Below are 57,671 nucleotides of genomic sequence, written 5' to 3'. Positions count from 1 at the left end.
AGGCGGCGAGGCGCGAGCTGTGCGAAGAGGTCGGCATCGCTGTGCCGATCGACGCCCTGCGCGAGTCGTTCCAGACGCTGAGCCTGACCGAGTACAAGCGAGACCATATCCGGGTCTTCGATCTGCGCCTGGACAGCCCACCGCCCCTCCGCCTGGACGGACGCGAGGTGATCTGGGCCGGGTTTCGCACCCCCGAGGAGGCCCTCCGGCTACCGCTTCACGCCCCGGTCGCGGCCTATCTGCGGGCAACCCAGAGCCAGGACCGCGAGGACTGAGCCGATGAAGATACTGGTCGTCGACGACGAGGCCTGGATGCGACGCACGCTGAGCGTCATGCTGCAGAAATGGGGACACGAGGTCCTCGAGGCCGCCGACGGAGAGGATGCCTGGACACGGCTCCAGCACGAGCCCATCGGCATGGCGATCTGCGACTGGGTGATGCCGCGTCTGAGCGGGCTGGAGCTCTGTCACCGGCTCAGGGCGGCCGGCTTTTCCCACTATGTCTATCTCATCCTGCTCACGGGCAAGGATCAGACCGAGGACATCTATACCGCCTTCGACGCCGGGGCGGACGACTTCATCAACAAGCCGGTCAATGCCAAGGAGCTGCAGGTCCGCATCAAGGCAGGCGAGCGCGTGCTGCAACTCGAGCAGGCGCTCAAGACCAAGAACACCGAGCTCAGTCGGGTCAACGAGGCGCTGCAGGCCAGCCAGGCCCACGTCCAGCGCGACCTGGATGCCGCGGCCGCCGTACAGCGCAGCCTGCTGCCCGCCTCCAGCGAGACCGGCCTGCCGCTGCGTCTCGCCTGGGCCATGGCGCCGGCCGAGCAACTGGCCGGGGACATCTTCAATTTCTTCAGGCTCGACGAACGCCATCTCGCCCTCTATCTGATCGACGTCTCCGGTCACGGGGTGCCGGCGGCGATGTTCTCGGTCCACCTGACGCAGCTGCTCTCCCCGCACCCGGGCACCAGCGGCAAGGCGCAGCTCCAGCCGCCGACCGATTCTCACCCCGCCGTGACCGTCTCCTCGGGGTTCGCAACGGCCAAGGCCATCGCGCCCCAGGAATCCCTAACCGACCCGGTCGCCGTCGTCACCCGGCTCAACCAGGGTTTCCAGGTCCATGACCGGAATATGATCTACTTCACCATGGTCTATGCCGTCATCGACACCCACACCGGCAAGGGGTCGCTGTGCCAGGCCGGACACCCCTACCCCCTGCTCGACCGGCGCGAAGGCCGCGTCGAGACCCTGGGTAGAGGCGGACTTCCAGTCGGGCTCATTCCCGACGCGGATTACGAGGCCGTCGATTTCCAGCTCCTGCCCGGCGACCGGCTCCTGCTCTACTCCGACGGCGTCACCGAGTGCTTCGCCCCGGACCGCTCGCCATTCGGACTCGAACGGCTGGCAGAGACGCTGCAGCTCGCCCGAGGCGCCAGCCTGGACGACACCATCCTCCAGATCCAGGAGGCACTCGAGCGCTGGAGACGACCGGCGAATGGAGAGAGCCCGACACTCGCCGACGACATCTCCATGCTGGCCGCCGAGCTGGACGCGCCCCAATCATCGAGGTGAACGACGTGAGATATTGGCTCGAGCAAGAAGACGACCGCGGCGACCTGCTCCAGCTTCAGGTCAAGCAACTGACCGCCGCATCGGCACCCCAGGCCTTCGAGGAGATCCGACAGCGCACGCGCGCCGTCCATCCCCTGGTGATGGACATGCGCCAGCTCGACTTCATCGACAGCTCCGCCATCGGCGAGCTCGTCCTGCTCGCGCGCCAGTTCAGGACGCGATCGGCCGCGTTCGTCATCAGTGGACTCAGCCCGCCGCTCATGGGTCTGATCGAGATGATGCGGCTGAATCAAGTCATGGACTTCAGCCCCGACGTGGACAGCGCCTTCGCCAAGATGGCGACAGACACATCCGGAGCGGACTCGCATCATGGCCGATAGCGCAAAGACCCTCCTTGTACAGATCGATAGCCGGCTGGAGATGACCTCTCTCGTCGGCACCTGCATCCGCGCACTCTGTCTGGACGCCGGGCTCGACGAGATGGCCGCCTACCAGGTCCAGACCTGCACTATCGAGGCGGTGAACAACGCCATCATCCATGCCTACGGACGCCAATCGGGCCACAGCGTCGAGATCCGCTGGACGCTCGGTGACGCGGGCCTGAGCATCCAGGTCGGCGACCACGGCAAGGCCATGGCCGAGATGCCCCCGGAGATCGCGCCCGACCCGCTGGCCGAGAGCGGACGCGGTTGGTGGATCATGCGCCAATGGATGGACAGCGTCGACTACGAGACGGATGGCGCCGGCAACAGGGTCATACTGAGAAAGAGCCTCGCCTGAACCCGCCGTCGGCACGACGCCACTGCCGACAACACCAAAGATGCCGCCGATGACGGAGCCCGCCCTGACCGGTCGCACCCCAGGGGTGCGCTGAATGTGCGAACCAGGAGATCACCATGCGATCGATCGGCACCCTCGCCTTACCCTCGCCCGAGCCCTTCGCCGCACATCCACGCGTCGCGGCGCACTGCACCGCCGCGATCGTCTCGGCCCGCGCGGGCACGGACCGGGACGATATCCGCGCCCTCGGCATCGAGTCTCTCGAGGACCTGGCGGGAGACGCACCTTGAGCTTTCGCCTCAAGACCATCCTCGGCATCGCGCTCATCGAGACCATTCTGCTCGGCATCCTCATCGTCAGCGGGCTGGGCTACCTGCGCTCGTCCAACGAGGCCCAGCTCGCCCAACGCGCCTTCACCCTGACGCACTTCTTCGCGGCGACCATCAAGGATGCCGTCATCAGCACCGATCTGGCGACCATCGAGTCCGCACTGAAAGAGATCCTCGACACCCCGGAAGTGGTCTACGTACGGGTATACGGCCAGGGCATGGTGCTTGCCGAAGGCGGGGCGCAGAGCGCATTGGAGCACGCGGCCCCCGACCACCACCAACTGCGGGCCGATGACCCGGTGTTCGATGCCAGCGCGGAGATTCGGGTCGGCACGCAGTCGATCGGACAGGTCGAGATGGGCTTCTCGACCGAACATATCCACGCGGTCCTGGCGAGCGCGCAACGCTGGTCCAGCACCATCGCCGCGATCGAGGTGGCCCTGGTCGCGATCTTCTCCTTCGTCCCGGGGACCATCCTGACGCGTCGACTCCAGCGGCTCCACGACGGCGCTGAGGAGGTGAGGCGCCGCGGACCCGGCGTCCAGATCCCGGTGCACGGGAAGGATGAGATCGCCCGCCTGACCCGATCGTTCAACCGCATGTCCGCACGATTGGCGGAGACCTACGAGCAACTCAGCGCGGCGCTCCAGGACTCGCGCGAACTGGCCCGTGCCACGACACAGGGCGAGGCGAAGAACGCGGCGACGCTGGCGGCCTCGCTCGACGCCATCGTCACCGTCGATGCCGATGGGCGCATCATCGAATTCAACGGCAACGCCGAGCACATCTTCGGCTATGCCGCACGCGAGGCGATCGGCGCCTCGATGTCGGAGCTGCTCATCCCGCCGGCCTACCGCACCGCACATGAACGGGGCATGGAGCGCTATCTCGCCAGCGGCGTCGGCCGGGTGATCAACCGCCGGATCGAACTCAGCGCGCTGCACAAGGACGGCCACACCTTTCCGGTCGAGCTCAACATCGCGCCCATCGAGACCGAGGACGACCTGATCTTCACCTCCTTCATCCGCGACATCACCGATCGACAGCGCGTCGAGCAGGAACTCAAGCTCGCCGCCCAGGCGCTGGAGGCCGACGAGGCGATCTTCATCACCAACCGGGACGGCGAGATCCTGCGCATCAACGAGGCCTTCACCCGCATCACCGGCTACTCGGAAGCCGAGGTCCTGGGGCGCAACCCGCGCATCCTCTCCTCCGGGCGGCATGACCGCGCCTTCTATCAGGCGATGTGGGCAAGCATCGCGCAGCGCGGCGGCTGGCGCGGCGAGCTCTACAACAGGCGCAAGGACGGAAGCATCTACCCGGAGTCGCTCAGCATCACCGCGGTGAAGGACGCCGCAGGCGCGACGACCAACTATGTCGCGCACTTCGTCGACATCACCGAACGCAAGCGCAATGAGGAGTCACTCAAGAGTGCACGGCGGCAGGCCGAGGCTGCCAGCGAGGCGAAGAGCCGCTTTCTGGCCACCATGAGCCATGAGATCCGTACCCCGCTGAATTCCATCATCAACATGAACAACCTGCTGCTGGAGTCCGATCTGGACGCCGAGCAGCGCCAGTTCGCAACGGCTGCGGTCAACGGCGGACAGCTCCTGCTCGCGCTGCTGAACAACGTCCTGGACTTCTCCAAGATCGAGGCGGGCAAGCTGACCCTCGAGCGCCAATGGTTCCGTGCCATCGATATCGTCAATACGGTTGCCTCACTGTTCAGCGCGGAGGCCCAGAGCAAGGGCATCGAGGTCGTCGTGGTTGCCGCGTCGGGGATACCGTCCGAATACCTCGGAGACATCCTGAGAACCAAGCAGGTTCTCACCAACCTGGTCGGCAACGCCATCAAGTTCACGGACTCGGGCGGCATCAGGATCGGGCTGGATTATCGACGCTCGACCGACGACTCTCGGGGGACGCTGCTGCTGGAGGTCGAGGACACCGGCATCGGCATCTCCGAGGCGCAGCAGCGCACCCTGTTCGAAGAGTTCGTGCAGGCCGACAACAGCCCGACCCGACGCTATCAGGGGAGCGGCCTGGGCCTGACGATCAGCCTGCGGCTGGTCGAGCTGATGGGCGGCCACCTCGAGTGCCGGAGCCGCGAGGGCGAGGGCGCGCGCTTCATCGCCGCACTCCCCGTCTCCGGACGCGGTGCCCACGACGCCGATCTCACCGAGATCCTGGGCCATCTGCGTCACCGCAAGGTTTACGTCTTCTCGGCAAATCCCGTGCTGCTCAAGGGGATCGCCGAGCAGCTCGAGCGCTACGGCATCGCCAGCCAACCCGTCGATCGGGCGTCCGAACTCGAGGCAGCGCTACAGCAGCTCGATCCCGAGGCACTGCCCCTGGTGCTCCTGGACACGCCTTCGGGAGCGGCCCAGGCCACCGACGTCGACTACGTGAAGCAGCTCCCGAGCAGATACCCGCGGCTGCGCTTCGTCCGCCTCGCCCCCATGGGCGAGGTCGGGGCCATCGATGTCTCGAAACGTCTGGGCTTCCGCTCCGTCGTCCGCAAGCCCGCCCGCCTCTACAGCCTCCTTGCCTATCTGGCCGAGGCCCTGGGTGTCGTGGCGGCCGCGACCCTTCCCTCCACAGAGGTGGTGCCGCGACCCAGACACCCTGATCCGCAGGGGATGCGACCGGCACGTATCCTTCTGGTCGAAGACAGCCCGAGCAACGTCGCGGTCGCAACAGCGATCCTGCAGAAGTCGAAGCATGAGGTCGTGGTCGCCTGGAGCGGGGAGGAGGCGATCGAGTGTACCGAGGAGTCGAGGTTCGATCTCATCCTCATGGACATCTCGATGCCACTGATGGACGGACTCGAGGCAACGCGCCGGATTCGCGCAGGGGGCTCGCCGAACCGCGAGACCACGATCATCGCCATGACCGCCAACGCCTTCGCCGAGGACAGGGAACGCTGTTTCAGCGCGGGGATGAACGACTTCATCTCCAAGCCGATCGACATCGGCAATCTGCGCCGAATGATCGCCAAATGGTTGTCCCTGCAGCCTGCCAAGAGGCTACCCTCACCGCCCGAGGGTCCCGATGCTTTGCCCGCCGACCAGGGCCCGGAGGCAGCCTTCCCCGATCTCGATCCACGCATCCTCGATCAGCTCGCGGACAATACCGCCCCGGAGCTGGTGCCCGAACTCATCGGCATGTTCCTGGAAGAGAGCACCGAGCGTGTTGCGACCCTGATCGACCAGCAGACCAGCGAGGATAGCGGCCGAATACAAACCGAGGCGCATAGTCTGAAGAGCGGCGCGGGCAGCTTTGGCGCACTGCGACTCCAACGACTGGCGCAGGAAATCGAAAGGGCCGCCAAGGAGAAGGATCGCGAGGCGCTCGCATCCAGCCTGCTCGAGCTGCCGAACGTCGCCGAGACAAGCTTCCAGCTGCTGCGCCAGGCATGCGAGCAATGGCGCACAAAATCCCCCGCTGTTCGGGGCGGGGAGACATAGCGCCGGGATAGACATCACCTTGCAGAGCAGAGCTTCATCGCCTCACCGACAACCACGGTGACAGGTATCTTTCATCGTCGAGACGTAACGGCCGTCTCTTGCGATCGGCGCCTTCCATCGGCATTTCTTACTGATGGAGCGCGGCCCCGGGATGCCAATCCGACGGGATGGCGTCCTGGCCCGAAGACCGCGAAGCGCTGTTCGTCTGGAACGGATCATCGGAACGTGCGGACATCAGGATGAGAGACAGAACCCACCCCACCCCGAAGCGCCTCGCCCGGTCCGCGCGACCCAGCAGCACGAACAGCCGTCGCTATCTCGCCTGGATCGTGCTGCTGGCGGCGCTGCTGCCGGTCCTGCTGGCCTGGCAGGGGCTGATCGAGCAGCGCCAGCTGATCGCCGACCGGCAGTTCGATCTGCTTAGCCAAGAGATCCGCGAGGCGATCGACGAGCGTCTGCACGACCACGAGCAGATCCTGCTCGGCGGCGCCGGACTCTTCGACGCCAGCGAGACGGTCTCTCGCCAGGAATGGCATACCTATGTGGAGCGCCTGCGCCTGACGGAGAACTATCCCGGCATCCTCGGCGTCGGCTACAGCCAGCTCGTCCGACCCGACCAGCTGGCCGCCCATGTCGCCGCCGTGCGCGCCGAGGGCTTCCCGGACTACCGGCTCAAGCCGCCCGGCGAGCGTGCGCTCTATACCGCCATCGTCTATCTGGAGCCGTTCTCCGGGCGCAACCTGGCGGCCTTCGGCTACGACATGTTCTCGCAGGAGATCCGCCGCGCGGCCATGCAGGCGGCCGTCGACACCGACGCCACCACCATCTCGGGCAAGGTCCGGCTGGTGCAGGAGACTCACGGCAAGGAACAGGCCGGATTCCTCATGTACGTCCCCATCTATCGGCCCGGTCTGCCCCTCGACACGGCGGCGGAGCGCTGGGCGGCGCTGCGGGGTTTCGTCTACAGCCCCTATCGGGTCGACGACCTCATGGCCGGGATCCTCGGCAAGCGCAGCCTGGCGATCGACTTCAGGATCTACGATGGCGAGGGCACCGATCCGGACGCCCTCATGTACGACTCCGTCGAGCAGCACGACCCGGAGCCGAACCCGAACCCGAGCCACACCGGCCTGCAGCGGATTCAGGCCTACGGCCGCACCTGGACCCTGAACCTCTACAGCCGGCCGGGCTTTGCCGCCGAGACCGATATGGCGACCATCTGGCTGGTGCTGGGACTGGGTATCGGCATCAGTCTGGCCCTGTTCGCCGTGACCCGGCTGCTGCTGGACCGCCGCGCTCAGGCGCTGGCACTGGCCGAGGAGATGACGGCGCGGCGCCAGGAGTCCGAGGAGCGCTTCCGCTCGGTCTTCCTGCACCTGGGCCAGGGTGTGGTCATCCACGACGCCGAGGGCCGCATCCTGGATGCCAATCCAGCCGCCCAGCGCATCCTCGGCGCCGCCCTGGAGCAGATGCGCGAGCTCACCTCGATCGACTCGCTCTGGCAGGTCGTTCGCGAGGACGGGCGCACCTTTTCCAGCATCGATTACCCGGTCATCCAGGCCTTGCGGCTCGGCGCACCCGTCACCGGCGTGGTGATGGGGATCCGTCACGCCCGCGCCACCCCCTGGCGCTGGGTCCAGGTCGACGCCTACCCCAGGCAGGACGCCTCCGGCGCCGGGGTGTACCAGGTCTACGCGGTCTTCACCGACATCACCGCGCGCAGGCAGGCGGAGTTCGCGCTCAGGGACCAGTCGCAGCACACCCAGGCCATCCTCGACAATGTGATCGACGGCATCGTCACCGCCGGTCCCGACGGCAGGGTGATCTCCTTCAACCCGGCCGCCGAGCACATCTTCGGCTATACCGCCGCCGAGGTGGTGGGCGGCAGCCTCAGCATGCTGATGCCGGAGCCCTATCGCAGCGGCCACGACGGCTACATGAGCCATCACCTGCGCACCGGTGACAAAAGGGTCATCGGCGTCACCCGCGAGCTCAAGGGGCGACGCCAGGACGGCACCGTCTTCCCCATGGAACTGGCGGTCTCGCGCATCGAACGCAGCGGTCGGCCCTTCTTCATCGGCATGATCCGCGACATCACCGAGCGCAAGCAGCTCGAGCGCATGAAGAGCGAGCTGATCTCGACCGTCAGTCACGAGCTGCGCACGCCCGTCACCTCCATCCGCGGCGCGCTCGGGCTGGTGGTCGGTCGCTACGCCGAGACCCTGCCCGAGAAGGTTCGCACCATGCTCGAGATGGCCGAGCGCAACAGCGCGCGCCTGACCCTGCTCATCGACGACATCCTCGATCTCGAGAAGATCGCCTCCGGGCGCATGCACTTCGATCTCCACCCCACCGATCTCGCCGCCCTCGCCCGCCAGGCACTGGAGGCCAACGAGGGCTACGCCCGCCAGCTCCAGGTGAAGCTCACGGGTCGTGTGGAGCTCGAGCGCGCCCCGGTGCTGGCGGACGACAATCGCATGCTGCAGGTCTTCGCCAACCTCATCTCCAATGCGGTCAAATACTCGCCTCAAGGCGGGGAGGTCCAGATCGGGCTGCGGCGTCACGCACAAGGATTCCGCGCCCTGGTCGAGGACCAGGGCCCAGGCATTCCCGAGTCCTTCAAGGATCACATCTTCCAACGCTTCGCCCAGGCCGACAGCTCCGATAGCCGCGAAAAGGGCGGAACCGGCCTGGGGCTCTCGATCACCAAAGCGATCCTGGAGCGACACCATGGATGCATCGGCTATACCTCTCGGGCAGGCGGGGGCACGACCTTCTACTTCGATCTGCCCGAATGGAGCGAAGACCGCGCGGATAGCCCCGCACCGACAAACGAGGACGATCCGAATCCCAGGAGCACGCCATGACACTGCACATCCTGCATATCGAGGACGAGTCCGATATCCGGCAGATCGCCGAGTTCGCGCTGGAGGAGGATTTTCGGCTGACCCAGTGCGCATCCGGGGACGAGGCGCTGAGCCGCGCGCCCGAACTCGCGCCGGACCTCATCCTGCTCGACGTCATGATGCCGGGCATGGACGGTCCGACCACGCTCCAACGGCTGCGCCAGCTGCCCCATCTGGCCCAAACCCCGGTCATCTTCATGACCGCCAAGGTCCAACCGAAAGAGTGCGAGCAGCTCGAAGCGACAGGGGCGCTCGGAGTGATCTCCAAGCCTTTCGACCCCATGCGCCTGAGCGATGAGATTCGCGCCCTCCTGGGGCACTCGGCTGCCTGACCCCATCTCTTAGCCATCATGGAGGCGCTCATGTCGACATCTCAGACGAGCCGTGGCGAGAGACTGCGCCGAATGCGGGAGCGCTTCCTCGCGGAGCTTCCGGAACGAATCGATGAACTGGAGCGCGGCTGGTCGCATGTGCTTGAGACAGCAGGCCGCCCGGCCGCCCTGGAGGCATTTCACCGGCCGGTGCACAGCCTGGCCGGAACCGCGGGGACATTCGGGCAGCCCGGGCTCGGCGACCAGGCCAGGGAGATCGAGGACGTGCTCGAGCGCCTCGACCAGAGCGAAGAAGAATCCGTCCGGTTGGAGCTGTTCGAGCGCATCGGTGCCCGCCTCAAGGCCTTGAGACGGTATGCGTTGCAGATCCCGGAGGCCCTCGAGACCGCCGCAGCGGTCGAGCCGGCACGCCTCGAACCGATCCCGGCGGAGACCAGGGGGGAGGCCCCCTCCTGTCTGCTGCTGATCGAAGAGGATCGGGCGAGTGCCGAAGACCTGGTGGAGCAACTTGGCTACTACGGCTGGGATGTCATCTGGTGCGAGTCATTAGCACGGGCTCGAGCGGTGTTGGAGACGCAGCGGATTCGGGCGATCGTCTCGGATTGCTCGCCCCTTCCCGAAGGGGGGGTATCGGCAACCCCATCCAGCACCTCGCCAAACCGGACCGGCACCGAGCCTCCACTCATCATGGTGTCCAGTCACTGGAACTGGGACAGCCGCCTGGCCGCGGTGCGCAGCGGCGCCGATGCCTGTCTGTCCAAACCGATCGACGTCCATAGTCTGGCCGACCTGCTCGACAAGCTGACCTGCACGCACGCCTCCGACCCCTACCGTGTGCTGATCCTCGACGACTCGGTGCCACTGGGAGACTACTACGTGGCGGTGCTCAGAGACGCGGGCATGCTGGCATACGCGATCAGCGAGCCGAGCGCATTGCTCGACAGCATCGCCACATTCGAGCCCGAGCTGATCCTGCTGGATCTCTACATGCCCGACTGCAATGGCATCGAGGCCGCACGCGTCGTACGGCAGGAGGAGCGCCATGCCGGCATCCCCATCGTCTTTCTGTCCGGCGAATCCGATCGCCAGCAGCAACTGTCCGCGATGGGGACGGGTGCCGACGACTTCCTCACCAAGCCCATCCCGGACGTCGATCTGGTGAGGGCGGTCGAGCTGCGTGTCTCACGCTTCCGCTCGCTCACCGCGCTCATCCGTCAGGACAGTCTGACGGGACTGCTGAACCGCATCGCTTTCGACCTGCATCTCGAGACCGAGGTCGCCCGCTCGAGCAGAAGCGACGCTCCACTTGTGCTCGCCATACTCGACATCGATCATTTCAAACAGGTCAACGACACCTATGGTCATCCCGTTGGCGACCGGGTCATCAGAAGTCTGGCGCAGATGTTGCGCAAACGTCTGCGACGCCACGACGTCATCGGCCGCTATGGCGGCGAGGAATTCTCGGTGCTGATGCCCGACACCACGATCGCCGCGGCCGAGAAGGTCATGAACGCCCTGCGCGAGCAATTCGCCCTGCTGCGTCTGCCCAACGCAAGCGGCCATTTTCAGTGCACCTTCAGTGCCGGACTCGCCGAGCTTGACGACCATTATTCCAGCATCGCATTGACCTCAACCGCCGACGCGGCGCTCTACCAGGCCAAGCGACTCGGGCGCAATCGCGTCGTATGCGCCAACGCAGACAGCGGATCAGCGACACCGCCTTGAATGCACGAGGTCTGGAATCGATTGCCCCGAGTCACCTCAGGGCTCAGCGAGGCGACGCTGTTCATCACAGCGCCCACCGAGCGGCATGCGCCGGTGTCACCGAACATCTATCGCAGACCCTCGCATCCGGTCTTTGACATCGAGACTCCCTGACACGCGCCTGGGATCTGATCGGTCTGCGCAGGACCTCCGCCAACTCACCCATTCTGTTCGCTCAATGGCTGGCAGGGATCAGGATCCGAGGTGTCGGTGCCCCAGTCGGCCACGACCCGAGCGATGCCCTCCCAGTCGATGTCGACAGGCACATCGCCGCACTTCCAGCCGTCACACTGACTAGTTTGATGCTTGGCCCCTGAAGCGAGCGACCACGCAGTAGAGGGGCTCAACGCGATGGAGATCGAGAGCACTGGCCGCTGTCATGATCGGAAAGGAATGACCGCTGAAACACCAGGCAGACTGCAAAAGGGATGGCGCATGAATCCACTCGAATCCGACCAGCTACGGGATGAACTGCGTCAAGACGCAGCATTGCAGCACCTCATGGCACGAATGCCGCCGAAGATACAGACGAGCTTCTCCGAGGAGCAGCTCTCCTATCTCAAGTTGGCGCTTGTCGACCGCAAATGGGGCAATCACTCGGTCGATTGGCGCGGCACCCTGAAGTTCATCCACTATCGCTATTACTTCGTCCTGCTATTGGGCCGCAACCGTCGCGAGCTGTCGCGAGGCGAACATCAGATCGGGCTGTTTTTACAGACGGCTCTTCTCGCCATCTTTCTGATCTTCAGCGTCTTAATGGGACTGCTGGCGCTCTATCTCGCCAAGTCGGCGGCAGGGATCGATCTCATTCCGGGCTTTTCCCTTGGGATTTGGGACTGGTTCAAGTCATAGCTTGACCCGGGATGCCTCCACGGTGAGACACCCGGAGCGACGATCAACGCATGGAGCGCGCGATGCAGAAGAGCCCGCAGCGGACACACAGGCCGCGGCTCAAGGAGCAGGCGGTCAAGCGGGTGCGGTCGGGACGTACAGGAGAGACGCTATCGGGAATGACGCACACGACTCCGCGACCCATGATTGAGGCCAGGATTCACGATTGCTTGGGGAGTAAGAACAGGTGCGCCGCCCCACGGACGGGGGCGGCTCGTTGCACGCTGTACGGAAGATGGTGGCTACGCCCTGACTCGAACAGGGGACCCTCGCATTATGAGTGCGATGCTCTAACCAACTGAGCTACGTAGCCTCAAGAGACCGAGAATTTTACGGACCCCGGCCTCTGCTGTCAACCCCTTTTTCAGACGTTGAAGCGGAAGTGGACGATGTCGCCGTCCTTGACCACGTATTCCTTGCCCTCGGAACGGAGCTTGCCCGCCTCCTTGGCGCCCTGTTCACCCTTGCAGGCGACGAAATCCTCGTAGGCGATCACCTCGGCGCGGATGAAGCCGCGCTCGAAGTCGGTGTGGATCACCCCGGCGGCCTGGGGGGCCTTGGCGCCGGCGGGAATGGTCCAGGCACGTGTCTCCTTCGGGCCGGAGGTGAAATAGGTCTCGAGACCCAGCAGTTGGTAGCCGGCGCGCACCACGCGGTTGAGCCCGGGCTCGTCGAGTCCCAGCTCGGCGAGGAACTCGTCGCGCTCGGCGTCCTCCAGCTCGACCACCTCGGCCTCGATCGCGGCGCACACCGCGACCAGCTCGGCGCCCTCCTCGGCGGCCAGTCCACGCACCGCGTCGAGCAGCGGATTGTCCTCGAAACCGTCCTCGGCGACGTTGGCGATGTACATGGTCGGCTTGGCGGTGAGCAGGAAGAGGTCGCGCAGCTCCAGCTGCTCGTCCTCGTCGAGCCCCATCGCACGCACCGGTGCACCGCCGTCGAGCTGCGCGCGCACGCGCTCGAGCAGCTCCTTGCGCGCGAGCACCTTCTTGTCGCCGGTCTTGGCCATGCGCTGGGCACGATCGAGCCCACGCTCGACCGATTCGAGGTCGGCGAGCGCCAGCTCGGTGTTGATGACCTCGATGTCGCGCAGCGGATCGACGCCGCCGGCGACGTGCACCACATCGTCGTCGACGAAGCAGCGCACCACATGGGCGATGGCGTCGGTCTCGCGGATGTTGGCGAGGAACTTGTTCCCCAGCCCCTCGCCCTTGGAGGCGCCGGCCACCAGACCGGCGATGTCGACGAACTGCATGGTGGTCGGCAGCACCCGCTCGGGCTTGGTGATGCCGGCGATCACGTCGAGCCGGGGGTCGGGCAGTGGCACCACGCCGACATTGGGGTCGATGGTGCAGAAGGGATAGTTCTCGGCCGCGATCGATGCCTTGGTCAGGGCCTTGAAGAGGGTCGACTTACCGACGTTGGGCAGGCCGACGATACCGCATTTGAATCCCATGGCGAGGTCTCGCTGGAAAACCGCTCATTTTACACCACCCATCAAGGGGATTGAACCGCGATCAGCCGCCAGCCGCCAGCCGCCAGCCGCCAGCCGCCAGCCGCCAGCCGCCAGCCGCCAGCCGGGAGGATTGAACCGCGAGGACGCGAAGAGCGCAAAGGCATGGGATATTCAAGACTCCGGCGCCGGCGTTGCGCTCCACTGGAAGCCGACGGCTGGCGACGGCTGGCCGACTCAGCAATCGCTGGCGTCGCGGTTGTAGCGGTCCTCGTAGCGGACGATATCGTCCTCGCCGAGATAGCTGCCGGACTGCACCTCGACCAGCTCCAACGGGATGGTGCCGGGGTTCTCGAGGCGGTGGCGAGTCCCGACGGGGATATAGGTCGACTGATTCTCGGTGAGCAGAAAGGTCTCCTCGCCGCACGTCACCCGCGCGGTGCCGGAGACGACGATCCAGTGCTCGGCGCGGTGGTGGTGCATCTGCAACGAGAGCGACTCGCCCGGCTTCACCGTCAACCGCTTGACCTGGTAGCGCGCGCCCTGGTCGATCGACTCGTAGGCCCCCCAGGGGCGGTGGACACGCTGGTGATGACGGTACTCGTTGCGCTGATCACGGCGCAGCGACTCGGTCACCGCCTTCACATCCTGGGCGTGCGCCTTGTCGGCGACCAGCACCGCGTCCGGGGTCTCGACCACGATCAGGTCGTTCACACCGATGACCGCGAGCATGCGATGCTGGGCGATCAGCAGATTGTCGGCGGCCTCGTGGACGAAGGTGTCGCCGTCGCGCACATTGCCCTCGGCATCGCGCGCGCGCACCTCCCACAACGCCGGCCAGGCACCGACGTCCGACCAACCGACGTCGAGCGGCAGCACCACCGCCGGCACCGACTCACCCTCGGCGGTGAGGCGCTCCATCACCGCATAGTCGATCGAGTCGCTCGGACAGGCGGCGAACAGCGCCGGATCGACGCGCTGGAAATCGCCGTCATCGCTCACCGCCGCGCAAGCGCGAGTCACCGCCTCGGCGATGTCGGGGCGGAAGCGCTCGATCAGCGTCAGCCAACGCGAGGCGCGGAGCACGAAGATGCCGCTGTTCCAGAGATAATCGCCGCTGGCCAGATAGGACTCGGCGGTGGCCGCATCGGGCTTCTCGACGAAGGCATCGAGCCGGTAGGCCGCCCCATCGAGGCCGTCACCGTGATAGGGTTGACCGCGACGGATATAGCCATATCCGGTCTCGGGCTTGCCGGGGACGATGCCGAAGGTGACCACGGCCCCGTCGCTGGCCAGCGCGAAGGCGTCGGAGACCGCAGCGCGGAACCCCGGCTCGTCGGCGATGGTGTGATCGGCCGGCATCACCAGCAGCACCGGATCGGCGCCCTCGACGACGGCGATGCGTGCGGCCAGGGTCAGCGCCGGGGCGGTATTGCGGCCCTCGGGCTCGAGCACGATCGCCGCGGCGCGGCGCCCCACGGCGCGGAACTGCTCGGCGACGAGGAAGCGATGTGCCTCGTTGCAGACGACGATGGGGTCGACCAGGCCCGCCCCCTGACGCGGATGCTCGCGCTCGAGCCCGTCGAGACGGCGCACCGTCTCCTGGAGCATGGTGTGCTCGCCGGTGAGCGGCAGGAACTGCTTGGGGTAGGCCTCGCGCGAGAGCGGCCAGAGCCGTGTCCCCGAGCCTCCAGACAGGATGACGGGTTGCAGAAGCATCAACGGGTACCTGTTGCTGAAGTTGAAGGACTTGGCCCGTAAGATTACACCAATCCGGGCCAGACCGGGCCAAACCGACGGACGGAGAAAGGAGGTCGCATGAGACCCGATCCGATACGACTGGGCGCGCTGCTGCGCGAGGTCGCCGGCACCGAGATCCTGCCCCGCTGGGGACGGATCGAGGCCGACACCAAGGGTGACGGCAGCCTGGTGACCAGCGCCGACCTGGCCGTGCAGCAACGCCTGACCGAAGCGCTGGCGGCGGAGTATCCGGGCATCCCGCTGCTCGGCGAGGAGATGTCGGAGGCGGCGCAGCAAGCGCGCCTGAGCGAGTCGCCCGAGGGCGTCTGGGTGCTCGACCCGATCGACGGCACCGGCAACTACGCCTGCGGCTTCCCCGGTTTCGCCATCTCCCTGGCACTCGTCCGTCACGCCCGGGTGGAACTCGGCGTGGTCCTCGACCCGGTGCGCGACGAGTGCTTCAGCGCGGTGCGCGGCGCCGGGGCCAAGCTCGACGGCACCCCGATCGCGCCCTTCGCCCCCGGCCCGGCACTGGGCGACTGCATCGCCATGGTCGACTTCAAGCGCCTGCCGCCGAAGCGCGTTCCGGCGCTGCTGCGTCCCGGCGGCTTTCGCTCGCAGCGCAACCTCGGCGCGGTGGCGCTGGAGTGGTGCTGGCTCGCCTGCGGGCGCTACCAGCTCTATCTGCACGGCGGGCAGAAGCTGTGGGACTACGCCGCCGGGCGGCTGATCGCACACGAGGCCGGCGTGGCCGCGCGGCTCTACCGCCCCGGCGGCGTCAGTCCGGTCGAGACACTCGATCTCGAGCCGCGCGTCGCCCTCGCCGCCGCCGATCGGCGATTGTTCGAACTCTGGCACGCGTTCGTCGCCCTACCCTTGATCGAGACCTGATCCCCCAACAACCGAGGTGTATCCAGGGCTGGCATCACACCTCGGCTTGCGTCAGCATTGCTGCTCGGGATCGCGTCCACCGAAGACAGGGCGCGACTCGGACCCGAGCGCGGACAGTCACGGAGTCTTTCAGCATGAGCGATCGAGACGACATGCAAGGGCTGGACATGGATCTGGCCAGCGGTATCGCCGCCTTCGAGGCGCGCCAGTTCACCAGCGCCACCAGCCTGCTCGCCCCGCTGGCCGAGGGCGGCAACCCCGAGGCCCAGTACCGGATGGCGATCATGGCGCAGAACGGGCTCGGCATGGCCGCCAACAGCGCGCTCGCCTATCGTTATATGCACGCCGCCGCCGAGGCCGGCCTGGGGCTGGCGCAGCACGGGCTGGGCTTCATGTACATGCAGGGCGAGTGCGCCGAGCAGGATCACGCCGAGGCGGCGCGCTGGTTCCGCAAGGCTGCCGACCAGGGCCTGATCGGCTCGATGACCACCCTGGCGATGCTCCACGAGGAGGGGCTCGGCGTCGACAAGGACCCGGAGGAGGCCAAGCGGCTCTATCGGCTGGCGGGCTTCGAGGAAGGCGGCTAACAGGGACTGGCGCGCACGCGCATTGCGCCTTATAATTGTTCGCTGCGTTGCCGGGGTGGCGAAATTGGTAGACGCATCAGACTCAAAATCTGACGGTGGCAACACCGTGCCGGTTCGAGTCCGGCTCCCGGTACCAGACCGATTCCGAAAAAGGCCAGACGCCCGTCTGGCCTTTTTTGCGTGAGCGCCCGCGTCGGCGCCTCATCCGTGGACAGCGCGCGAGGGACCCCGTGAGCACCACCGCCACCATCGTCACCGTCCTGCTCTATCTCCTCCACCTGTCGCTGCAGATCACGGTGCTGGTCCGGGTGCTGCTGCGCCCACACCGTCAGCCGGCCTCGCGCGTGGCCTGGGTGGTGGTGGTGCTGGTCTTCCCGGTGGTCGGCATGCTCGCCTATCTGTTCTTCGGCGAGGTCGGTATCGGCCGCAGCCGTGTCGCACGGCTGCGCGCGGTGCTCGCGCGCCTGCCCGCCCCGCCCCCCGGACATCCGCCCGACGTACCGGAGCGCTACGCGCACCTCTTCCGACTCGGCGAGTCGATCTGCGACTATCGCGCCGTCGGCGGCAATCGTGGCCAGCTGATGGCCGACTCCGACGCCACCATCGACGCCCTGGTCGCCGACATCGACGCCGCGCGCGATCACGTCCACGTGCTCTTCTATATCTGGCTGGCCGACCGCAACGGCTGCCGGGTCGCCAGCGCGCTCTCGCGCGCCGCCGCGCGCGGCGTCACCTGTCGGGCGATGGCCGATGACCTCGGCGCGCGCGCGCTGATCCGCTCGCCGCACTGGCGCGCGATGCGCGAGGCCGGGGTGCGGCTGGCCACGGCGCTGCCCATCGGCAACCCGCTGATGCGCCCGATCAAGGGCCGCATCGACCTGCGCAACCACCGCAAGATCGTCGTCATCGACGACCGCATCACCTACTGCGGCAGCCAGAACTGCGCCGACCCCGAGTTCCGCGTCAAGCCGCGCTACGCCCCCTGGGTCGATGCGGTGATCCGCTTCGAGGGACCGATCGCGCGCTACAACCAGCACCTCTTCGCCAGCGACTGGATGAGCCATGTCGACGACCCGCTCGACGAGCTGCTCGCCCGACCGCTGCCGCAGGCCCATCCCGACGGCTTCGCCGCGCAGGTGATCGGTACCGGACCGACGGTGCGCTACTCGGCGATGCCCGAGGTGTTCGAGACGCTGATGCACACCGCGCGCCGCGAGCTGGTCATCACCACCCCCTACTATGTCCCCGACGAGTCGATGCAGGATGCGCTCTGCGCCGCCGCCTACCGCGGCGTGGCCACCACCCTGATCCTGCCGGCGCGCAACGACTCGCTGATCGTCGGCGCAGCCAGCCGCAGCTATTACGCCGGACTGCTCGAGGCCGGGGTGCGGATCTTCGAGTTCGAGCCGGGGCTGCTGCACACCAAGTCGCTGACCCTCGACGGCGCGGTGGCGCTGATCGGCTCGGCCAACCTCGACCGCCGCAGCTTCGAGCTCAACTACGAGAACAACATCCTCTTCCACGACCCCACGCTCACCGCCGCGTTGCGCGCGCGCCAGCAGGACTATCTCGCCCAGTCGCGCGAGATCACCCGCGCGGCGGTCGCCGCCTGGTCGCTGCCGCGCCACCTGGTCAACAACGCCGTGGCGATGTTCGGCCCGGTGCTCTGAGGGCCGGCTCAGCGCCCGGTGTCGAGCTCGAACATCGGTCGGCTGGCCGGACCGGGCTCGTGGAGGCGGGGGCTGAGCGAGGGCAGGTCGAGCGTCGGCTTGACCTTGAGCGAGAGCAGCGAGGGGTCGAGATAACGCTTCATCAGCCGTCGCGCGCCCCCGGCGTGACGCATCCCGCGCAGCGCGCGCACCTGACGCAGCGCCGCCTGGGTCGGCGCCCGACCGCCGTTGCGGACGTACTGCAACAACACCGCCTCGGTATAGTTGAGGGTCTCGAGATAGGTCACCCGGCTGTTGGTGCGATCGACCACGCCCTCGCCGGCGTTGTAGGCCATCACCGCGCGCCCGTAATCGTTGTCGTACTTGTTGAGCAGGCGCTTGAGATGGCGGGTGCCGACACGCAGGTTGGTGCGCGCGTCGAACAGCGACTCGACCGAGCCGACGCCGTAGTCGGCGGCGGTCTCCGGCATCAGCTGCATCAACCCGACGGCGCCGGCGTGGGAGACGGCATGGGCGTTGAAGTTCGACTCGGCGGCGATCACCGCCAGCACCAGCGCCTCCTCGACCCCGCGGGCCTTGGCGATCTCGGGGACCATCGCCTCGACCTCGGCGCGGCTCGGACGCGGCACGTCCGGCGCCACCGGCAGCAGACGCTGGCCATCGGAGAGCGAACACCAACCGGCAGACGGCAGGATCAGCAACAGCACCAACAGCAACGGCATGGGTGGAACTCCCCCGAGCGGATGATCTCGGCCAAATGCATGCGGCTAGGTTAACAGAGCCCGGACACGCGGGCAGCGTCACCCATCCGGTTACAATGACCGCCTTTTGCGCCCCGACCCGACACGCCCGATGAAGCTCAGCACCCGTCGCGACCTCTTCGAGCGGCTGCGCGCCGCCAACCCCCACCCCACCACCGAGCTGATCTACGCCAGCCCCTTCGAGCTGCTGATCGCGGTGCTGCTCTCCGCCCAGGCCACCGACAAGAGCGTCAACCGCGCCACCGCCGGGCTCTTCGCCGCGGCCAACACCCCGGCGGCGATGCTCGCCCTCGGCGAACAGGGCGTGCGCGAGCACATCCGCAGCATCGGACTGTTCAACACCAAGGCGCGCAACATCATCGCCACCTGCCAACGGCTGATCGAGCACCACGCCGGCGAGGTGCCGCGCACCCGCGCCGCCCTCGAGGCCCTGCCCGGGGTCGGGCGCAAGACCGCCAACGTCGTCCTCAACACCGCCTTCGGCGAGCCGACCATGGCCGTCGACACCCACATCTTCCGCGTCGCCAACCGCACCGGCCTCGCCCCCGGGCGCACCCCGCTCGCCGTCGAGCGCGGCCTGCTCGAACAGGTGCCAGAGCCCTACCTGCACGACGCCCACCACTGGCTGATCCTCCACGGCCGCTACACCTGCACCGCCCGCGCCCCCCGCTGCCCCACCTGCCCCATCGCCGACCTCTGCGAGTATCCGGAGAAATCGGGAGGGGTGAACCACGAAGGCGCGAAGGACGCGAAGGGGGATTGAGCGGTCAGGCGACAGCGACCAGCCGCCAGCGATCAGCCTCCAGCCACCAGTGGGCGCGATCATCCGACGGCAGCGCGGACCCGCACCGGACCCGCACCGTCCACGACCGCACGCCGTCATCACGCATCAGTCTCTTTGCGCACTTCGCGGCTTTGCGGTTGAAAAGACGTAGGCTGGGCAAAGCGCAGCGTGCCCAGGAGCCGCCAGTCGTCAGCAACCAGCCACCAGTGGGCGCAACCACCCGACGGCGGTGCGGACCCGCGCCGTCCGTGGTCGCACTCCGTCATCGCACCTCATCCCCTTTGCGCACTTCGCGGCTTTGCGGTTGAAAAGACGTAGGCTGGGCAAAGCGCAGCGTGACCAGGAGCCGCCAGCCGTCAGCGACCAGCCACCAGTGGGCGCAACCACCCGACGGCGGTGCGGACCCGCGCCGTCCGTGGTCGCACTCCGTCATCGCACCTCATCCCCTTTGCGCGCTTCGCGGCTTTGCGGTTGAAAAGACGTAGGCTGGGCAAAGCGCAGCGTGACCAGGAGCCGCCAGTCGTCAGCAACCAGCCACCAGTGGGCGCAACCACCCGACGGCGGTGCGGACCCGCGCCGTCCGTGGCCGCACACCGTCATCACACCTCACCCCCTTTGCGCGCTTCGCGCCTTTGCGGTTCAATCCTGGCGGCTGGCGGCTGGCGGCTGGCGGCTGGCGGCTGGCGGCTGGCGGCTGGCGGCTGGTACAGCGCTGGGCACGCTGCGCTTTGCCCAGCCTACAAACGGCGCCTTGCCCGGCCGCGCTTCCCTTGTCCCCCAGTCCTATGTGAAATTATTGGGTTCGACCATAAGAGCCAGGACAGATCCCGCCATGTTCTCCAACGATCGACAGAGCTATCGCAGTGCCTTCGTGACCGCCTGGCGCAAGGCCGCCGAGGAGCAGCCGCTCGACCCCACCGAGGCGCAGATCGTCACCGTCGCGCGCAACCACCCCGAGTACCATGCCCTGCTCGAGGCCGGCGACGACGCGCTCGATCGCGACTTCCTCCCCGAACACGGGGAGACCAACCCCTTCCTCCACATGGGGCTGCACATGGCGGTGCTCGATCAGTTGAGCACCGACCAGCCGCGCGGCATCCGCACGCGCTACCAGACACTGGTCGCCAGGCTCGGCGACACCCACGCCGCCGAGCATCGCATCATGGAGTGTCTGGCGCAGACGATGTGGCGGTTGCAGCGCGAACCCGGCGCCACCTTCGACGAGACGGTCTATCTCGACTGCATCGGCAGGTCGCCCAAGCCCGGCAAGTCGCGGAAATCCCGCAAGTCCCGTAAGTCCCGCTGAGTCTTCGCGCGGAGACGCGCCACCCACCCTCGATTTCCTCGAAATCCATGCGTTGAATTCGCGTTCGACGCAGCCACTCTCTTAATCCCGACCTTGAAGGTCGGATATAACGGTCGTTCCCGACCACCCGCAGACGCGACGCTTCACCCACGATCGAGGATCGAGACCATGTCCGACATCAAGACCAAGACCACCCTGACCACCGCCACCGGCCTGCTCGGCGCCGCCCTGGTCGGCAACCTCGCCGCCATCGCCCCGGCCAGCGCCGAACAGAACCCCTTCGCCGCCACGGTGATGGAGAGCGGCTACATGCAGCTCGCCTCGGCCGACAGCGAGGGCAAGTGCGGTGGCGCCGGTGGCGACAAGGATGGCGAGGGCAAGTGCGGCAGCAGCGACGACGGCAAGGACATGGAGGGCAAGTGCGGTGAGGGCAAGTGCGGCGGCGCGAGCTAGCCGATGATCACCGGACCCGCGAGCCTCCACGGCGCCGGTCTGGGGCTGCGGCGCGCCTTCGTGCGCGCCCTGCTCGACACGTCCCCGGCGGCGGTCGACTTCTACGAGATCGCCCCCGAGAACTGGATCGGCATGGGCGGGGCCAACGCCCGACGGCTGCGCGCCCTGACCGAGCGCCACCCCTTCGTCTGTCACGGGCTGTCGCTCTCGCTCGGCGGCCCGGCGCCGCTCGACCTGGAGCTGGTGCGCGCGATCGGCGACTTCCTCGATGTCCACGACATCGCGGTCTATTCCGAGCACCTGAGCTACTGCAGCGACGACGGTCAGCTCTATGACCTGCTGCCGATCCCCTTCACCGAGGCGGCCATCGATCATGTCGTCGCCCGTATCGGTCAGGTGCAGGATCTCCTCGGGCGGCGCATCGCCGTCGAGAACGTCTCCTACTATGCCGCGCCCGGCCAGGAGATGACCGAGCTCGACTTCATCGACGCGGTGCTCGAACGCGCCGACTGCGAGCTGCTGCTCGACGTCAACAACCTCCACGTCAATGCCGTCAATCACGGCTACGACGCCCTCGACTTCCTCCGCGCCCTGCCCGGCGAGCGCATCCGCTACGGCCACGTCGCCGGACACCGGGTGGTCTCGCCGGAGCTGTGCATCGACACCCACGGCAGCGCGGTGATCGACCCGGTGTGGTCGCTGCTGGCGGCGGCCTATGAGCATTTCGGCGTCTTCCCCACCCTGCTCGAACGCGATTTCGACATCCCGCCGCTGGCACAACTCGTCGAAGAGGTCGAGCAGATCGCCACGATCCAGCGTCGCGCCCAACCGGAGCAACGCGCCCATGGCTGAGTTCGCGGTCCAGCAACAGGCCTTCTGCGCCCATCTGCGCGACCCCGCGCGGGCGGACGCGCCGGCCGACGTCGCCCCCGAGCGGATGCGCGTCTATCGCGAGCTGATCTTCAACAACCTCGACGCACTGCTCGCCGGCAGCTTCCCGGTGCTCCATCGCATCCTCGACCCGGCGCGCTGGCGCGCGCTGGTGCGCGACTTCCTCGTCGGGCATCGTGCGCGCACGCCCCTGTTCCACCGTCTCCCCGGCGAGTTCGTCGACTTCCTCGGCCAGCGCCCGGCCAACGCCGACGACCCGCCCTTCCTGCTCGAACTGGCACACTACGAGTGGATCGAGATCGCGCTGCACAACAGCGAGGCCGAGCCCGACCTCGAGGGCATCGACCCCAACGGCGACCTGCTCGCCGCCACCCCGGTGCGCAGCCCGCTGGCCTGGCCGTTGAGCTACCGCTTTCCCGTCCATCGCATCGCCCCGGATCACCTGCCCGAGACGCCATCCGCCGAACCGGTACAGCTGGTGGTGCTGCGCGACCGCACCCAGCAGGTGCGCTTCATCGAGATCAACGCCGTCACCCAGCGCCTGCTGCAACGTATCGAGACCAGCCCGACGCCCAGCGGGCGCGAGGCGCTGCTGGGCATCGCCGCGGAGCTGCACCACCCCGAGCCCGAGCGGGTGGTCGCATTCGGCGCCGAGACCCTTGCGCGTCTCCGCGCCGAGGGCGTGCTCCTCGGCACCCGCCCCACGCCCGTCGCGCACCCCGCCTGAGCGCCGGTGAGCGGCCCCTTCCCGCCTCGCCGCCCCATCCATGACCAAGCTGTTACACTCAGTCCGGACGGGACGGCGTGTCTGGCAGGCAGCGCCCGGCGCGATTCGGCAGCCAACGCATTCGCGCACGCCCCCGTCATCACCCATGGCCGATGCCGGGCAACAACCTGGAGGAAGGTGACACCATGCCAACTTGGGTTCTGGTCGCTGATACGAGCCGTGCTCGAATCTTCCACGCCGAGAAGGCCGCAAGCCCGATCGAAGAGGTTCAGACCCTGGCCTTTCCCGAGGCCCGATTACGCCAGGGGGATCTGAACACCGACCGCGGCGGTCGCGGACACGACCCCAGCACCGGAGGACATGGCATCAACGGCGAAGGTGGAGTCAAGCAGGAACACGCCGAGCGCTTCGCCAACCTCATCTGCAACGCACTGGAGACGGCGCGACTCGAAGGCGCCTTCAAGAAGCTCTACGTGATCGCCGCACCCAGCTTCCTCGGCGTGCTGCGCAAGCAACTGTCGACATCGCTGCGCCAGTTGGTCGCCGGCGAGGTCGACAAGAACCTCACCACCCAAAGCCCCACCAACATCCGCAAGAACCTGCCCGATTTCCTCTGAACACGGGCTCCCGTCGCTAACCGATAGGGACACTCGAGCAGGGCGCACAGGGAGGTGCGCCGCGCCCTCAGGCGCCCGGCTGTGCTACCCTGTAGCACCCTGCAAGACGACACAGCCGGAGCCTGCATATGACCACGCGCGAGTTCGACACCATCGTCATCGGGGCCGGACCCGGCGGCGAGGGCGCGGCCATGAAGCTGGCCAAGACCGGTCAGCGCATCGCCGTGGTCGAGGCGCACAACCGTGTCGGCGGTGGCTGCACCCACTGGGGCACCATCCCCAGCAAGGCGCTGCGCCACTCCATCCAGATGCTCGCCGACTATCGCCGTAACCCGCTGTTCCAGCACACCCAACACCAGATCGAGGTCGAGTTCCCCGACCTGCTGCGCGCCGCCGACAGCGCCATCGACGACCAGGTGCGCACCCGTTTCCGCTACTATCAGCGCAACCGCGTCGAGGTGGTGTTCGGCCGCGCGGTGTTCCTCGAGCCCGACCTGATCGAGGTCCGCCGCGCCCGTGGACCGAGCGAACGACTGCGCGCCAAGCACTTCGTCATCGCCACCGGCTCGCGCCCCTATCATCCGCCCGACCTCGACTTCTCCCACCCCCGGGTGCTCGACAGCGACTCGGTGCTCGGGCTGCAGCAGACACCGCGCTCGCTGACGATCTACGGGGCCGGTGTCATCGGCTGTGAGTACGCCTCGATCATGGGCGCGCTCGACGTCAAGGTGAACCTGGTCAACACCCGCGACCGTCTGCTCTCCTTCCTCGACGACGAGATCACCGACGCGCTGAGCTATCACCTGCGCCAGCAGGGCGTGGTGATCCGTCACGACGAGGTCTACGAGCGCGTCGAGCCGGAGGCCGACGGTGTGGTGCTGCACTGCCGCTCGGGCAAGAAGTTCAAGACCGACTATCTGCTGTGGGCCAACGGGCGCACCGGCAACACCCAGGACATGGGGCTCGAGGAGATCGGCCTGGCGCCCAACAGCCGCGGCCAGCTCGAGGTCAACGCCAGTTACCAGACCGCGCTGGAGCATATCTATGCCGTCGGCGACGTCGCCGGACCGCCGGCACTGGCCAGCGCCAGCTACGACCAGGGTCGCTTCGTCGGCGCCCACATCGCCGATGGCGAGTGCGGCTGGTCGCTGATCGACGAGTTCCCCACCGGCATCTACACCGTCCCCGAGATCAGCTCGGTGGGTCGCACCGAGCGTGAGCTGACCGCCGCGCAGATCCCCTACGAGGTCGCCCAGGCCGACTTCAAGAGCATCGCCCGCGCCCAGATCACCGGGCACACCGTGGGCATGCTCAAGCTGCTGTTCCATCGCGAGACGCTGGAGATCCTCGGCATCCACTGTTTCGGCGAGCAGGCCGCCGAGATCGTCCATATCGGACAGGCGATCATGTCGCAGCAGGGCTCGGCCAACAACATCCGCTACTTCACCGAGACCACCTTCAACTACCCGACCATGGCCGAGGCCTATCGCGTCGCCGCGCTCAACGGACTCAATCGGCTGTTCTGAGCGCGGGCCGAGGAGGCCGCGACGGGCCGCCACAAGGGGGTGTGTCACGGATGTCGGGGATGCTTGATAGTTTAGCAAACGCTTATATAATCAACACCTGATCCGGAACTCGCCGCCCCGTCCGCCGGGCGCGGTGCGCAGACGGCAAGAGACGACCGAGGGCGCGGATCGCCACGCGCCCCGCGAGCGCAGGCGTCAAGCCGCTGACCCGGATCCGGCGCGACGCACGCACAAGAAGATCGACACGACAGGGATGTCCGAGCCAGTCCCGAGGATGCGCGCCGAGCAGCGTGCCCACGACGATTGCGCTTGCCGAGCCTGTGGTGTCCGGGGGACACCCCGCGCCGGCCACTGGCCGAGGGCACGGCCTCCCCGCGATCGACTCGACTCAATCTTCGCAACCAAAGGTGTGTTCAATGTCCAGACTCGTCACAGCAGCCTCCATCCTCGTCCTCGGGGCCACCGCCACCGCCGCCAACGCCTGGTACGGCGCGCCCTACTACCCGGCGCCCATGACCCCGCAACAGCAGCAGGCGCTGGCCGAGCAGCAGCAGGCCTTCGCCGAGCGCCAGGCCCGGGCGATCGAGCAGGCGATGGAGGCACAGCGCCGCTTCATGGAGCAACAGGCGGGCGCCTTCGCCATGCCGCAGCAGCCCCCGGGCTTCGCTGACATGCCCGAGCCGCCGGCGATGCCCGCCTTCGGCGAATACCCGGAGATGCCCGAAATGCCCGGTATGCCGGAGATGCCGGGCATGCCCGAGATCCCCGGCATGGCCGACCTGCCCGAGCCGCCGGCCTTCGATCAGTACCCGAGCCCGCCGGCCTACGGCCAGCGCCCCGAGATGCCCGCGCGCGACGCCGACATCGAGGCCCGTCGTCAGGCGATCGAGACCTACCGCACCAAGGTGCGCGAGGCGATGGAGGCGCGCCGTGCCGCGATCCAGGCGATGATGCCCGCCTATCCTCAGCGTGCGCCGATGTACCCCGCCGCACCCGCGGCAGGCGCACAGGCGCCGCAGGACGCCCAGCCCGCGGACTGACCGGCACTCCCGCCGTCCCTGGTCGCGTCCCGACGCGGCCGGGGGTCAGCTCGACCTTCCCTCCTCCCGACCCTGGGCGAAATAGCGCGCCAGGAAGTCGTCGAAACTCTCCTCCTCTCCCGCTTCGAGCGCCCGCTGCTGCTGGTGCGAGTCGTGCGCCAAACGCTCGAACAGCGCCTGATGCGCGGCGCTCGGCCGCCGCTGCTGAAAATACGCGCGATGCGCGTTCGACATCCGCTGAGCGAAGGCGAAGAAGCCCTCGCCGTGGGCGCGCATCTCGGCGAGCACCCGCGCCGAGGGCGTGGCATCGGCATCGGCCACCTTGTCGCGCTGCGCGCGCAGGCTCGCCGCGCGCGGTCCGTCCTCGCCGCCGTCGAGCAGGAGCGCGAGCGCGGCGAAGCGATCGAGCAGCTCCTCGGCCCAGTCACGCAGTCGCGTCTCGCGCCCGGCGCGCACCAGGGTCAGTCCCGGCTCGCGTCCGCGGTGCGCGGTGAGCACCAGGTTGGTGTCGATCGCGCGGCGCTCGGCGGCATCGATCAGCGGGCTCTCGGCGAGCACGCAGTGGAGCATCAGCAGCTCCATGAAGTGGAGCTGGGCGAGGCTCGTCCCGGTCGGCTCGAACACATCGATGTCGGGCGAACGCAGCTCGACATAGCGGATACCGCGACGGGCGAGCGCCAGGGTCGGGCGCTCCATCCACTCGGTGAGCTGCTTGGGGCGTACCGTGCTGTAGTACTCGTTCTCGATCTGCAGCACGTTGGCGTTGAGCTGCTCGTAGCGATCACCGACCTTGACGCCGATGCGCTGATACTCGGGACAGGGGGTCTCGATCGCCCAGGTGAGGGTGCGTACATACTCGGCGAGGCTGTCGTAGCTCGCCTTGATGCCGGTGCCCTCCTCCTGCTGGTTCTGATAGCCGATATCGCCCATGCGCAGCGAGGTGGCATGCGGATAGTAGAGGGTGGTGTCGTCGAAGTACTCGAGGTCGGTCTCCTGACCCTGCACGAAGCTCGCGCAGATCGCCGGCGAGGCGCCGAACAGATAGGGCACCAGCCAGCCGATGCGCTGCAGGTTGCGCAGCATCCCCATCTGCATGCGATCGCGAAAGGCGCGCGGGTCGCCGCGCTCGCCCTCGATCGCCTGGAGTCGGTCCCAGAACCCCTCGCCGAAGGAGAAGTTGTAGTGGATCCCGGCGATCACCTGCATGGTGCGCCCGTAGCGGTTGCCGAGCCCACGCCGATAGACGGTCTTCATCCGCGCGGCGTTGGAGCAGCCGTAGCGCGCCAGCGGGATGCGGCGGCCGCCCTCGAGCACGCAGGGCATGCTGGTCGCCCACAGCAGTTCGTCGTCGAGATGCTGGTGGACATGGGCGTGGAGGTCGGCGAGGAAGCCGAGCGCCTCCTCCGCGCTGGCCAGCGCCGGGGTGATCAGTTCGAGCAGCGCCTCGGAGAAGTCGGTGGTGATGTAGGGATGGGTGAGCGCGGCACCGAGCGCTGCCGGGTGCGGGGTGGCGGCGAGCTGGCCACCGGCGGAGACGCGCAACCCCTCCTTCTCCAGTCCGACGCGGTTGCCGGCGAACAGCGGGACGGTGGCGCCGGCGAGTCGCTCGACACGGCGCGCGTAGATCGATCGGGGGTCGTTCAAAGGGGGTGTCCTTGAGTCTTGCGAGGAATCGGCCGGACGCCGTCGGCGTCCGGCCAGGAGGTGCTGCGGCGTCAGTTGGTCATCGCCGCGCGCGGCTGGGCATGACGGCCGAGCAGGATGCCGTCGGCGAGGATGCGCGCGGCCTCCTCGACCTGGATGCGCGAGATCGCCTCGCGCTGGGCCTCGAGCGCCTCCTCATCGATCGGGTCCGCGTCCTCGTCGACCGGGGTGATGCCCTGGGCGCGCAGGAAACGGTCCTGATGCCCCTTGAAGGCCGACTCCAAGCGCTCGTCCTCGGCGCGCCGCTGCGCCTCGTTGAGCGAGACCTGGGTGCGCTCCTCCATCTCGCGCAACAGCTTGCCGCGCTCGGTGAGCATGCGGAAACCGAGATCGTCGGCGATGCGCCCCTGCGACTTGCGCACCAGGGTCTCGACCCCGCCGGCCATGTCGAGATGACGGTAGTCCGCAGGCGAGATCCGCGTCCACGGCAGCGGGTTGTCGAGCGCACGCTCGCCGTGGTCGATGACGGTATCGGCGGTGGGGAAGCGGATATCCGGCTCGACCCCGCGCAGCTGGGTGCTGCCGCCGCTGATGCGGAAGAACTCGGCCATGGTCAGGCGCAGTCGACCGAGATCGGCCTGCTCGCCGGGGACATAGCGGTTGAGATCGATCAGGGTCTGCACCGTGCCCTTGCCGAAGGTCGGCTCGCCGATCACCCAGCCGCGACCGTAGTCCTGGATGGCCGCGGCGAAGATCTCCGAGGCCGAGGCGCTGTCACGATCGACCAGCACCGCCAGGGGGCCGGTGTAGAGCACCCCGGACTCGGGATCGGACTCGACCTCGACGCGACCGAAGGCGTCCTTGACCTGCACCACCGGCCCGGTGTCGATGAACAGCCCGGTGAGCGCGGTGGCCTCGGCCAGCGAGCCGCCGCCGTTGGCGCGCAGATCGATCAGCAGGCCGCTGACGCCCTGCATCACCAGCTCGTCGATCAGCGCGCGCACATCACGGGTGGTGCTGCGGAAGTCGCGTCGGCCCTCGCCCTCGGCCTGGAAGTCGCGATAGAAGGCGGGGATCTCGATCACCCCGACGCGCACCCCCGGGGTGGCCGCGAGATCGTCGATGACATAGCTCTTGGCCGCCTGGTCCTCGAGCTTGATCTCGTTGCGCACCAGCGCGACCTCGCGCGCCCGCGCGCTCACCCCGGCGCCCTTGGAGAGCAGCTGCAACCGCACCACCGAGCCCTTGGGGCCGCGGATCTTCTCCACCACGTCCTCGAGACGCCAGCCGACGACATCCTCGAAGGCCCCGTCGAGCCCCTGGCCGACGCCGACGATCTGATCGCCGCTGTGCACCTGACCCGACTCGCGCGCCGGGCCGCCGGGGACCGTACTCTGCACCACGGTGTACTCGTTGTCGGCGCGCAGCACCGCACCGATGCCCTCGAGCGAGAGCTTCATGCTGATGTCGAAGTTCTCCGAGGTGCTCGGCGACATGTAGCTGGTGTGCGGCTCCAGCGCCAGGGTGTAGGCGTTCATGAAGGCCTGGAAGACGTCGTCGCGGTCGAACTGCTCGATGCGCCGCGCCAACCCCTCGTAGCGTTTGCGCAGCCGCTCGCGGATATCGGCGTCGTCGCGATCGGCCAGGCGCAGCACCAGGAAGTCGTTCTTCACCCGCTTGCGCCAGCGCTCGTCGAGCTCGGCGCCGTCCTCGGCCCAGGCGTCCTCGGGCGGCTCGAGGGCGTAGTGTTCGTCGCGAGTGAAGTCGAATTCGCCCTGCAGCAGCCGCAACGCGTAGTCGACGCGGTCGTCGACGCGCATGCGATAGAGCCGGAAGACGTCGAAGGCGGTGTCGAGTTCACCGCGGCGCAGTCGCTCATCGAGCCGACGGCCGCCGTCCTCGAAGCGACTCACGTCGCGGGCGAGGAAAAACGACTTGCTCGGATCGAGGGCGTCGAGATAGTTCGCCAGCACCGCCTGGGCGAAGGCCGGATCGAGCGAGAGCTTGCGATAGTGGTAACGCTCGAGCACCTTGTTGATGACCACCGCCGACTTGGTCTGCTCGGGGACCGGATAGAGGTCGGCGAGCGCCACCGGTCGCGGCGAGGCGACGGCCAGCCCCGCGGTCAGCAGCAAGGCGATGAGGAAGGGATACCGGAGGGGACGCGGTCTCATGAGCGGTACTCGTGTTCTGACCCCCGCCTGGCGGGGGCTGACGGTTGGCGGAGGGGTGGCGCGCCGCGCCGGGGAGGTGCGGCAGCGACGACGAGAGCCGCGCGGACAGCTCCCGACACCCCGTCCCATGGGGTCGAATTAAGGCCGATTATCGAGGGCTTCAACGCGCCGGCGCAACGTCGCCGCCGGCGCGCCCCCGTGATCGCCACCGACGCGCTCAGGCCGCCGGCTTGGATTTCTTCTTCTTGGCGTAGGTCTTGCGCTGGTACAGATCGGTGCGTCGGCTCACCACCCGGTCGACGAACAGCATGCCGTCGAGATGGTCGATCTCGTGCTGCACCGCGCGCGCCTCGTAGCCCTCCATCTCGTACTCGTGGACCGCGCCCTCGGGGTCCTGGGCACGCAGCCGGATCTGGGTGGCGCGGATCACGTTGCCGGTGTAGTCGGGTACCGACAGACAGCCCTCGCGGCCCATCTCGTAGCCTTCCCAGTGGACGATCTCGGGGTTGATCAGCACCAGGTTGCCGTGATTCGGGGTCTTGGGTCGCGACGAGCAGTCGACGATCACGATGCGTTCGAAGCGCCCCACCTGGGGCGCGGCGATGCCGACGGCGGCGGGGCCGTCCTGACGGGTCTCCTCGAGATCGGCGACGAAGTCGCGCAGCGCGGCGTCGAAGTGCTCGACCGGGGTCGAGACCTGCTTGAGCCGCGGGTCCGGGAGTTTCAGTATGTCGAGTATCGCCATCGTTCAGCCGATCATCAGGTCGATGGCGGCGACGTCGACCGAGACGCCGCGCGCATCCAGTCCGGCGAGCGCCTCGACCAGCCTCTCCACGGGCCGCTCGCTGTGACCCTGGATGTTCATGATGTAGAGCGGGCTGGCGCTGTCGCCGGCGACGTCCGACTCCAGCTCGAGGATGTGGAAGCCCTCGGCGGCCAACGCCTCGGTGACGTCGGCGACGATGCCGGTACGATCGGCCCCGCTCACCCGCACCTGGACGTTGGGCAGCAGGTGCTGGTGCAGCTCGCCGTTGACGGTATCGATGTGCAGGCGCAGCCCGAGCTCATCGGCCACCGGCGCGAGCGCCGCGCGCAGCGCCGACTCGGGCTGCTCGGTGGCGACCATCATCATGATGGTGAAGTTGCCGCCGAGACGCAGCATCGAGGCCTCGCCGAGGTTGCAACCGACACCACAGAGCGCGCGGGTGACGCGCGAGACGATCCCGGGGCGGTCGGCACCGACCAGGGTCAGCATCATCCAATCAGACATGTTCAGGGTCTCCAGTGGACGCGGCGGCGGTCGGATCGAGCCAGATCAGGCTCGCCTGCCGACCGGTGACACCGTCGCGCCGGTAAGAAAAGAATCGTTGGGGATCGATATGGGTGCACAGATCGCCGCCGTAAACCGCCGTGACTCCGGCGCCCACCAATCGTTGACGGGCAAGCACGAACAGGTCGGCCAACCAGCGGTCGTCGCGTCCCCGGCGGAAGGCGTCGGCGGCGGCCGGATCGAGGTCGACGAAGCGCTCGCGTACCTCGGGGCCGACCTCGAAGGCGTCCGGGCCGATCGCCGGTCCCAGCCAGGCGAGCAGCCGCGAGGGCGCAATCGCCAGCGCCGCGACCGCACGCTCGATCACCCCGTCGGCCAGACCGCGCCAACCGGCATGCACCGCCGCCACCCGGGTGCCCTCACGATCGCACAGCAGCAACGGCAGACAGTCGGCGGTGAGCACCGCGCAGACCCGTCCCGGGCGCAGGCTCACCGCCGCATCGGCCCGGCAGCCGGGCGCGGCGGTGTCGTCGGCGACGACACAGCCGTGGACCTGTTCGAGCCACAGCGGCTCCTCGGGCAACCCGGCCTGGTCGCGCAACAGGGCGCGGTTGCGCGCCACCCGCGCCGGATCGTCACCGACATGGGTGGCGAGATTGAGCCCGGCGTAGGGGGCTTCGCTGAGGCCACCGGCGCGGGTGGTCGAGAACGCACGCACCCGCGCCGGGGCGGGCCAGTCAGGTCGGATCGGCGTCATCCTCGCTCTCCTCGCGCAGCTGCGCGAGCAGCGCCTCCAGATCAGCGGCCATCGCCACCTCCCAGTGCAGCTCGCGCCCGTCCTCGGGGTGGCGCAACCCGAGCCGGATGGCGTGCAACGCCTGACGCGGAAAGCGCTGCAGCGCCTCGCGCAGCGCCACGCTGCAGCCGCGCGGCGGGCGCGGGCGACCGCCATAGAGACGGTCGCCGACCAGGGGATAACGCAGGTGCGACATGTGCACGCGGATCTGGTGGGTGCGCCCGGTCTCGAGCTCGACGGCGAGCAGGGTGTGGCCGGGGAAGCGTTCGAGCACCCGGTAGTGGCTCACCGCCGGACGCCCGCCGGCGACCACCGCCATGCGCGTGCGCTGGGTGGGGTGGCGCCCCACCGGGGCCTCGACCCGAGCCCCGGCGACACACTCGCCGATCACCAGGGCGCGATACTCGCGATGGACCTCGCGCAGCCGCAGCTGCTCGACCAGCGAGCGATGGGCGGCGAGCGTCTTGGCCACCACCAACAGCCCCGAGGTGTCCTTGTCGAGACGGTGGACGATCCCGGCGCGCGGCAGCGCCGCCAGCCCCGGATCGTGGTGCAGCAGCGCGTTCTGCAGGGTGCCGTCGGGGTTGCCGGCGGCGGGGTGGACGACCAGCCCGGCGGGCTTGTTGACCACCAGCAAGGCGTCGTCCTCGTGGACGATGTCGAGCGCGATCGGCTGCGCCACACAGCGCTCGTCGAGCGCCAGGGTGGCGACGAGCCGGATGCGCTCGCCGCCCCAGACCTTGTCGCGCGGACGCCGACGCTGGTCGTCGACCACAAGCTCGCCGGACTCGATCCATTGCTGCAGGCGGCTGCGCGAGAACTCCGGCAGCAGCTCGGCGAGCACCTGGTCGAGGCGGCGTCCGGCGTGGCCGGGCCCGAGCACCAGATCACGCTCGATGCGTTGGTGTGCGACTCCGACGTTCACGCGCACACCGCCCGGCGCCGGGGACGGCAAAGGGGGGCGCTGGCGTGGACGCCTTCGCGTATACTGGGATGATTTTCGAACAGGTATTCCACGGACATGCCAAGAACGTTAACACGACTTCCCGCGCTGCTGCTCGTCGCGCTGCTCACCGGCTGCGGCGTGTTCGGCGAGGAGATCGACCAGACCGCGAACTGGGGTGCGTCCAAGCTCTACGCCGAGGCCGCCGCCGAACTCGACGCGGGCAACTACACACGGGCGATCGAATACTACGAAAAACTCGAGGCGCGCTACCCGTTCGGGCGCTACGCCATGCAGGCCCAGCTCGATGCGGCCTACGCCAATTATCGTGCCGACGAACCGGAGGCGGCGCTGGCCGCGGCGGACCGCTTCATCAAGCTCTATCCGCAGAACCCCTTCGTCGACTATGCCTACTATCTCAAGGGCATCGTCAACTACAACCGCAGCGTCGGCTTCCTCGACCGCTATATCCCCACCGATCCGTCGCAGCGCGACCCGGGCTCGGCGCTCGACGCCTTCGAGGACTTCGCCATCCTCGTCGAGCGCTTCCCGCAGAGCCGCTACGCCGCCGATGCCCGTCAGCGCATGCTCTATCTGCGCAACAACCTCGCCAAGCACGAGGTCAACGTCGCGCGCTACTACATGAAGCGGGGTGCCTATCTGGCGGCGGCCAACCGCGCCGAATACGTCATCCAGCGCTTCCAGCGCACCAGCGCGGTGGAGGGTGCCCTGGAGGTGATGATCGACGCCTACGAGGCGCTCGGCAAGGAGGCGCTGGCCGCCGATGCGCGTCGGGTGCTCGAGGTCAACCGCGAGGCCGGACGCCTCATCGACGACACGCCCAAGCCCGAGGACATCAGTCTCGCGCACAAGGTCTGGGACTATCTCAGCCTCGACGAGAACTGAGCCCGCCCCTCGGGACGCCCTCCCCTCACACAGCGTCAGCGATCGGCCGTAACCCCCGACGGTGTGCAGGGGCGCGGCGGGCGCCCCTCGGCAAACCGGCTAGATCGCCGCCTCGTCCTCCTCGCCGGTGCGGATACGCACCACCCGCTGCACGTCGGAGACGAAGATCTTGCCATCACCGATCTTGCCGGTGCGCGCGGCGGTCATGATGGCGTTGATGCAGTCCTCGACCTGATCGTCGCCGACGATCAGCTCGATCTTCACCTTGGGCAGGAAATCGACCACGTACTCGGCGCCACGATAGAGTTCGGTATGTCCCTTCTGACGCCCGAAGCCCTTGACCTCGATGGCGGTCATGCCGGTGATGCCGGCCGCCGACAGCGCCTCGCGGACGTCGTCGAGCTTGAAGGGCTTGATGATCGCTTCGACCTTTTTCATGCAATCTCTCCAGAGTTTGGATCACGGCCTGGCCGTGAGTATACGTTTGCGTCCGGGCAAAAGACAGCGAGCCCCGGGCGCGGCGCGGGGCTCGCAGGCGTTCGCATCGGGGTTCAGAAACCGCTGGTGATGGGGTAGCGCCGATCGCGACCGAAGGCGCGCGCGGAGATGCGCACCCCGGGCGGGGCCTGACGGCGCTTGTACTCGCTGCGATCGACCAGGCGCGCGACGCGCTCGACCTCCTCGCGCGCATAACCGGCGGCGACGATCGCCGCGACGCCCTCGTCGCACTCGATATAGCGGCGCAGGATCTCGTCGAGCCGGTCGTAGGGCGGCAGGCTGTCCTGGTCGGTCTGATCCGGGCGCAGCTCGGCCGAGGGGGGACGGGTGATCACCCGTTCCGGGATCACCTCGACCTCGCGGTTGCGATAGCGGGCGAGACGATAGACGAGCTGCTTGGGCACGTCCTTGATCGGCGCGAAACCGCCGGCCATGTCGCCGTAGAGGGTGGCGTAGCCGACCGCCATCTCGCTCTTGTTGCCGGTGGTGAGCAGGATCGAGCCGCGCTTGTTGCTGATCGCCATCAGCAGCACGCCGCGACAGCGCGCCTGGAGGTTCTCCTCGGTGACATCGGCGGGGGCGCCGGCGAAGACCGGCTCGAGCATCCCGAGAAAGGTGTCGAAGGCCGGACCGATGGGGAGCTGATAGGCCTGGACCCCGAGCCGGCGCGCCTCCTCGAAGGCATCCTCGTTGCTGATGTCGGCGGTATAGCGCGAGGGCATCAGCACCGCCTCGACCCGATCGGCGCCGAGCGCATCGACCGCGATCGCCAGGGTCAGTGCCGAGTCGATTCCGCCCGAGAGTCCGAGCACCGCCCCCGTGAAGCCGTTCTTGCGCACATAGTCGCGCACCCCGAGCACCAGCGCGCGGTAGATCGCCGCCTCGTCATCGAGCGGTTGCGGCCGGGGCACATCGGCACGGGCCGCAGCGGGCGCGCCGGCGGCATCGAGCACCAGGTCGAGCGCCGCCTCGTCGAAACAGGGCGCGCGCGCCACCTGCCTGCCCGTGGCGTCGACGGCGAAGGAGGCGCCATCGAACACCAGCTCGTCCTGGCCGCCGACCAGGTTGGCATAGAGGATCGTCACCCCGTGCTCGCGCGCGCGGCGCGCCACCAGCGCCTCGCGTTCGGCGCGCTTGCCGGCATGGAAGGGCGAGGCATTGATATTGACCAGCAGCTGGGCGCCGGCCTCGACCGCCTGACGGGTCGGCGCCTCCTGCCAGATGTCCTCGCAGACGCTCAACCCGACGCACAGCCCGCGGTGCTCGAACACCCCGGCCAGGGTGCCGGGCTGGAAATAGCGCTTCTCGTCGAACACGCCGTAGTTGGGCAGCGCCTGTTTGGCGTACTCGGCGACCGTCTCGCCGTCGCGGATCACCCCGGCGACGTTGAACAGACCGCCGACGGCGGTGCGCGGGTAACCGAGCACCAGGGTGATGCCGGCGCTCGCGGCACGGATGCGCGCCAGCGCCGCCTCGACCCGCTCGGCGCACTCCGGGCGCAGCAGCAGATCCTCGGGCGGGTAGCCGGTGAGCGCCAGCTCGGGGAAGACCACCAGGTCGATGCCCTCGGCGCGAGCGGCGGCGAGCGCCGCGATCACCTGTTCGGCATTGCCGGCGATGTCGCCGACCAGTGGGTTGAACTGGACGATCCGGACCCGGCTCGTCGGCTGCGATGCGTTCATCGATTCATTCATCACGGGTTCAGATCAGCTCGGCGATACGCGCGCCCATCAGCGCCGGTGAGCGCACCACCGCCACCCCGGCGGTCTCGAGCGCGGCGAACTTGCCCTCGGCGGTGCCCTGCCCGCCGGTGACGATCGCCCCGGCATGGCCCATGCGCTTGCCCGGGGGGGCGGTGACCCCGGCGATGTAGGCCACCACCGGCTTGCTCATGCGCTGCTCGATGAAGCGCGCGGCGGCCTCCTCGGCACCGCCGCCGATCTCGCCGACCAGGATCACGCCCTCGGTCTCCGGATCGTCCTCGAACAGCGCCAGACAGTCGACGAAGTCGAGGCCGTGGATGGGGTCGCCGCCGATGCCGATGCAGGTGCTCTGACCGAGCCCGACCTGGGTGGTCTGCCACACCGCCTCGTAGGTGAGGGTGCCCGAGCGCGAGACGATGCCGACCCGGCCACGGCTGTGGATGTCGCCGGGCATGATACCGATCTTGCATGCCTCCGGGGTGATCACCCCGGGACAGTTGGGGCCGATCAGACAGGCCCCGGTGCCGGCGAGCACGGTCTTGACCCGCAGCATGTCGTGTACCGGGATGCCCTCGGTGATGCACACGATCACCCGGATGCCGGCGTCGGCGGCCTCGAGGATGGCATCGGCGGCGAAGGGCGCGGGCACATAGATCATGCTCGCATCGGCACCGGTGGCGGCCACCGCCTCGTGGACGGTGTCGAACACCGGGCGGTCGAGATGACGCTGCCCGCCCTTGCCCGGGGTCACGCCACCGACCAGGTTGGTGCCGTAGGCGATCGCCTGTTCGCTGTGGAAGGTGCCCTGACGACCGGTGAAGCCCTGGCAGATCACCCGGGTGTCGGCATCGATCAGTACGCTCATCGCCCCTGCTCCTCGCGGGCACCGCCCGCCAAGGCGACCACCCGGGCCGCCGCATCGTTGAGACTGCTCGCCGGCTCCAGCGCCAGCCCACTGGCGGCGAGCAGCGCCCGCCCCTGCGCGGCGTTGGTCCCCTCCAGGCGCACCACCACCGGGACGGCGACCTGGACCTCGCGCACCGCCTGCATGATGCCCTCGGCGATCAGGTCACAGCGCACGATACCGCCGAAGATGTTGACCAGCACCGCCTCGACCTTGGGGTCGGACAGGATCAGCTTGAACGCCTCGGCCACCCGCTCGGCGGTGGCGCCACCACCGACATCGAGAAAGTTGGCCGGGGCGCCGCCGTGGAGCTTGACCAGGTCCATGGTCGCCATCGCCAGCCCGGCACCGTTGACCATGCAGCCGATGTTGCCCTCGAGGCTGATGTAGTTGAGCGCGTGAGCGCGCGCGGCGGCCTCGCGATCGTCCTCCTGCCCGGGGTCGCGCAGCGCGGTGAGCGCGGAGTGACGATAGAGCGCGTTCTCGTCGAGTTCGATCTTGGCATCGAGCGCGATCAGCTCACCGTCCTCGGTGACCACCAGCGGGTTCATCTCGATCAGGGTGGCGTCATGATCGATGGCCAGGGTGTAGAGCGCGGCGAGCAGCCGACCGAGCGCGGCGATCTGGTCACGCTCGAGCCCCAGCCCGTAGCCGAGTCGGCGCGCATGATAGGGCCGCAACCCGGTGGCCGGGTGGACGGCGAGCCGGAGGATGCGCTCGGGGGTGGCCGCGGCCACCGCCTCGATATCGACCCCGCCGGCGGCGCTGGCCATGAACACCACCCGCTCGCTGGCGCGATCGACCAGCACCCCGAGATAGAGTTCGCGGGCGATCGCCGTCGGACGCTCGATCAGCAGGGTCTCGACCGGCAGTCCGCGCGGACCGGTCTGCGCGGTGACCAGACGGCTGCCGAGCAGCCGCTGCGCCTCGCGCGCGACCGCCTCGGGGTCGTCGCACAGCACCACCCCCCCGGCCTTGCCTCGGGCACCGGCGTGGATCTGCGCCTTGACCGCCCAGCGCGCGCCGCCGAGACGCTCGCAGACGGCGCGCGCCTCCTGCACGGTCCGCGCCTCGCCGCCGTCGGGCACCGGGATTGCGCGCTCCCGCAAGAGCCGCTTCGCTTGGTATTCGTGTAGATTCATCGAAACTCGTCGTCACGCTGATGACAGAAGACGCCGCCCGCCCCGGGGCGCCGCGATGACAAGGGGGCGCAACCGATGGTGGCGGACGCCGCCGAACGCGGCGCGCCATCATGCCTACCATGGTCGCAACGCGACAATTCTGGTCTAATTCCAGCGGCTTTGGCAAAACGCCGCCCGCCTCCCGACAGCATCCCGATGCCCAAGCACGCCTCGTCCCACGCCAGCACCGCCCCCCTCGACCCGGCATCCTATCCCACCTGGGGGGCGCTGCGCTGGCTGCTGCTGATCCGGCTGCTGCTGGTCGTCGGGCTGACCCTGGTGTTCTCGCCCAACGCGGTCGATCCGCTGCTCGCCAGCGCCGACACCGAGCTGGCTTGGTCGGTGCTCCTGGTCTACACCCTGCTGGTACTGCTCAGTGGGCTGAGTCTCTACGGTCAGTGGCCGGCGCGCAAGCAGCAGGTCTATCTCGCCATCCTCGTCGACATCGTCGTCTTCACCCTGCTGATGCACGCCGCCGGCGGGGTGGCCAGCGGCCTCGGCATCCTGCTGACGGTGACGGTGGCCGCCGGGGCGCTGACCATGGAGGGACGGCTGACGCTGCTGTTCGCCGCGCTGGCCACCATCGCGGTGATCGCCCAGCAGGGCTATCAGGCACTGCAGGGACAGGCGCCGGCCTTCACCCAGGCCGGGCTGCTCGGCATCCTCTTCTTCGCCGTGGCGCTGATCTCACAGATGCTCTATCACCGCGCACGCACCGCCGAGGCGCTGGCGGCACGGCGTCAGGTCGACCTCGACGACCTCTCCAAGCTCAACGAGTTCATCATCCAGAACATGGCCACCGGCATCCTGGTGGCCGACGGCGAGCGGCGGCTGCGACTGATGAACCAGGCCACCCGCGAGCTGCTCGGCATCGCCCACGACCGCCACGCCCCCGGCGTCGCCCTCGGCGCGGTCAGCACCGCGCTGGCCACCGAACTCGAACGTCTGGTCCAGCCCGGCGCGCACCGTCAGGCGGTGGTCAGCCATCACGGGCGCGCGCTGCGGGTCAGCGTCAAGCTGCTCGGCGCGCACCGCGCCAGCGGCGTGATCCTCTATCTGCGCGACGACCGCGAGGCCACCGCCGAGGCGCAGCGGATCAAGCTCGCCGCGCTCGGCACCCTCACCGCGAGCATCGCCCACAACATCCGCAACCCGCTGAGCGCGATCTCCCACGCCGCCGAGCTGTGCGCCGAGGCCCCCGGGCTCGCGGGCGACGAGCAGCAGTTGCTCGCCATCGTCCACCGCAACAGCGCACGTATCGACGAGATCGTCAGCAGCGTGCTCGAGCTCTCGCGGCGCGACCGCATGCAGCGCCAGACGCTCGAACTCTACGACTGGTTGCGCGGCTTCGTCGACGAGTTGACCGAGACCCGCCAACTCGGCCCGCGCCGGCTGCACCTGCACCTCGAACGCGATCCCGGCACGGTCGTGGCCGATCCCAGACACCTCCACCAGATCCTCGCCAACCTGTGCGAGAACGCCCTGGTTCACGGCGGCGACGGCCCGGTGACCCTGGTGCTCGACCGCGACCACCACACCCGTCGCCCGTTGCTGGAGGTGATCGACCAGGGACCGGGGATCGCCCCCGAGGTCGCCGACGCCATCTTCGACCCCTTCTTCACCACCCGCCACAGCGGCACCGGGCTCGGGCTCTACATCGCCCGCGAGCTGGCCGAGAGCAACGCCATGACCCTCGCGCTGCTGCCCAACCGCCCCAGCGGCTGTCGCTTCCGCCTGCTGTTCGCGACCACGACCGACGAGGACCGGGCGGATTGAACCCAGCGGCCAGCCGGAAAGATTGAACCGCAAAGCCGCAAAGGGCGCGAAGGGGGATTGAGCGGTCAGCCACCAGCGACCAGCGACCAGCCGCCACTGGGGCGATCGTCCAACGGCGGCGCAGACCCGCAACGTCCGTGGCCTCACGCCGACATCACGCATCATCCCCTTTGCGCACTTCGCGGCTTTGCGGTTCAATCCTGGCGGCTGGCGGCTGGCGGCTGGCGGCTGGCGGCTGGCGGCTGAAAACCTTTTCTCCATCTTCGCGCTCTTCGCGCCATTGCGGTTCATCTCTTCGCGGTTCATCTCTCTGGCCGCTGATCGCTGGCGACCGGTCGACGCTCCGCGCTATCCTTGATGCAGCGCATGCCCTACCACCGACGGACCCAGACCGACCCGATGCCGACCGACAAGGCCCAGGCGCTCGTCGTCGACGACGAGACCGACATCCTCGAACTGCTGCGGATCACCCTCGCGCGGATGGAGATCCGCGCGGTGACCGCGACCAGTCTGGTCGAGGCGCGCGCGCGCCTCGTCGAACAGCCCTTCGACCTCTGCCTGACCGACATGAAGCTGCCCGACGGCAGCGGTATCGAGCTGATCCGTCACATCGCCGCACACCACCCGGAGTTGCCGGTGGCGATGATCACCGCCTACGGCAACATGGACTCGGCGATCGAGGCGATGAAAGCCGGCGCCTTCGACTTCGTCTCCAAGCCGGTGGAGCTGCAGCGGCTGCGTCAACTCGTCGCTGCCGCGCTCAAGCTCAGCCACCGCGCCGGTAGCGAACCCGGCGGCGACTCCGCCGCACCCCAGCTACTCGGCGCCTCGCCGGCGATGGACCATATCCGCCAGCTCATCGCCAAGCTCGCGCGCAGCCAGGCGCCGGTGTTCGTCACCGGTGAGAGCGGCACCGGCAAGGAGCTGGCCGCGCGGCTGATCCACGCCCAGGGGCCGCGACGCGACGGTCCCTTCGTCGCGCTCAACTGCGGCGCCATCCCCCACGATCTGGTCGAGAGCGAGCTGTTCGGCCACAAGAAGGGCAGCTTCACCGGCGCCAGCAGCGACAAGCAGGGGCTGTTCCAGGCCGCCGAGGGCGGCACCCTGTTCCTCGACGAGGTCGCCGAGCTGCCGCTGCAGACCCAGGTCAAGCTGCTGCGCGCGATCCAGGAGAAGGCGGTGCGCCCGGTCGGCACCCAGCGCGAGCTGCCGGTCGACGTGCGCCTGATCAGCGCCAGCCACCGCGATCTCAATGCCGAGGTCGAACGCGGGCGCTTCCGCCAGGACCTCTTCTACCGCATCAACGTCATCGAGCTGCGCATGCCGCCGCTGCGCGAGCGGCGCGGGGACATCCCCGCGCTGGCCGACTGGCTGCTCGCGCGCATCGCCGAGAAGAGCGGCGCCGACGGACCGCTGCGGCTCGCCCCCGAGGCGCTAACCGCGCTCGCCCGTCACCCCTTCCCGGGTAACGTGCGCGAACTCGAGAACATCCTCGAGCGCGCCACCGCGCTGTGCGAGCACAGCCAGATCGAGATCGACGATCTCTACCTCCCCGACCCCGCCCCGACACACCACGACGCCGCGCCCGACGTCGCCGCACCGCACCCCGCGCCCGCCGAGCCGGCGCACTGGGATCATGCCGCCGCCGCGCGTCGCCTGGGCATGTCGCAGCGCTCGCTGCACTATCGGCTCAGCCGACTCGGCATCGAATAACCCATCGCCCCACGGCACCACACCCGAGGACCCTGCGCTTGCCCGCCTCATCCAACCGCCCACGCGACCCCTTCGTCGACTGGGTCCGTCAGGTCACCCCCTATATCCACGCCCACCGCGGCAAGACCTTCGTCATCGCCATCGGCGGCGAGGCGCTCACCGACGCCCGCTTCCCCGATCTGGTACACGACATCGCCATGCTCCACGGGCTCGGCATCCGTCTGGTACTGGTACACGGCGCACGCCCGCAGATCGAGGCGCGGCTGTCCGAGCGCGGCGCGCGGATGCGCTATGTCAACGGGCTGCGCGTCACCGACGACACCGCACTGGCCTGCGTCAAGGAGGCCGCCGGGGTGGTGCGGGTGGAGATCGAGGCGCTGCTCTCGCTGGGACTGGCCAACTCACCGATGGCCGGGGTGCGCATCCCGGTGGTCTCGGGCAACTTCGTCACCGCGCGACCGTTCGGGGTGCTCGACGGCGTCGACTACGGCCATACCGGCACGGTGCGCCGGGTCGACCGCCACACCCTGCGCGCACTGCTCGATCAGGGCGCGGTGGCGTTGATGCCGCCGCTCGGCTACTCGCCCACCGGCGAGGTGTTCAACCTCAGCGCCGCCGATGTCGCCCGCAGCACCGCCGAGGCGCTGCAGGCCGACAAGCTGGTGTTCCTGCTCGAGGACGAGGAGGTGCGTACCGCGGCCCTCCCTCCGACCCTGCTCACCGGCGAGGTCGACGCCCTGCTCGACGCCGCCACGCCGCTGCCCGAGGGCCTGGGCAAGTGCCTGCGCGCCAGCGCCGAGGCCTGTCGTCACGGCATCCCGCGCGTCCATCTGGTCGGGCGCAGCGGCGACGGCGCACTGCTGCGCGAGCTGTTCACCCGCGACGGCAGCGGCACCCTGGTCTCGGCCGAGCCGTTCGAGGAGCTGCGCGCGGCGCGCATCGACGACGTCGCCGGCATCCTCGAACTGCTGCGCCCGCTCGAGGAGCGCGGCATCCTGGTGCGGCGCTCGCGCGAGCGCCTCGAGACCGAGATCGACCGTTTCGTGGTCGCCGAGCGCGACGGCCTGATCACCGCCTGCGCCGCGCTCTACCCCTATGCCGACGAGGCCATGGCCGAACTCGCCTGCGTCGCGGTGCACACCCAGTACCGCGCCGGCGGACGCGGCGACCGGCTGCTCGAATACATGGAGCGACTGGCGCGCGCGCAGGGGATCGCGCGGCTGTTCGTGCTCACCACCCAGACCGCGCATTGGTTCCAGGAGCGCGGCTTCGCCCCGGCCGGGCTGGAGGCGCTTCCCATGGCCCGGCAGGCGCTTTACAATTTTCAGCGCAACTCCAAGGTCTTCATCAAGCGGCTCTGACCCGCCCCGCGCAACGAAATCGGACGGGAGCCCCGTCTCCCCTCCCCTGATCGATTACAGAACCGCCGAACGCCCCGTCGCCCGACGGGTGCCGAACGCCCTTCGCCCGCCAACCCAGATCTGGTGCCAGACGTGCTGTCCGACTCCTGCCCCCGCCATCCCCGATCCCCCTGGCTCAACCTGCTGCCGTGGCTGCTGCTCGCCCTGCTCGTGGTGCCGTCGGCAGGCGCCGACACCGGGACCGAGACGACCGCCAATCTACCCACCCTGGCCCAGGTCGAGGCCCGCGCCACCGAGGTCGAGAACTCGACCGCGCTCGACGAGAGCGCCAAGACCACCCTGCTCGAACTCTATCGCCGCACGCGCGCCAGTCTCGAGGACACGCGCAACTTCGATCTCAAGGCCGAGGAGTTCGCCCGCTCGCTGGAGACCGCGCCACGCCAGCGCAGGGCACAGGAGCGCGAACTCGAGGCCGCCCGCGCCGCCACCACCACGCCCGAGGAGGTGATCCCGGACGACCTCACCAGCGAGGCCATCGCCCAGCGCCTGAACAAGGCGCTGGCCGACGTCGCCGTCGAGGAGACGCGGCTCGGCGAGCTGGAGAAACTGACCCAGGCCACCGAGAACCGCCCGGCGGCGGCGCGCGCGCGCATGACCGAGGTCAAGCAGGCGCTCGACCAGCTCGGCGACCCGCCGAGCGTCGACACCGGCGAGCTCAACGGGCAATCGGGCGATTTCGTCCAGGCCCAGCGCTGGGCGCACCAAGCGCGCCGTCAGGCGTTGTGGTCGGAGGCGCAGATGCTCGAACAGGAGCTGCTCAGCCAGCCCGCGCGCATCGCGCTCTATCAGGTCCGGCGCGATCTCGCCGCGCTGCGACTGAAACGGCTCAAGACCTATCAGCGCGCGCTCGAGGAGCTGCAGAACCAGCGGCGCAACGCCGAGGCCGAGGCCGCCCAGCGCGCCTCCGAGCAGGCCCAGCGCGAGGCCGCCGACAAGCACCCGCTGGTGCAGCGCGAGACCCAGACCAATGCCGAGATCAGCGCCTCGCTGGCACAGATCGCCAAGCAACTCGAGGCCCTCAACGAACGTCAGGCGAGGATCGAGAGCGAGCGCAAGCGCATCGAGGAGGACTTCCGCGGCGCCCAGCAGCGTATCGAGGCCGCCGGACTGAGCCGCGCGCTCGGCCAGGTGTTGCTCGATCGTCGCACCCAGCTGCCCGACCTGCGTCAGTACCGCAAGGACATCGCCACGCGCGAGGACGCAATCGCCGAGGCCACGCTACGCCAGATCCGCTACCGCGAGGAGAAGCGCCGGCTGCGCGACCGCGACCGCTATCTCGACGAACTCACCCTCGACGTCCCCCGGGACGAGCGCGCGCTGGTACGCGAGCAGCTCGACGAGGTGCTCGAACAGCGCCGCCGGCTGATCGCGCAGAGCCTCGACATCGAGGACGACTATGTCCGCCAGCTCGCCGATCTCAACTATGTCACCGATCAGGTGGTGAGCATCGCCGAGACCTATGACGACTTCCTCGCCGAGCGCCTGCTGTGGGTGCGCAGCGCGCCCCCGACCGGCACCGAGACGCTCACCTCGCTGCCGGCGGCGACCCTCTGGCTGCTGTCCTGGGAGGGGGCCTGGGAGGCGGTTGCGGCGACCCTGCTCGAGCGGCTGCAACACGCCTGGACCTTCTGGGCCGGGCTGCTCGTGGTCGCCGCGCTGCTGTGGCGCCTGACGGCGCTGCGCCGTGCCATCCGCGCCACCGCCGAGCCGCTGCGCCGGGTGCGCACCGACGGCATCCAGCACACCGTCAAGGCGATCGCCCTGACCCTGCTGATGGCGCTCCCCGCGCCCCTGCTGATGGCCCTGCTCGGCATGCAGCTACAGGCCTCGACCGAGGCCACGCCGTTCACCCGCGCCTTCGCCAGCGCGCTCACCGAGGTCGCCGGCGGGCTCTACTTCCTGCTCGCCTTCCGCGGGCTGTGCATCACCGGCGGCGTGGCCGATCGCCACTTCCGCTGGAGCACCGCCACCCTGGCACGCATCCGTCACGCCATCGACTGGTTCTCGGGCTATATCGTGCCGGTCTCGCTGGTGGCCGTCGCCGCCTACGAGAACAACAACCCGGTCGACACCGGCGAACTGATGCGGCTCACCCTGGTCGCCTGCATGCTCGGCTTCACCGCCTTCTTCTGGCACCTGCTCAACCCCGCCAAGGGGCTGTTCAAGGGGATCATCGCCGAGCGTCCCGAGGGCTGGCTCAACCGACTGCGCCACATCTGGTTCCCCTTCGTGGTGGGCGCGCCGCTGGCCCTCGCCGGGCTGGCGCTGGCCGGTTACGTCTACACCGCCGGGATGCTGTTCCGCTCGCTGGTGGCCCAGACCTGGCTGGTGCTCACCCTGCTGGTGGTCCACCAGACCATCGTGCGCTGGCTGATCGTCACCCGCCGCCGCCTCGCGCTACAGGCCGCACTCGAACGCCAGGCCGCGCGTCGCGCCCAGAGCAGCGAGCCGAGCACCCCGACCGAGGTGGTACAGCTCGAGGAGTCCGAGCCCGACCTGGCGGCGATGGACGAGCAGACCCGGCGGCTGATCAACGCCTCGATCTTCTTCGCCGCGGTGGTCGGGTTATGGATCACCTGGTCGGACGTGCTGCCCGCCTTCTCGATGCTCGAACGCTTCGCGCTGTGGCACTACGAGGGCACGGTCGAGGGCGTCACCCAGCTCGTCCCGGTCACCGCCGCCGATGTCGGACTGGTGTTCGTGATCATCTTCGTCGCCACCGTGGCGGCCAAGAACCTGCCGGCGCTGATCGAGTTCCTGCTGTTGCAGAGCGAGGCGGTCTCGGCCGGCGGACGCTACGCGATCAAGACCCTGGCGAGCTACACCATCACCGCCGTGGCCTTCCTCCTCGCCTTCTCCACCCTGGGTCTGAGCTGGTCGCAGGTGCAGTGGCTGGTGGCCGCGCTCAGCGTCGGCATCGGTTTCGGTCTGCAGGAGATCGTGGCCAACTTCATCAGCGGCCTGATCATCCTCTTCGAGCGTCCGGTACGGGTCGGCGACATCGTCACCATCGGCGACACCACCGGGGTGGTGACCAACATCCAGATCCGCGCCACCACCATCCGCAACTGGGACAAGCAGGAGCTGCTGGTGCCGAACAAGGAGTTCATCACCGGACGGCTGCTCAACTGGTCGCTCACCGACCAGCAGAACCGCGTGACCATCCCGGTCGGCATCGCCTACGGCAGCGACACCCGCCGGGCGCTGGAGATCCTCACCCAGGTCGCCGAGCAGCACGAGAAGGTGCTCGACGACCCGGCGCCGCTGCTCAGCTTCGAGGGCTTCGGCGACAACGCCCTGACCCTGGTGATGCGCTGCTATCTCGACTCGCTCGACGGGCGCATCGCGATCATCACCGAGCTGCACCAGACGATCTACGACCGCTTCAACGAGGCCGGGATCGAGATCGCCTTCCCGCAGCGCGACGTGCATCTCTCGGCCGACGCGCCGCTCGAGGTGCGGCTGCATCGCGCCGCGCGGGCGCAACTCGGCTCGGGGGACGTACCGCTGAAGACGGCGGAGACGGACTGAGGGGAGAGGGGATGGCGTGCGGTGGCGGCGGCGCTGCCGCCGCCCGAGCGAACGGACCCCGGGCGCAGGAGGCCCGGGGCGAGGGCGTCAGATCTGCTCGTCGAAGTCCGGATCCTCCAGCAGGTCGCGCAGCCGCTTGAGTTCGCGCATCTGCTCGATGCGCCGGCGCGCCGCCAGGACGTCGCCGCCATAGGCGTCTTCGTTCTGGTTCATCAGGTGAGGGGCGCGGTCGAGCACCTCGTCGCCATAACCGCCGTCGGTCTCCAACATCTCTCCGTTACCTCTGGATTACAGTGCAAACCACAGGCGGCTATCTACTCCAAAGTCTCGCGCTCAGAAAGAGAATTTTTTTGATCGTCAGGATCAACGTTGGCGATCGACGGCCGCGACGGCGCATCACCGCTGATGTTCGACCCGCACCCGCTTGAGATTGGTGAACAACTGATAGGCGATGGTGTCGCTCGCGCGGGCCAGCGCGCCGGCATCGACCCGCGCCCCCCACAGCTCGACGCGATCGCCGACGACGGCCTCGGGGAGGTCGGTGAGATCGACCGTGATCATGTCCATCGACACCCGTCCGGCGAGCGGCGCGCGCCGCCCGCGCACCATCACCGCCACCCCGTCCGGCGCATGGCGCGGATAGCCGTCGGCATACCCGATCGCCACCACCCCGATGCGGCTCGGACGACGGCAGACGAAGCGCCCGCCGTAGCCGACCGGCTCCCCGGCGGGCAGCGTGCGGATGGCGATCAGCGCCGACTCCAGGGTCATCGCCGGGCGCAGCGCGGCGGCATTGGGATGGGCCGTGTCGAAGGGTGAGACGCCATAGAGCATGATCCCCGGGCGCACCCAGTCGCGATGCGCCGCCGGTAGATCGAGCACCGCCGCCGAGTTGGCCAGGCTGGCCGGCACGACACCCGCAACCGCGCCGTCGAAGGCGGCGAGCTGATGCGCGCTGTAGGACTCGCCCGGCTCGTCGGCGCGCGCCAGATGACTGATCGCGCGCAGCCGCCCGACCTGAGGGCAGTCACGCAACCGCGCCAGCGCCGCGGCGACATCGGGCGGCGCGAACCCCACCCGGTGCATCCCCGAGTCGACCTTGAGCCAGCAGCCGAAGGGGCGCTCGGGACGGGCCGCCGCAATCCACTCGAGCTGATGCTCGGCGTGCACCACCATGTCCAGCCCGGCGCGATCGACCGCCGCCAGCTCATCGGGCGCGAACACCCCCTCGAGCAGCAGGATCGGCCCCTCGACGCCCGACTCGCGCAGCTCCAGCGCCTCCTCCAGGAAAGCCACCGCGAACCCGTCGGCCACCGGCGCCAGCGCCCGCGCCACCGCCACCGCGCCGTGCCCGTAGGCATCGGCCTTGACCACCGCCCACGCCCGCGCCGAGGGCGCGCAGGACTTGGCGTGCAGATAGTTGTGGCGTATCGCCGCGAGATCGATACGGGCGCGAGCCGGACGTGACATCTGGGAACATCTCCTGGGTTGCAAGGCGATCCAAGATACAACGAGCCGTCAGCGACCAGCCAGCGGCTATCAGCCGCCAGCTGGCGACCGGGACGTGGGCCGGGCAACGCGCAGCTGGTCCGGCGCAGCCATGCCGACGCCGGAGACCCTCATCGCATGACGGCGGTCGGCAGATTGAACCGCCAAGATACCGTCTTTCCCGTCAATCGCCGATCATGCACACAAGCCTCCCCGACTGGAGGCTGGAAGCTGATCGCTGGAAGCTGGTTCGAACCGCCAAGACACAAAGAACGCGAAGGAGAGAAGGCGACAGGGTGAGTCGCCACCAAACGTAGGGTGGACAAAGCGCAGCGTGCCCACCGCAGGCGGCGATCAGGGTGAGGGTTTGGGTTGCCCGGCAGCCTCCGGCGCGGGCCTGACGAGCCGTCGCTGTTGGGTGACCCGTCCGGACAGCTTGGCGGTCTACCGCTGGCGCCGAGGGCGGACGGATCACCCAACCTACACGGCTGGCGGCTGGTAGCTTTTCCCCTTGGCGTCTTTGCGGTTCGAATCAGCTTCCAGCGATCAGCCTCCAGTGGGGGAGACGGGCGTGCATGGTCGGCGGTTGACGGGAAAGACGGTCTCTTTGCGGTTCAAGTCCCCGAACCGTCAACGCCGCCGGGCACGCTGCGCTTTGCCCGGCCTACGGGGCGGATTGTTCTCTCGCGCGCGCCACGCACAGTTGCCCCAGCGCCAGTCCGCCGTCGTTGGCGGGGACGCGGCGGTGGAGGAGGACCTGGAGGCCCTGGGCCTCCAGGGCGGTGGCGAGGGGTTCGACGAGGCGGCGGTTCTGCATGACGCCGCCGCTGAGGGCGACGGTGTCGAGCCGGTGGCTGGCGCAGAGACGGGTGGCGCATGCGACCAGGGCGTGGATCAGGCCGTCGTGGAAGCGCGCGGCGGCGCGCGCCGGGGTGGTCCCGGCGGCGAGATCGTCGAACAGCGCGGGCCACAGCGGCGCGGGGTCGATCATCAGCCGACCGTCGGCGGCAGTGTCAAGAGCGAAGGGATAGCCCTCGGACGCCGGGGGCACGGTGGCGGCCAGGGTCTCGACGGCGATCGCGGCCTCGCCCTCGTAGCCGAGCCGGGCCGGGGCGAGGCCGAGCGCGGCGGCGACGGCGTCGAACAGCCGCCCCGCCGAACTCGACGGCGGGGCGTTGAGCCCGCGCGCGATCAGGGTGCGTAGCGCCTCGAGCGGTTGCGCGGCGAGCGCGCGCACCGCCTCGAGCGCGGCCCAGCGGCCCAGCGCGGCATCGAGCAGCCCGGCGCGTTCGAGCTGGGCGAGCAGGTTGCGCCAGGGCTCGACCATCGCCCGCGCCCCGCCCGGCAGCGCCGCCGGGCACAGCCCGCCGAGCCGTCGCGACCCGCGATAGTCGACCTGCAGCAGCTCGCCGCCCCAGAGGGTGCCGTCCTCCCCCCAACCGAGCCCGTCGAGCGCGATGCCGAGCACCGGCCCGGCCTCGGGCGGGCGGCCGTGCTCGGCGAGCAGCGCGGCGATGTGGGCGTGGTGGTGTTGCACCTCGACCAGCGCCAGCCCGGCGCGCGCGGCCCAGTCGCGACCGTACTGGCTGGCGCGGTAGTCGGGGTGGGCGTCGATCGCGATGCGCGTGGGCCGGTGCTCGAACAGCGCCAGATAGCGCGCCAGGGTGGCCACCCAGGCGCGCGCGCTGCCCGCCTCTTCGAGATCGCCGAGGTGCTGGCTGAGGATCGCCCGCTCACCGTCGCCGAGACAGAGGGTGTTCTTCAGTTCGCCGCCGAGCGCGACCGTCGCCGCGCCTCGCGCCAGCCCCGGCGGCAGGACGAGCGCGCCGGGGGCGTGGCCACGGGCGCGGCGCAGCAGCCGGGGGCGCGCGGCGATGGTGCGCACCACCGAGTCGTCGACACGGTTGCGGATGTCGCGGTCGTGCAGCAGCCAGGCGTCGGCGATCCCGGCGAGCGCCTGCAGCGCCTCGTCGTTGTCGATGCACTGCGGCGCGCCGGCGCGGTTGCCGCTGGTCATCACCAACGGGCGCGTCCACTCGGCGAGCAGCAGCAGGTGCAGCGGGCTGTAGGGCAGCAGTATCCCCAGGGTCGACTGGCCGGGCGCGACCGCCTCGGCGAGCGGGGCGCCGTCGGCGCGCCGCGCCAGCAGCACGATGGGCGCGGCGGGGCTGGCGAGGGTCTCGGCCTCGCCGGGGGCGAGCAGGCAGTGGCGGCGCACCACCGCGAGATCGCGCGCCATCAGCGCGAAGGGCTTGCTTGGGCGCCGCTTGCGCCGACGCAGCTCGGCCACCGCCCGGTCGTTGCCGGCGTCGCAGGCGAGATGGAAGCCGCCGATGCCCTTGATGGCGAGGATCTCGCCCGCGGCGAGCCGGGCGCTGGCGGCGGCGATGGGGTCGGCCCCGGTCTCCTCCAGTGCCCGCCCGTCGGCCCCGGCGAGCCAGACCCGCGGGCCGCACACCGGGCAGGCGTTGGGCTGGGCGTGGAAGCGCCGGTCGGCGGGGTCGGCGTACTCGCGCGCGCACGCCGGGCACAGCGGGAAGTGCGCCATGCTGGTGTTGGCCCGATCGTAGGGGATGGACTCGACGATCGACAGCCGTGGCCCGCAGTGGGTGCAGTTGGTGAAGGGGTAGCGATGACGGCGGTTCGCCGGGTCCCGCACCTCGGCGGCGCAGGCGCTGCAGGTGGCGGCATCGGGGACGATGGCGGTGTGCACCGGGGTGTCGGCGCTGGCGAGGATGACGAAGTCGCCGACCCCGGCGAGCGCGGCGGGGTCGGCGAGCGGCGCGCGCTCGATGCGCTCGATCTGCGCCAGCGGCGGGCACTCGGCGCGCAGCCGGGCGCAGAAGCGCGCGATCGCCTCGGGCGGCGCGCCGGCGCCGGGCCGGGCGCGGATCAGCACGCCCTCGCCGTCGTTGCGGACATCGCCGACCAGGGCGCAGTCGCGCGCCAGCCGCCACACCGTCGGGCGGAAGCCGACACCCTGCACCTGGCCGCGCACCCGGATCGACTCGGCCGGTGCGCCGCTGCCGTCCGCCCCCGCCACCCTAGCCGCGCCCTCGCCGCGCACGCCGGACCATGCCCCTCATTGCCGCCCGGCCAGCGCGGCGTGCGCCGCCGCCAGCCGCGCCACCGGCACCCGCGGACCGGAGCAACTGACGTAGTCGAGCCCGGCCTGATGGCAGAAGGCGATGGAGTCGGGGTGGCCGCCGTGCTCGCCGCAGATGCCGACGTGCAGGTTGGGCTTGACCCGCCGCCCCCACTCCACCGCCAGCTCCATGAGCTTGCCGACGCCCTTGCGGTCGAGCACGTCGAAGGGGTTGTCCTGGAGGATGCCGGACTGGTTGTAGAGCGGCAGGAACTTGTTCTCGGCGTCCTCGCGCGAGAAGGAGAAGGTCGCCTGGGTGAGATCGTTGGTGCCGAAGGAGAAGAAGTCGGCCTCCTCGGCGAGCGATTCGGCGCGCATGCAGGCGCGCACCACCTCGATCATGGTGCCGAAGCGGAAGGCGACCGGCGCGCCGTAGCGCTCGGCGACCTCGGCGTGGATGGTCTCGACCGAGGCGCGGACCATGCGCAGCTCCTGCGCGGTGCAGACCTGCGGCACCTTGATCTGGGGATGGACCTCGATGCCGGCCTTGGCGCACTCGGCGGCGGCCTCGAGGATGGCGCGCACCTGCATCTGGTAGATCTCGGGAAAGGTGATGCCGAGCCGCACGCCGCGATGGCCGAGCATGGGGTTGGTCTCGTAGAGCAGGCGCACCTTGCGCAGCATCGCCTCCTTCTTGGCGATCGCCTCCTCGACCAGCGCCGGCTCGACCAGCCGCCGGGCGCGGTCGACCTCGTGGCGCAGGGTGTCCTCGGCGTGCAGCAGGCCCATCGCCCCGGCGAGCACGCCGAGCCCGCGCGCGCCGCACTCGAGCGCGCGCAGGTCGGCGATCTCGCGTTCGAGCACCTGGGCGTCGGGGAGGAACTCGTGGATCGGCGGGTCGAGCAGACGGATGGTCACCGGGTTGGGCGACATCACCTCGAACAGCGACTGGAAGTCGGCGCGTTGCAGCGGCAGCAGCCGGTCGAGCGCGTCCTGACGCTGCTCCGGGGTCTCGGCGACGATCATCTCGATGACGATCGGCAGCCGCTCGACATCGTTGAACATCCGCTCGGTGCGCGCCAGCCCGATGCCGACGGCGCCATAGCGGCGCGCCCGGCGGGCGTCGTCCGGGGTGTCGGCGTTGGCGAGCACGCGCAGCCGGGCGTGCGCGTCGGCCCAGCCGAGCAGGGTGCCGAGTTCGGTGGTGAACTCCGGCTCGACGGTGGCGATGGCGCCGATATAGACCTTGCCCGAGGTGCCGTCGATGGTGATGATCTCGCCCTCGCGAAAGCGGGTCAGCCCGACCCGCGCCTCGCGTCGCTCGACATCGACGCTGATGCCCTCGGCCCCGGCCACGCAGGGCTTGCCCATGCCGCGCGCGACCACCGCCGCGTGCGAGGTCTTACCACCGCGCGAGGTGAGGATGCCGGCGGCGGCGAAGAAGCCGTGGATGTCCTCGGGCTTGGTCTCCTCGCGCACCAGGATGACCTTCAGCCCCTGCTCGCGCCCGAGCTGCTCGGCGCGGTCGGCGTCGAACACCGCGACCCCCGAGGCCGCCCCCGGCGAGGCCGGCAGCCCCTGGGCGACGGACTCGGCCACCACCCCGGGGTCGAGCCGGGGGAAGAGCATCTGTTCGAGCAGGTCGGGAGCGATGCGCAGCAGCGCGCGCTCGCGCTCGATCAGCCCCTCATCGACCATCTCCACCGAGGTGCGCACCATCGCCGTGGCGTTCATCTTGCCGTTGCGCGTCTGCAGGCAGTAGAGCTGGCCGCGCTCGATGGTGAACTCGAAGTCCTGCACCTCGCGGTAATGGCGTTCGAGCTTGTCGCGCAGCTCGGCGAGCGCGGCGGCCATCTCCGGCATCTCGTCGGCGAGGCGGTCGATCGGCTTGGGGGTGCGGATGCCGGCGACCACGTCCTCGCCCTGGGCGTTGACCAGATACTCGCCGTAGAGCCGGTTCTCGCCGGTGCCCGGGTTGCGGGTGAAGGCCACGCCGGTGGCCGAGTCCTCGCCGCGATTGCCGAAGACCATGGTGACGACGTTGACGGCGGTGCCGTTGGCCATCTCCGGGGTGATGTGGAACTGACGCCGGTAGTCGACCGCGCGCTTGCCCTGCCAGCTGTTGAACACCGCCTGGATGGCGAGTTCGAGCTGTTGGTAGGGGTCCTCGGGGAAGGGCTGGCCGGTGTGCTCGCGCACCAGCGCGAGGAAGCGCTCGCAGACCTGTTCGAGTTCGCGCGCCGAGAGATCGACGTCCTGGCGGGCGTGGGCGGCGCGCTTGATCGCCTCGAAGGCGGTGTCGAAGACCGCGTCGTCGATGCCGAGCGCGACCTTGCCGAAGAGCTGGATGAAGCGGCGATAGGCGTCGTAGCCGAAACGCGCATCACCGGTGGCGCGGATCTCGCCCTGCAGGGTGGCGGCGTTGAGCCCGAGGTTGAGGATGGTGTCCATCATCCCCGGCATCGACATCGCCGAGCCCGAGCGCACCGAGACCAGCAGCGGGTTGTCGGGGTCGCCGAAGCCCTTGCCGGTCTTCTCCTCGACCGCGCGCATCTGCGCGCGCACCTCCTCCATCAACGCCGCCGGCAGCCCCTGCTCGGGCGCGGCCAGATAGTCGAGACAGGCGGTGGTGGCGATCACGAAGCCGGGCGGGACGTTGAGCCCGATCTGGGTCATCTCGCAGAGATTCGCCCCCTTGCCGCCGAGCAGTTGCTTGTCCTTGCCGTCGCCGTCCTCGAATGCGAACACGGACTGGGTGGTCGTCGCCATCATCATCGGTCCTCTCGTTCGTGTGCGAATGGATGCCGGCCACGCCGGCGGCGTCGGCTTCGAGTCTATCGTGTCGACGAGGAAACGCACGGGGAAATGCGGGGGGCGAGCTGCCAGTCGCCAGGGAGGTTTGAACCGCAAAGCCGCGAAGCGCGCAAAGGGGATGATGCGTGATGCCGGCGCGAGGCCACGGACGGCGCGGGTCCGCACCACCGTCGGGTGATCGCGCCCACTGGTGGCTGATCGCTGGCGGCTGTCGGCTCAATCCCCCTTCGCGTCCTTCGCGGCTTTGCGGTTCAAGCCTGGCGGCTGGCGGCTGGTCGCCTTCCCCGCTCCATCTCGCAGGTCATCGCTCGCACCCGGTGGGCACGCTGCGCTTTGCCCACCCTACGGGTTGCATACGTCTCATCTCCTTTGCGGCCTTCGCGTCATAGCGGTTCAAGCCTCTTGGTCGCTGGCGACCGTCCTCGTCCGTCATTTTCAGGCCCTTTGCATCGGGTATACTGACAGGTTTCGCATTCGCACCATCAACGAGCCCTGAACCGACATGCTGGACAAGAATTACGACCCGCAGAACCTGGAGAAGACCTGGTACAGCCACTGGGAGGAGCGAGGCTACTTCGTCCCGCGGACACAGCAGGGCGAGTCGGGTGCCTATTGCATCATGATCCCGCCGCCGAACGTCACCGGCAGCCTGCACATGGGGCACGCCTTCCAGGACACCATCATGGACGCCTTGATCCGCTACCAGCGGATGCAGGGCAAGCAGACGCTGTGGCAGCCGGGCAGCGATCACGCCGGTATCGCCACCCAGATGGTGGTCGAGCGCCTGCTCGACGCCGAAGGCAAGACCCGTCACGATCTCGGTCGCGAGGCCTTCACCGACCGGGTGTGGCAGTGGAAGGGCGAGTCCGGCGGCAACATCACCCGTCAGCTGCGCCGCATGGGCGCCTCGCTCGACTGGGAGCACGAGCGCTTCACCATGGACGAGGGGCTGTCCGAGGCGGTGCGCGAGGTCTTCGTGCGGCTCTACGAGGAGGGGCTGATCTATCGCGGCAAGCGTCTGGTCAACTGGGACCCGGTGCTGCACACCGCCGTCTCCGACCTGGAGGTGCTCTCCGAGGAGGAGCAGGGCCACATGTGGGAGATGCGCTATCCGCTGGTGCGGCCGATGCGCATGGCCAAGGTGCGTTATCTGGTGGTCTCGACCACCCGTCCCGAGACCCTGCTCGGTGACTGCGCGGTGGCGGTCAACCCGGAGGACCACCGCTACAGCCACCTGATCGGCGAGTACGTCGAGCTGCCGCTGACCGGACGGCGCATCCCGATCGTCGCCGACGAGCACGCCGACCCCGAGTTCGGCACCGGCTGCGTGAAGATCACCCCGGCGCACGACTTCAACGACCACCAGGTGTGGCTGCGTCATCGCGACGAGTCGGCGATCGCCGACCAGCCCCACGGCGGCCTGATCAACATCTTCACCGCGGATGCGGCGATCCGCGCCAACGAGCCCGACGAGGGCAAGCTGATCCCCGAGGCCTATGTCGGACTCGACCGCTACGAGGCGCGCAAGCGCATCGTCGCCGATCTCGAGGCCCAGGGTCTGCTGGTGGCGGTGCGCGACCACAAGCTGCAGCAGCCGCGCGGCGACCGCTCCGGGGCGGTGATCGAGCCCTATCTCACCGATCAGTGGTACGTGCGCGTGCAGCCGCTGGCGGAACCGGCGATCGCGGCGGTGGAGAACGGCGACATCCGCTTCGTCCCCGACAACTGGAAGAACACCTATTTCGAGTGGATGCGCAACATCCAGGACTGGTGCATCAGCCGCCAGATCTGGTGGGGACACCGCATCCCGGCCTGGTACGACAGCGAGGGCAACGTCTATGTCGGGCGCTCCGAGGCGGAGGTGCGCGAGCGTCACGACTTCGGCCCCGAGATCGAGCTGCGTCAGGACGACGACGTGCTCGACACCTGGTTCAGCTCCGCGCTGTGGCCCTTCAGCACCCTCGGCTGGCCCGAGGACACCGAACGCCTCAAGACCTTCTACCCGACCTCGGTGCTGGTCACCGGCTTCGACATCATCTTCTTCTGGGTCGCCCGGATGATCATGATGGGCATCAAGTTCATGGGCGAGGTGCCCTTCCGCGAGGTCTACATCCACGGCCTGGTGCGCGACGCCCACGGCGACAAGATGTCGAAGTCGAAGGGTAACGTGCTCGACCCCATCGACCTGATCGACGGCATCGAGCTGGAGGACCTGGTCGAGAAGCGCACCAAGGGGATGATGCAGCCGCACCTGGCCGAGAAGATCACCAAGGCCACCCGCAAGGACTTCCCCGAGGGCATCGCCGGCTACGGCACCGACGCGCTGCGCTTCACCTTCGCCGCGCTCGCCTCGACCGGTCGCGACATCAAGTTCGACCTCGGGCGCATCGAGGGCTACCGCAACTTCTGCAACAAGCTGTGGAACGCCTCGCGCTACGTGCTGATGAACACCGAGGGCGAGGACTGCGGCGCCGCCGGCGGCGCGCTCGAACTGAGCGCCGCCGATCGCTGGATCCGCGCGCGGTTGGCCGAGACCACCGCCACGGTGACCGACGCCATCGATCACTACCGCTTCGACCACGCCGCCCAGGCGATCTACGAGTTCACCTGGAACGCCTTCTGCGACTGGTACCTGGAGCTGTGCAAGCCGGTGCTCACCGGTGCCGAGGCGAGCGACGCGGCCAAGCGCGGCACCCGTCACACCCTGGTCCACACGCTGGAGACGCTGCTGCGTCTGGCCCACCCGATCATGCCCTTCATCACCGAGGAGATCTGGCAGAAGGTGCGCCCGCTCGCCGGCGTCGAGGGCGAGACCATCATGCTCGCACCCTACCCCAAGGTCGACGCCGCGGCGGCCGACCCCGAGGCGGTCGCCGAGATCGAGTGGGTGAAGCAGTTCGTGCTCGGGGTGCGACGGATCAAGGGCGAGATGAACATCGCCCCCGGCAAGCAGCTGCCGGTGCTGGTGACCAACGCCTCGGCGCAGGATCGGGCGCGGCTGGAGAGCGCGCGCCACTATCTCGACTTCCTCGCCCGCACCGAATCGGTCACCGTGCTCGACGACCCGGCGGCGGCGCCGGAGTCGGCCATCGCCCTGGTCGGGGAGATGAAGGTGCTGATCCCGATGGCGGGGCTGATCGACAAGGCGGCCGAGCTGAAGCGACTCGACAAGGAGATCGAGCGTCTGGAGAACGACGTCAAGCGCACCGAGGGCAAGCTCGCCAACCCCAACTTCGTCGACAAGGCACCGGCGGCGGTGGTGGACAAGGAGCGCGCCAAGCTCGAGGACCACAGCCGCGCGATCGCCGAGCTGCGTGCCCAGCGCGAGCGAGAT

44 protein-coding genes and 2 tRNA genes (1 of these 46 running past the window's edge) are annotated in these 57,671 nt (G+C 68.8%); 28 read left to right on the top strand and 18 right to left on the bottom strand.

All coding sequences use genetic code 11. From position 1 onward, the window contains the following. The 10 genes from EBL85_RS01355 to EBL85_RS01315 form a co-directional block, all read left to right on the top strand. Positions 1-275, top strand: the 3' portion of a protein-coding gene (locus EBL85_RS01355) for an NUDIX hydrolase (RefSeq protein ID WP_123141956.1). It extends 235 nt beyond the left edge of the window; 275 of the gene's 510 nt are visible here — the last part of the coding sequence; the start codon falls outside the window, past its left edge; its stop codon occupies positions 273-275. Positions 276-279: 4 nt separating this feature from the next. After that, positions 280-1,575 (top strand): PP2C family protein-serine/threonine phosphatase, encoded by a 1,296-nt coding sequence (locus EBL85_RS01350; RefSeq protein ID WP_123141955.1) that lies wholly within the window; start codon positions 280-282, stop codon positions 1,573-1,575. Positions 1,576-1,580: 5 nt separating this feature from the next. Next, on the top strand, positions 1,581-1,955 hold the full coding sequence (locus tag EBL85_RS17165) for an STAS domain-containing protein (protein ID WP_190288015.1): 375 nt from the start codon (positions 1,581-1,583) through the stop codon (positions 1,953-1,955). Continuing rightward, positions 1,945-2,355, top strand: coding sequence for an ATP-binding protein (locus EBL85_RS01340; RefSeq protein WP_123141953.1), 411 nt, complete (start codon positions 1,945-1,947; stop codon positions 2,353-2,355). Before EBL85_RS17165 ends, EBL85_RS01340 begins: the two co-directional genes overlap by 11 nt. 116 nt (positions 2,356-2,471) lie before the next feature. Beyond that, positions 2,472-2,645 (top strand): hypothetical protein, encoded by a 174-nt coding sequence (locus EBL85_RS17160; protein ID WP_190288014.1) that lies wholly within the window; start codon positions 2,472-2,474, stop codon positions 2,643-2,645. Next, positions 2,642-6,151 carry a PAS domain S-box protein gene (locus EBL85_RS01335; RefSeq protein WP_190288013.1) on the top strand — a complete coding sequence of 1,170 codons (3,510 nt, stop codon included), beginning with the start codon at positions 2,642-2,644 and terminating at the stop codon, positions 6,149-6,151. The genes EBL85_RS17160 and EBL85_RS01335 overlap by 4 nt, the downstream gene beginning before the upstream one ends. A 239-nt stretch (positions 6,152-6,390) precedes the next feature. After that, a complete protein-coding gene (locus tag EBL85_RS01330) occupies positions 6,391-9,018 on the top strand; it encodes a CHASE domain-containing protein (RefSeq protein ID WP_123141951.1) in 2,628 nt (875 codons plus the stop codon). Then, positions 9,015-9,389: a response regulator gene (locus tag EBL85_RS01325; RefSeq protein WP_123141950.1), complete on the top strand. Its 375-nt coding sequence runs from the start codon at positions 9,015-9,017 to the stop codon at positions 9,387-9,389. The genes EBL85_RS01330 and EBL85_RS01325 overlap by 4 nt, the downstream gene beginning before the upstream one ends. Positions 9,390-9,461: 72 nt before the next feature. Next, on the top strand, positions 9,462-11,114 hold the full coding sequence (locus EBL85_RS01320; protein ID WP_223805998.1) for a diguanylate cyclase: 1,653 nt from the start codon (positions 9,462-9,464) through the stop codon (positions 11,112-11,114). Between the two features lie 474 nt (positions 11,115-11,588). Next, on the top strand, positions 11,589-12,005 hold the full coding sequence (locus EBL85_RS01315; RefSeq protein ID WP_123141949.1) for a 3-phosphoshikimate 1-carboxyvinyltransferase: 417 nt from the start codon (positions 11,589-11,591) through the stop codon (positions 12,003-12,005). A gap of 275 nt (positions 12,006-12,280) precedes the next feature. On the opposite strand, the gene EBL85_RS01310 is transcribed toward EBL85_RS01315, so the two are convergent. The 3 genes from EBL85_RS01310 to EBL85_RS01300 all read right to left on the bottom strand — a co-directional run bounded on the left by EBL85_RS01310 (position 12,281) and on the right by EBL85_RS01300 (position 15,216). Continuing rightward, positions 12,281-12,357 (bottom strand) — tRNA-Met (locus EBL85_RS01310). A gap of 51 nt (positions 12,358-12,408) precedes the next feature. Continuing rightward, the gene (gene ychF, locus EBL85_RS01305) at positions 12,409-13,500 is read right to left on the bottom strand and encodes a redox-regulated ATPase YchF (RefSeq protein ID WP_123141948.1); all 1,092 of its coding nucleotides are present in this window, start codon (positions 13,498-13,500) and stop codon (positions 12,409-12,411) included. A gap of 234 nt (positions 13,501-13,734) precedes the next feature. After that, entirely contained in the window at positions 13,735-15,216 is a 1,482-nt protein-coding gene (locus EBL85_RS01300) for a mannose-1-phosphate guanylyltransferase/mannose-6-phosphate isomerase (protein ID WP_123141947.1), read from the bottom strand. A gap of 99 nt (positions 15,217-15,315) precedes the next feature. Between EBL85_RS01300 and EBL85_RS01295 the strand changes: the two genes are divergently transcribed. The 4 genes from EBL85_RS01295 to cls all read left to right on the top strand — a co-directional run bounded on the left by EBL85_RS01295 (position 15,316) and on the right by cls (position 18,385). Beyond that, positions 15,316-16,128 carry an inositol monophosphatase family protein gene (locus EBL85_RS01295; RefSeq protein ID WP_123140468.1) on the top strand — a complete coding sequence of 271 codons (813 nt, stop codon included), beginning with the start codon at positions 15,316-15,318 and terminating at the stop codon, positions 16,126-16,128. Between the two features lie 134 nt (positions 16,129-16,262). Next, the gene (locus EBL85_RS01290; RefSeq protein WP_123140467.1) at positions 16,263-16,715 is read left to right on the top strand and encodes a tetratricopeptide repeat protein; all 453 of its coding nucleotides are present in this window, start codon (positions 16,263-16,265) and stop codon (positions 16,713-16,715) included. A gap of 49 nt (positions 16,716-16,764) precedes the next feature. Beyond that, positions 16,765-16,851 (top strand) — tRNA-Leu (locus EBL85_RS01285). A 94-nt stretch (positions 16,852-16,945) separates the two neighbouring features. Next, positions 16,946-18,385 carry a cardiolipin synthase gene (cls, locus tag EBL85_RS01280; protein ID WP_123141946.1) on the top strand — a complete coding sequence of 480 codons (1,440 nt, stop codon included), beginning with the start codon at positions 16,946-16,948 and terminating at the stop codon, positions 18,383-18,385. Positions 18,386-18,393: 8 nt separating this feature from the next. Here cls and EBL85_RS01275 read toward each other — a convergent pair whose 3' ends face one another. Beyond that, positions 18,394-19,107, bottom strand: a complete 714-nt coding sequence (locus tag EBL85_RS01275) for a lytic transglycosylase domain-containing protein (RefSeq protein ID WP_123140465.1) — start codon at positions 19,105-19,107, stop codon at positions 18,394-18,396. 130 nt (positions 19,108-19,237) lie between these two features. Here EBL85_RS01275 and nth point away from each other — a divergent pair, with 130 nt between their 5' ends. The 8 genes from nth to EBL85_RS01235 all read left to right on the top strand — a co-directional run bounded on the left by nth (position 19,238) and on the right by EBL85_RS01235 (position 26,490). Beyond that, positions 19,238-19,909 (top strand): endonuclease III, encoded by a 672-nt coding sequence (gene nth, locus EBL85_RS01270; RefSeq protein WP_123140464.1) that lies wholly within the window; start codon positions 19,238-19,240, stop codon positions 19,907-19,909. Positions 19,910-20,762: 853 nt separating this feature from the next. Then, positions 20,763-21,236, top strand: coding sequence for a DUF1841 family protein (locus EBL85_RS01265; protein ID WP_123141945.1), 474 nt, complete (start codon positions 20,763-20,765; stop codon positions 21,234-21,236). A gap of 168 nt (positions 21,237-21,404) precedes the next feature. Beyond that, positions 21,405-21,689 carry a low-complexity protein gene (locus tag EBL85_RS01260; RefSeq protein WP_123140462.1) on the top strand — a complete coding sequence of 95 codons (285 nt, stop codon included), beginning with the start codon at positions 21,405-21,407 and terminating at the stop codon, positions 21,687-21,689. Between the two features lie 3 nt (positions 21,690-21,692). After that, the gene (locus EBL85_RS01255) at positions 21,693-22,541 is read left to right on the top strand and encodes a DUF692 domain-containing protein (protein WP_123141944.1); all 849 of its coding nucleotides are present in this window, start codon (positions 21,693-21,695) and stop codon (positions 22,539-22,541) included. Further along, the gene (locus EBL85_RS01250; protein WP_123141943.1) at positions 22,534-23,307 is read left to right on the top strand and encodes a DUF2063 domain-containing protein; all 774 of its coding nucleotides are present in this window, start codon (positions 22,534-22,536) and stop codon (positions 23,305-23,307) included. The genes EBL85_RS01255 and EBL85_RS01250 overlap by 8 nt, the downstream gene beginning before the upstream one ends. 152 nt (positions 23,308-23,459) lie before the next feature. After that, positions 23,460-23,924, top strand: a complete 465-nt coding sequence (locus EBL85_RS01245; protein WP_123140459.1) for a host attachment protein — start codon at positions 23,460-23,462, stop codon at positions 23,922-23,924. Between the two features lie 128 nt (positions 23,925-24,052). Then, positions 24,053-25,450: a Si-specific NAD(P)(+) transhydrogenase gene (sthA, locus tag EBL85_RS01240; RefSeq protein WP_062276403.1), complete on the top strand. Its 1,398-nt coding sequence runs from the start codon at positions 24,053-24,055 to the stop codon at positions 25,448-25,450. Positions 25,451-25,866: 416 nt separating this feature from the next. Next, positions 25,867-26,490: a hypothetical protein gene (locus EBL85_RS01235; RefSeq protein ID WP_123141942.1), complete on the top strand. Its 624-nt coding sequence runs from the start codon at positions 25,867-25,869 to the stop codon at positions 26,488-26,490. Between the two features lie 45 nt (positions 26,491-26,535). Here the strand turns inward: EBL85_RS01235 and gshA are convergent, their stop codons facing one another. The 6 genes from gshA to rluD all read right to left on the bottom strand — a co-directional run bounded on the left by gshA (position 26,536) and on the right by rluD (position 33,299). After that, positions 26,536-28,134 (bottom strand): glutamate--cysteine ligase, encoded by a 1,599-nt coding sequence (gene gshA, locus EBL85_RS01230; RefSeq protein WP_123141941.1) that lies wholly within the window; start codon positions 28,132-28,134, stop codon positions 26,536-26,538. A gap of 71 nt (positions 28,135-28,205) precedes the next feature. Further along, positions 28,206-30,308, bottom strand: a complete 2,103-nt coding sequence (locus EBL85_RS01225) for a carboxy terminal-processing peptidase (RefSeq protein WP_123141940.1) — start codon at positions 30,306-30,308, stop codon at positions 28,206-28,208. A gap of 217 nt (positions 30,309-30,525) precedes the next feature. Next, positions 30,526-31,053: a peptide deformylase gene (gene def, locus EBL85_RS01220; protein ID WP_062276412.1), complete on the bottom strand. Its 528-nt coding sequence runs from the start codon at positions 31,051-31,053 to the stop codon at positions 30,526-30,528. A 3-nt stretch (positions 31,054-31,056) separates the two neighbouring features. Next, a complete protein-coding gene (locus tag EBL85_RS01215; RefSeq protein WP_123140454.1) occupies positions 31,057-31,578 on the bottom strand; it encodes a glycine cleavage system protein R in 522 nt (173 codons plus the stop codon). Continuing rightward, positions 31,571-32,335, bottom strand: a complete 765-nt coding sequence (gene pgeF / locus EBL85_RS01210) for a peptidoglycan editing factor PgeF (protein WP_123141939.1) — start codon at positions 32,333-32,335, stop codon at positions 31,571-31,573. Before pgeF ends, EBL85_RS01215 begins: the two co-directional genes overlap by 8 nt. Then, positions 32,316-33,299 carry a 23S rRNA pseudouridine(1911/1915/1917) synthase RluD gene (rluD, locus tag EBL85_RS01205; RefSeq protein ID WP_123141997.1) on the bottom strand — a complete coding sequence of 328 codons (984 nt, stop codon included), beginning with the start codon at positions 33,297-33,299 and terminating at the stop codon, positions 32,316-32,318. The genes pgeF and rluD overlap by 20 nt, the downstream gene beginning before the upstream one ends. A 96-nt stretch (positions 33,300-33,395) precedes the next feature. Here rluD and EBL85_RS01200 point away from each other — a divergent pair, with 96 nt between their 5' ends. Next, on the top strand, positions 33,396-34,223 hold the full coding sequence (locus EBL85_RS01200) for an outer membrane protein assembly factor BamD (protein ID WP_123141938.1): 828 nt from the start codon (positions 33,396-33,398) through the stop codon (positions 34,221-34,223). A gap of 99 nt (positions 34,224-34,322) precedes the next feature. Here EBL85_RS01200 and EBL85_RS01195 read toward each other — a convergent pair whose 3' ends face one another. The 4 genes from EBL85_RS01195 to sucC form a co-directional block, all read right to left on the bottom strand. Beyond that, positions 34,323-34,661, bottom strand: coding sequence for a P-II family nitrogen regulator (locus EBL85_RS01195; RefSeq protein ID WP_062276421.1), 339 nt, complete (start codon positions 34,659-34,661; stop codon positions 34,323-34,325). Positions 34,662-34,774: 113 nt separating this feature from the next. Then, positions 34,775-36,403, bottom strand: coding sequence for an NAD+ synthase (locus EBL85_RS01190; RefSeq protein WP_223805994.1), 1,629 nt, complete (start codon positions 36,401-36,403; stop codon positions 34,775-34,777). 19 nt (positions 36,404-36,422) lie between these two features. Then, positions 36,423-37,289, bottom strand: coding sequence for a succinate--CoA ligase subunit alpha (gene sucD / locus EBL85_RS01185; RefSeq protein ID WP_123140450.1), 867 nt, complete (start codon positions 37,287-37,289; stop codon positions 36,423-36,425). Beyond that, positions 37,286-38,470 carry an ADP-forming succinate--CoA ligase subunit beta gene (gene sucC, locus EBL85_RS01180; protein ID WP_123141937.1) on the bottom strand — a complete coding sequence of 395 codons (1,185 nt, stop codon included), beginning with the start codon at positions 38,468-38,470 and terminating at the stop codon, positions 37,286-37,288. The genes sucD and sucC overlap by 4 nt, the downstream gene beginning before the upstream one ends. A 195-nt stretch (positions 38,471-38,665) precedes the next feature. On the opposite strand from sucC, the gene EBL85_RS01175 reads away from it, so the two are divergent. From EBL85_RS01175 to EBL85_RS01160, 4 genes are all read left to right on the top strand, one after another. Beyond that, positions 38,666-40,285 (top strand): PAS domain-containing sensor histidine kinase, encoded by a 1,620-nt coding sequence (locus EBL85_RS01175; protein ID WP_123141936.1) that lies wholly within the window; start codon positions 38,666-38,668, stop codon positions 40,283-40,285. 366 nt (positions 40,286-40,651) lie between these two features. Then, on the top strand, positions 40,652-41,998 hold the full coding sequence (locus tag EBL85_RS01170; protein WP_274606711.1) for a sigma-54 dependent transcriptional regulator: 1,347 nt from the start codon (positions 40,652-40,654) through the stop codon (positions 41,996-41,998). Positions 41,999-42,036: 38 nt separating this feature from the next. Beyond that, complete coding sequence (argA, locus tag EBL85_RS01165) at positions 42,037-43,359, top strand: amino-acid N-acetyltransferase (protein WP_123140447.1); 1,323 nt, start codon at positions 42,037-42,039, stop codon at positions 43,357-43,359. A gap of 123 nt (positions 43,360-43,482) precedes the next feature. Next, on the top strand, positions 43,483-46,950 hold the full coding sequence (locus EBL85_RS01160; protein ID WP_369964108.1) for a mechanosensitive ion channel domain-containing protein: 3,468 nt from the start codon (positions 43,483-43,485) through the stop codon (positions 46,948-46,950). 87 nt (positions 46,951-47,037) lie between these two features. Here the strand turns inward: EBL85_RS01160 and EBL85_RS01155 are convergent, their stop codons facing one another. From EBL85_RS01155 to ppdK, 4 genes are all read right to left on the bottom strand, one after another. Next, a complete protein-coding gene (locus tag EBL85_RS01155) occupies positions 47,038-47,220 on the bottom strand; it encodes a PA3496 family putative envelope integrity protein (protein WP_123140445.1) in 183 nt (60 codons plus the stop codon). A gap of 126 nt (positions 47,221-47,346) precedes the next feature. Beyond that, on the bottom strand, positions 47,347-48,420 hold the full coding sequence (gene alr, locus EBL85_RS01150) for an alanine racemase (RefSeq protein WP_123141934.1): 1,074 nt from the start codon (positions 48,418-48,420) through the stop codon (positions 47,347-47,349). A gap of 682 nt (positions 48,421-49,102) precedes the next feature. After that, positions 49,103-51,481, bottom strand: a complete 2,379-nt coding sequence (hypF, locus tag EBL85_RS01145) for a carbamoyltransferase HypF (protein ID WP_223805991.1) — start codon at positions 51,479-51,481, stop codon at positions 49,103-49,105. Positions 51,482-51,520: 39 nt separating this feature from the next. After that, positions 51,521-54,292 (bottom strand): pyruvate, phosphate dikinase, encoded by a 2,772-nt coding sequence (ppdK, locus tag EBL85_RS01140; protein ID WP_123141996.1) that lies wholly within the window; start codon positions 54,290-54,292, stop codon positions 51,521-51,523. A gap of 547 nt (positions 54,293-54,839) precedes the next feature. On the opposite strand from ppdK, the gene EBL85_RS01135 reads away from it, so the two are divergent. Then, on the top strand, positions 54,840-57,671 hold a 2,832-nt coding region (locus tag EBL85_RS01135), incomplete at its 3' end, for a valine--tRNA ligase (protein WP_123141932.1).

This window comes from Marichromatium sp. AB32 (assembly GCF_003718675.1).
In the GTDB taxonomy this organism is placed as follows: domain Bacteria; phylum Pseudomonadota; class Gammaproteobacteria; order Chromatiales; family Chromatiaceae; genus Marichromatium; species Marichromatium gracile.
The sequence above is the reverse complement of the archived record's forward strand: the minus strand, read 5'-3'. Positions and strand labels throughout refer to the sequence as shown.

Coding starts and splice junctions, on each gene's coding strand:
- EBL85_RS01350 (WP_123141955.1), top strand. CDS start 280: ATGAAGATACTGGTCGTCGACGACGAGGCCTGGATGCGACGCACGCTG.
- EBL85_RS01340 (WP_123141953.1), top strand. CDS start 1,945: ATGGCCGATAGCGCAAAGACCCTCCTTGTACAGATCGATAGCCGGCTG.
- EBL85_RS17160 (WP_190288014.1), top strand. CDS start 2,472: ATGCGATCGATCGGCACCCTCGCCTTACCCTCGCCCGAGCCCTTCGCC.
- EBL85_RS01330 (WP_123141951.1), top strand. CDS start 6,391: ATGAGAGACAGAACCCACCCCACCCCGAAGCGCCTCGCCCGGTCCGCG.
- EBL85_RS01325 (WP_123141950.1), top strand. CDS start 9,015: ATGACACTGCACATCCTGCATATCGAGGACGAGTCCGATATCCGGCAG.
- EBL85_RS01320 (WP_223805998.1), top strand. CDS start 9,462: ATGCGGGAGCGCTTCCTCGCGGAGCTTCCGGAACGAATCGATGAACTG.
- EBL85_RS01315 (WP_123141949.1), top strand. CDS start 11,589: ATGAATCCACTCGAATCCGACCAGCTACGGGATGAACTGCGTCAAGAC.
- ychF (WP_123141948.1), bottom strand. CDS start 13,500: ATGGGATTCAAATGCGGTATCGTCGGCCTGCCCAACGTCGGTAAGTCG.
- EBL85_RS01300 (WP_123141947.1), bottom strand. CDS start 15,216: ATGCTTCTGCAACCCGTCATCCTGTCTGGAGGCTCGGGGACACGGCTC.
- EBL85_RS01295 (WP_123140468.1), top strand. CDS start 15,316: ATGAGACCCGATCCGATACGACTGGGCGCGCTGCTGCGCGAGGTCGCC.
- EBL85_RS01290 (WP_123140467.1), top strand. CDS start 16,263: ATGAGCGATCGAGACGACATGCAAGGGCTGGACATGGATCTGGCCAGC.
- EBL85_RS01275 (WP_123140465.1), bottom strand. CDS start 19,107: ATGCCGTTGCTGTTGGTGCTGTTGCTGATCCTGCCGTCTGCCGGTTGG.
- nth (WP_123140464.1), top strand. CDS start 19,238: ATGAAGCTCAGCACCCGTCGCGACCTCTTCGAGCGGCTGCGCGCCGCC.
- EBL85_RS01265 (WP_123141945.1), top strand. CDS start 20,763: ATGTTCTCCAACGATCGACAGAGCTATCGCAGTGCCTTCGTGACCGCC.
- EBL85_RS01260 (WP_123140462.1), top strand. CDS start 21,405: ATGTCCGACATCAAGACCAAGACCACCCTGACCACCGCCACCGGCCTG.
- EBL85_RS01255 (WP_123141944.1), top strand. CDS start 21,693: ATGATCACCGGACCCGCGAGCCTCCACGGCGCCGGTCTGGGGCTGCGG.
- EBL85_RS01250 (WP_123141943.1), top strand. CDS start 22,534: ATGGCTGAGTTCGCGGTCCAGCAACAGGCCTTCTGCGCCCATCTGCGC.
- EBL85_RS01245 (WP_123140459.1), top strand. CDS start 23,460: ATGCCGGGCAACAACCTGGAGGAAGGTGACACCATGCCAACTTGGGTT.
- sthA (WP_062276403.1), top strand. CDS start 24,053: ATGACCACGCGCGAGTTCGACACCATCGTCATCGGGGCCGGACCCGGC.
- EBL85_RS01235 (WP_123141942.1), top strand. CDS start 25,867: ATGTCCAGACTCGTCACAGCAGCCTCCATCCTCGTCCTCGGGGCCACC.
- EBL85_RS01225 (WP_123141940.1), bottom strand. CDS start 30,308: ATGAGACCGCGTCCCCTCCGGTATCCCTTCCTCATCGCCTTGCTGCTG.
- def (WP_062276412.1), bottom strand. CDS start 31,053: ATGGCGATACTCGACATACTGAAACTCCCGGACCCGCGGCTCAAGCAG.
- EBL85_RS01215 (WP_123140454.1), bottom strand. CDS start 31,578: ATGTCTGATTGGATGATGCTGACCCTGGTCGGTGCCGACCGCCCCGGG.
- pgeF (WP_123141939.1), bottom strand. CDS start 32,335: ATGACGCCGATCCGACCTGACTGGCCCGCCCCGGCGCGGGTGCGTGCG.
- EBL85_RS01200 (WP_123141938.1), top strand. CDS start 33,396: ATGCCAAGAACGTTAACACGACTTCCCGCGCTGCTGCTCGTCGCGCTG.
- EBL85_RS01195 (WP_062276421.1), bottom strand. CDS start 34,661: ATGAAAAAGGTCGAAGCGATCATCAAGCCCTTCAAGCTCGACGACGTC.
- EBL85_RS01190 (WP_223805994.1), bottom strand. CDS start 36,403: ATGAACGCATCGCAGCCGACGAGCCGGGTCCGGATCGTCCAGTTCAAC.
- sucD (WP_123140450.1), bottom strand. CDS start 37,289: ATGAGCGTACTGATCGATGCCGACACCCGGGTGATCTGCCAGGGCTTC.
- sucC (WP_123141937.1), bottom strand. CDS start 38,470: ATGAATCTACACGAATACCAAGCGAAGCGGCTCTTGCGGGAGCGCGCA.
- EBL85_RS01175 (WP_123141936.1), top strand. CDS start 38,666: ATGCCCAAGCACGCCTCGTCCCACGCCAGCACCGCCCCCCTCGACCCG.
- EBL85_RS01170 (WP_274606711.1), top strand. CDS start 40,652: ATGCCCTACCACCGACGGACCCAGACCGACCCGATGCCGACCGACAAG.
- EBL85_RS01155 (WP_123140445.1), bottom strand. CDS start 47,220: ATGTTGGAGACCGACGGCGGTTATGGCGACGAGGTGCTCGACCGCGCC.
- alr (WP_123141934.1), bottom strand. CDS start 48,420: ATGTCACGTCCGGCTCGCGCCCGTATCGATCTCGCGGCGATACGCCAC.
- ppdK (WP_123141996.1), bottom strand. CDS start 54,292: ATGGCGACGACCACCCAGTCCGTGTTCGCATTCGAGGACGGCGACGGC.